This is a genomic window from Anabaena sp. 4-3 (genome assembly GCF_001597745.1).
In the GTDB taxonomy this organism is placed as follows: Bacteria; Cyanobacteriota; Cyanobacteriia; order Cyanobacteriales; family Nostocaceae; genus Trichormus.
This window is the reverse complement of record NZ_LUHJ01000009.1, coordinates 71,224-128,894: the sequence shown is the minus strand read 5'-3', so window position 1 is coordinate 128,894 and position 57,671 is coordinate 71,224. Positions and strand designations below refer to the sequence as shown.

The window sequence follows — 57,671 nt, the reverse complement described above, 5'->3', positions numbered from 1 at the left end:
TAGAAGATGTCAAAATTTATTTTGCTCATGATGATGTAGCTCAACAAAATGCTGAAACATCTTTGATTATTGTTGTATTTTTAGAACCGAAAGCCAATAACTTTCAATCAGCTATAGAACAAGCGATATTTCATAGCACTTATCTTAAACCCTTATTATTTGTAATTACTAACGGGCATCAAATCAAAATTTTTAAGTATTTTAAATATCATAAAGAAGAATGTATATATGATAAAAATGTTTATTCATTGAAACTTAATTCAACAGCTTTAGAATTTTATAATGAATTTAACTTTTATACTATTAAAACTATTGATAAAGATACAGTTAATCTTTTGAGATATTCACAGTATAATCTGATTGAAAAACATTTACGACGGTATGATTTACAAGAGATTGTAGATAGAACTGATTTTAAACCGGAAATTGTGCGAGAAGGCGATCGCTTAATTGTAGCAAAACCAAAAGTAGTTATCGAGTGTAATCTTCCCAAAGCTTTTAAAGAAGGGAATTGTCAAATTCAATTCAGTGGTGTAATTCTCAGAGGCTTAAAAATTCAATTAAATCATCAGGATATTTTAGGACAATTAATCACAGGTTTAAACACTCGTCCTGAGTGGGGATGTCGGAGATTTATCAAACAAATAGATAGTAACGCGTTTGAAATTTCTTTAGGACAAACCACAGTCATTTTATCTGATGTCGAAACACTAGATTTATGCTTGTGTCTTGATGTGGTGTGTCAAGAATACAAACAATCAATTATCGAATGTGAGAATAGTTTAGAAACCTGGGATTTTGAATTTGTAGAATTTTTAGGAATTCGGGGATTTCATCTGTTTTCTGTAGATGCCAAACTCTGGCGATTAATGCACAATTTTGCTAATGAATTTAATTATATACAAGGTAAAACAGAATGGCATTTATTTCAACAAGAAGAAATGTCTATTCGTGTGAGTCGAGGAATTCGTGATCATGCGTTTATTTTACCTTGTCCAGTTAATTATTTATCTTTATTACCCAACGGCATCATTAATATTGTTTATGAAATCAATGAAATTCACCTACAATCACTAGAAACAGGTGAAATTAATTCATGGAAGCAAGATATAGGAAGACGGGGAACTTGGACAGCTAAATATACAAAAGAGTGGTTATTAAACAGTTTTATTCCCAAAGTAATTGATTACTACTCCCAAAAATATCAACTATCAGCAGCAGAATTAAAGAAGAATATAGCAGATTATGATAATGACCGCACACCCATTGCAGAAATTCATGATATTAGAGAACTAATACCTTATTTGCAAGATATACAAACATGGTTACAGAATTATGTTGAGAATATTCCTAGTTTTTTGCTGAGAGAATATTACCAAGCAATCACAAACTTAGTGCGAAATACTGACTCAGCGATAGCAGGTATAGATTATATTATCCGCAACTTGTCGTTAATGGAGGTAGGTAACACAAAAGATAGAATGAATAGTAATTTTTATAAATGGAATTTTAAAGACGCTTTGTCTTATTTAGATGCTCAAGTCGGTAGGATAAATAATTATCAGTATGAGGAAAGTTTCAAAGCAGATTTAATGACTAGGATTTTTATCTGGATTATTGAACATGGTAGAATTAGATTTTCACAATCTCAGTTAAATGCTGCCAAACAGGCTTTATTACCATTGTGGGAACAGAGTCGGTTTGAGATGCGTTATGTAAATGCACATCGTTAGTTTTTTGTATGAATTAAGGGATTTAGGTAGGGTTGGAATTAGAAAAATCGCTTTGTATAGTTGTCGGACTATTTTTATCATGCAGAGGCGCACAGACGCAGAGAGTTTAAAGAGTTTGTCATGAGAATAGATAAATTTAATTGCCTGTTACAGAAATATTTGCATGGCTAAAACCCACCAAACTCCGCAACATCCCTACTTCATAACACCAAACAAACCACCCTCAAAAAACCTCAGCGTTCCTTTGCGTTTACCTCCGCGCTCCTCTGCGTTAAAAAAAGAAACCCGCTAACACAGCACATTTACTGTAAACAACGAATCGCCACAAGCAAACCTCTAGCCTTATTTAAAGTTTCCTCATATTCCTTCTCAGGCTCAGAATCAGCCACCAAACCCGCGCCAGCTTGCACAGTCACCGTATTATCTTTAACAACCATAGTACGAATAGCGATCGCACTATTTAATTGACCTTCAAAATCATAATATCCATATACCCCAGAATACACACCCCGACGACTCGGTTCCAACTCATTAATAATCTCCATCGCCCGAATTTTCGGCGCACCGCTAACCGTACCCGCCGGAAAACAAGCCTTTAATAAATCCCAAGCAGTTTTCTTTAGAGCTAATTTCCCTACCACATTGCTGACAATGTGCATCACATGAGAATAGCGTTCAACTACCATTAATTCATCAACTTTAACGCTACCACTTTCACAAACACGCCCTAAATCATTCCGCCCTAAATCTACTAACATCACGTGTTCAGCAATTTCCTTGGGATCTGCTAATAAATCTGCGGCTAAGGCTAAATCTTCCTTGGTAGTTTTACCCCGTGGACGTGTTCCCGCAATTGGACGAACTGTAGCTATTATCTCATCATCTGCATCCCGTTCTGCTTTGACCATGACTTCGGGACTAGAGCCGATAATTTGCCAATCTTGGAAGTGAAAATACGCCATGTAAGGCGAAGGATTAATTTGACGCAGGGAACGATACAGCGAGAATGGATCACCTGTGTATTGTGTAGACAGTCGCTGGGAAATCACGACTTGAAAAATATCCCCAGCTTTGATGTATTCTTTAGCTTTTTCGACGTTAGCGCAAAATTCGGAACGGGTGAAGTTGCTGCTATATTGTGGTGCTTCCCCAATATTGTTACTACTTGGGGGTGTCCATGCCAAGATAGTTTTTTCTGGTGATAGGGGCAAAGATAGTTTACTCACCATTTGGGTGACGCGATCGCAAGCTTGTTGATATGCTGCCTTGATATCGACTGTTGGATCACGTAAATCAGCATAGGCGATCGCCCAAATTTTCCGCTTTACTTGGTCAAAAATCAATAAGTGGTCTACCTGCATCCACAAACCATCAGGAATGTTGCGCTCATCTTGTGGATGTACAGGGACACGCGGCTCAATCCAGCGAATCAACTCATAACCCCAAAATCCGAATAATCCCCCGATGCCTGGGGGTAATTGGGGTAATTTCACCGGCTCAAAAGGAGCAAGACAGTAAGCTAAAGCTGTAAACGGATCTCCTGTAAATTTAACTTGTGAACCGTCGCGGTGTGTCTGGGTGGTAGAGTCACCCCTAGCTTCTAAAATCCAAAGCGGATCACAACCCACCAAACTGTAACGCCCAATTTTTTCCCCACCTTCCACCGATTCCAGCAAAAAGCTATAAGGTTGTCCGGCACAAACTTTGTACCAAGCAGAAACAGGCGTATCTAGGTCTGCGACCCATTCCTGATACACTGGCACAAAATTACCTTGTGTAGCTAGTTGAGAGAATTCGGAAAAATCGGGGAATATCATCGGCAAATTGGGAATTGGAGATTGGGGATTGGGGGTTGGGGACTGGGTACTGGGGATTGGGTAATGGGCATGGGAAATTGGGCATATAGGATAATATTCTCCTGTGCGCCTCAAGTCCCTCTGCTGCTTCCTAGTCCCCAGTCTCCAGTCCCTAGTCCCTAGTTACTACGCATCGTAGGTAGCTTTACCAGAGAATTTCAGTTGTGCAGGGTTGGGATTTTCCCCAATGCTGCGGGGAACGTGACGGACTTTTTCACGGCCAGCATTGACTTTTTCTGGGAATACGCCATCAGCAGGGTGAATAAAGGTAGTTTCGCCACTGGGCAGAATCCGGTAAATTTTATAGTCTGTGATTTTGAATTTCCGGAGTTGACCGCCTAGAGCAATACCATATTCTTTCCGAGCCAAGTATAGGAGGTTTTGGCCTTCCAGCATAGTAGCTGCACCGCCGGTGGGCAGTTCAAAAACTTGCTGCTTGGGGCTAGTCCAGGTGATCGCGTATTTTTCCTCTACTTGTGCTTTGGAGAGCAAGCCGCCTGTGCTGCCCGCAAATAGTGGAGTTTGTCCAGAAAGTGTTTCTGCCATAGGGTATTCTCTCAACTTTTTGTTTTTAGGGCATCCTAACACCGTCATCAACATGATATTGCGATCGCGTCACAGTCTGTAACAGTTGTTCGTCAATTTTGATTTTTGAATAGGGATTGGGGACAAATCAATTCAAAATACCCTACGGGAAGGCAAGCCTACAAAATTCAAAATTCAAAATTCCAGAGTTTTTTGGGAAAAATCTCCCCTGCTCCCCTGCTTCCCCTGCTTCCCCTGCTTCCCCTGCTTCCCCTGCTTCCCCTGCTTCCCCTACTCTCTACTCCCCCGTTTCTTAACCTTAGAGCGACTGTCCTCTTGGCTACCCTGAACAATGGGAACGGTGAAATGAAACTGACTACCTTGATCTTTACCGCTTGATTCTGCCCAAATTTTCCCGCCCCAACCGTTGACGATTTGGCGGCAAATCGCCAAACCTAGCCCTGTACCGCCAGCAGTTCGCCGCAAAGCCCCCTCTTCTTGGTAGAAACGGTCAAAGACGACTTCTAGACGATTAGGTTCAATCCCGCGCCCGGTATCAGCTACTGTCACTTCTACCATGCGATCGCCATTGTGATTGGCATTGATGGTAATTAACCCTTGGTTGGGGGTAAATTTACAAGCATTATCTATCAGTTTTGCTAATACTTCTACTAACCAATCACCATCAGCTTTAATCAAAGGTAAATTTTCGGCGATTTCTGCGATAATATGCGGTGGTTTTTCAGTTGTGGTACGGGTTTTCAGGCGACTGAGTGCTAAATCTACACATTCTTGTAAAGTCAAAGTTTCTGGATGCCATTCTACGCGACCACTTTCTAGGTTAGAAAGAGTCAAGAAATCCTGTACGAGTTTTCGCATCCGTTCCGAGTCATCTAGAGCCGTATGCAGCATTACCTGACGTAATTCTAAGGGCATATCTGGCTCAGTGGCGAGACTTTCTAGACACACTTGAATTGTTGATAAAGGTGTGCGAAGTTCATGTCCGGTGATAGCGATCAGGTTGCTGCGGGTGCGGTCTAGGGCTTCTAGTTGCTGGTTGAGGACTTCTAAGTTAGCATAGGCTTCAGCTTGGATTAAAGCGGCTCCAATTTGGGTAGTGATCGCTTCTACTAAATCCAATTCTCCTTGTTGCCATTGATGCGGCGGTACAGTGCAGTAGTGTAACTCGACAATCCCTAACAGTCGCCCCTGAAATAATACTGGTTCGATCAACCAAGAACGCACGCCAAATTTTTTCACAATCAAGGACAGTGTTGGGGAACTGGTGACGCGAAAATCATTTACCGTATCACTGACACAAACACCTTCACCTTGTTCTACCACTTCTTGAAATAGGCTATTGTTCTTTAACTCCCAGGTTTCCCCGTAAATGGACACTACCCCAGGCATCAAAAACTCATGCTCAATCGTAGCTTGGGCATCCGAGGCTTGAGCGCGGTAAATTAAGCAACGACTCGCCCCCAGGTGTTGCCCTAGTTCTTGCGCCGCGATTTGTAATACTTGATGCGGGTCAAGCGATCGCCGAATTGCGGTACTAATAGAGTTGACTAAACGTTCCTTTCGTGCTTGGGCAGCGATAGAACGGTAAGCTTTATGTAATTTATACTGACTAGCTTGTAGGTAAGTAACTAAACGTTGGACAAAGGGGTCTGTATCAATATCACAAGCATATTCAGCAATAATACTTGTAGATTTGTTACTGTTACGATCACCAATACCAAATCGCTGACACACGCGCTCAACTTTGCTTGCTAACTCTGGTCTGTAAACCAAAATCCTGTCTAAGAGCAATTGGGCTGCTTTGATACTGACTCCCCGTTCTGATGTCCAAATTCCCTCAAATCGCCTCCCCGTGTCCATCTCTAAATGAGGAAACCAGTCAGGCACTTGCTGATTCTTAGTGATTGAACCCAGACTTTCCCGACACACTAAGCAAGTAGCATAATTATCAGCAATTACTACCAAATGCCACTCTTGGCTTAAAGCATCTTCCGGTTCAAACGCCACCTTTTCATAGTATCCTGAGCTATTGCTAAAATCAGTTTCTGGCGCAGCTAATACGTATATTTGGTTACTGCGTTGAGATAAACGCTGATAACGGTGAGCTTCTTGGCGATAGAATCTCTCTCGTTGAAAACTAGCAATTACTAAGGGCTGATCTAAAGTCGCAGCCAAAACCTGATCTTCCATTGCGTGGGATAGGGCTGTTAATGAAGCCTTAAAGTATAGCTGGGGTCGCAGGTAAGGTAGGGACTGTAGCAGATCACTCAGCACAGAAGTTGAAATGCTCATGAATATCTTTAAATAAGCCCAATCTGAAATATATCCACGTCACATCTGCATTTTACAAATTACAACGTTCTCTCAAGTTAAATAGAAAGTTGCGAAATGTAAATAATTTTAAACAACACTGTCGGCAATGTATTTGTGGTTTACGCTTAAACGTGTCCTATGTCTAGGCACGTTATAGCCACTTTAGTGTTCACCGCAGTTTTTCTTAATCCATTTGCTGGCATCGTGATATTGAAAAAAATAAGCTCCTAAGCCCACTATACATTCTCAAACACTCTGCTTATCAAGCAATTGATTGGGAAGTTTTGCCAATTGGAAATCAATTTAAAATACCCTGCGGGTAGGCTTACGCCTACAAAATTCCCAATTCGCCCATAGCTTGCGGCTAGGCTTACCCCGCCATAGGGAAGGCTTGCACCTACAAAATTAAAGAATTTTGGGGAAAAATCTCCCCTACTCCCCCTACTCCCTCATCTCAAAAATCTAGGTTCTGCCTAAATTTGGATATTGTTGTATCTTGGGTAAGTGTTAGCACTTATCAATGCTGTTTTGGCTTTTCTTGGGATAAAACGACTGAAAGCACGACTTTTTCAAGCTTGACTTCTGATTTAAACAAGATAAATTTATAAACTTATGATGTGGGTTTTATGTCTGGTTTTCTGCCAGCACTAAGTGAGTATTTATCGATCTGTAATAGCTCTTGTGAATTTGTCCTAGCATAGTTTGGCTGTTGACGCTGAATCTGATCGCAAAAGTTTAGACTTGACCTGTACACGGAATTTTGGCTAATGACACCGGATACACTGACAACCCCGGAAAAAGTTTTATTGGATGGAAAAACCTTTATCCCTGCTGATCAATTACCTATCCCAGAGTGGCCTTGTGTGGTGAGTGAAAGACCTCAGCCAACGCTGACGGTGAAGGATGATGATCTATTTTTGGTGACAGACACAATGGGGAACATTTCTGGTTGTTCCCTCCATGATGGCGGTAATCCCAGCATGGGTTTATTTTGCTGTGATACGCGGTTTCTGAGTCGTCTGGAATTGCAAATCGACGGGCGATCGCCTGTCCTCCTCAGCAGCACGGCGGAAAAAGGCTTTTCTCTGTCAGTGTTGTGTACTAACCCCAGAATCGATGAACGCATGACGGCTGATACTGTGGGGATTCGCCGGGAAATAGTACTCAATGGCGCATTATTTGAAGAAATCGAGGTAGCCAATTACAGTACAACCACCGTCAGTTTTGAACTCAGTATCAGCTTTGATGCCGATTTTGCCGATTTATTTGAAGTCCGGGGTTATGACCGCGAAAAACGGGGTAAGCTTTTACGCCAAGTAGAACCCATCTCTGAAAATGTCACCACTTTTCATCCTGATGGTGTTTCTCCGGCATCAACTCACCCTTCAGCCCCGAAAAATGAGTTTTTAACCCTCGCCTATCAAGGTTTAGATGGTTTGGTGATGGAATCCCGCATCCAGTTTCAGTATCGTCAACCAGACTATTTCAAGGGTTACACGGCGGTTTGGCGGCTAGAGTTACCTTCTCACGCTACCCAAAAGTTGGGCTATCGAGTGAATTTGTTGACTAACAACAGTTCTAGTTCCAATGTCAGTGCAGCTGTGACTTTAGGACAGGCTAAAGCAGCTGAGATGATGGAAGAACAACACTGGGTAGAACAAATTACTAGCATTCGCTCAGATAAAAGCCTGTTTAATCGTGTCCTTGAACGCGCTGAACAGGATATGTATTTACTGCGTCAGTCTATTGGCAAGTATAAAACTGTATCGGCGGGTGTACCTTGGTTTTCTACACTGTTTGGGCGAGATTCCCTGATTACAGCTTCTCAAACCCTGATGCTTAATCCCCAAATTGCCAAAGAAACCTTGATGTTATTGGCAGAATATCAAGGTAAGGTTGAGGATGACTGGCGGGAAGAAGAACCAGGGAAGATTTTACACGAGTTGCGCTTGGGTGAAATGGCTCGCTGTCAAGAAATCCCTCATACACCCTACTACGGCACTGTCGATGCTACTCCCCTGTGGCTGATGTTGTATGCTGAATACTACGCTTGGACTCATGATCAGGAAACTCTAGAGCAACTTTGGCCGAATGCACTGGCGGCTATGGACTGGATTGATCGGAATCTGGAAGCTACTGGTTATCTCACCTACTATTGCAAATCTCAACGGGGACTAGCTAACCAAGGTTGGAAAGATTCTGGCGACTGTATTGTAGACCGGAAGGGAGAACTAGCCAACGGCCCCATAGCTTTAAGTGAAGTCCAAGCTTATGTTTATGCGGCAAAGACGCGCTTGGCGGATATAGCTAAAATTAAGAAACGCCTTGACTTAGCTGAACGCTGGCAAGAAGAAGCTAAAAAACTCAAGGTGCGTTTTAACCGAGATTTTTGGCTAGAAGAGCAAGATTTCTGCGCTTTGGCTTTGGATGGTGACGGTAAGCAGGTTGATAGTATTACGTCTAACCCCGGTCATTGTCTGCATTTGGGGATTTTTACGCCAGAAAAAGCCTACAGTGTGGCGGAAAGGTTACGCGCCCCGGATATGTTTAATGGTTGGGGTATTCGGACTTTGAGTAGTTTGTCACCAGCTTACAACCCAATGGGTTATCACATTGGTTCGGTTTGGCCTCATGATAATGCTTTGATTGCAATGGGATTGCGATCGCTGGGTTTAATTGATCAAGCTTTGGAATTGTTCCAAGGTTTATTCGACATGACGAGTCAGCAATCTTACCAACGTCCCCCAGAATTATTTTGCGGTTATGAGCGGAATGGCGATCGCTCTCCTGTACAGTATCCTGTAGCTTGTACTCCCCAAGCTTGGGCAACTGGTAGCATTTTCCAGCTACTCCAAATGATTGCTAATTTAGTCCCTGATGCGCCTAATAACTGCTTGCGAATCATCGACCCTGTTTTACCAGAGTCCATCAGTCGTCTATCATTGCACAATTTGCAAGTCGGTACTACTGTCTTAGATTTGGAATTTGAGCGTTCTGGTGGTACTACAGCCTGTCGTGTAGCCAAAAAACGCGGCAATCTCCGCGTAGTGATTGAAGCTTAACCAGAGAATAGCTCATGCAGTCAAGCGCAATGGGGATATTCACAGATTAGTCCCCATTGTTAGCTTGCGCCCATCATCTTCGGTAAGGAGAATATCAGCTGCAAAAAATCCCGAACAAGTTACTCACAAGTTCGGGATGTAATTCATTTCTAGCTTCACCATCACAAAACAGAAAAAGCTGTGTATATTAATTCTTATGCTACGAATTGTAAAATATTTATGCTTCTTCTGAATTTTCTCTTTTGTGTCCTGGAGAAGATTCATACAGAGCATCTAACTGTTGACGCGCATCTTCAACGTTGATGGAACGCATTACCAACAAAGGCTCTTTGATGATGTTACCTGCGCTATCCAATAATTCTGGATGTGGTGTTAACTGTCTTTTCGCTAAAATTCCCTGATTCCCGATTTGCGCGTTTCTAGCTGGATAATTTCGCTCGCGCTCAAAACTAAACATAATTAAGTTGCGAATTAGGTTAGCAACAGCTATAACCGCAAGAATTGTAAAAGCTAGAATGTAGAGTAGGTGTAACATCGGATTTTCCTCCAGGGATAGCAAATTTCAAACCTGATGAATGTAAAGATTTGTTTAGCCAATGTTGTTACCATTGGCGAGGATAAATAGAAAACACACTTGTTGTGTGACTTTATCTATGATGGGAATTTTGTCAACAACTATTCAGATAATTGTAACATAATATACATTATTAGTTAATAAAAATATTGTTAAGGATTTGCTTTGAGTGCTGTGACTGGCATATCGTCATGCTGACTCTTAGCTAGCCTGTTGAGAGCGAAAGTGAGCCGCTACCTTCCAACATTCTGTGACTAATTGATGCCAGGGGGTTAATGTTGCCATATCAATCCCAACTTGTCCGTCAGTGGCATGAAATAACATCTTGGCTGTAGTCAGTTCTTCCTGGGCTTGCTGAATCCGCAAAAGCAAGTCTAATTGCTCTTGCTCGTTCATAAATGAAAGTTGTTCTGTTTCCAGAAAATTACGCGATCGCGTAAACCAATATTGAAAATCGTCTAACAACGGTTCTAGAACCGCTTTGAGTAGATTAGCGTCCGGTATATTTGAGTCTCGCATAAATTAGAAAGAATCTTTTAACTTCTTTAATAATATTAACGTCTTTTACATTTCTTAATACTATTATAATCTCCCTCCCAAGAAAGATTTCTTTCAAATCCGCCATACATACTACAAGCGTGTAGCATATATTGTGTATAACAGTCCTCATATCCATTGCCCAACTCAGAGGTATATCTGCATACAGAGCCTAATATATAGATGTAGTTGCCAGTAGAGCCAAATACTGATAATAGCTAATGTCTGCATCTACAATGAGTATAAAAACCTCAGTTTATTACGCAGATGCTCAGGTAATAATTGCTAGCAATCTCATGAAATGAGAGTAAACTTTACTCAAGGTGAAACCGCACGCAGCAAGGCAATAACCGCGTGTTATATTTGGGTAGGTTTTCCAGAACATTTATTGATAAATTACTTTTGCAATCACTTCGCCAATGGTTCAGCAGCCAATGTCTTCCAATCAAGACTCCAACAATCAGCCAGCACAACCTGAAAAAATGTATTTACCGCGTACCAGCGAATCAGACACCTTAAAGAAGATTCGCCACACCACTTCCCATGTGATGGCAATGGCAGTACAAAAGCTGTTCCCCAAGGCGCAAGTAACAATCGGCCCCTGGATAGAAAATGGATTTTATTATGATTTTGACAGTCCAGAGCCATTTACTGACAAAGACCTCAAAGCCATCCAAAAAGAGATGGCTAAGATTATCAATCGCAAGTTGCCAGTAGTTCGGGAAGAAGTCAGCCGTGAAGAAGCACAACGGCGCATTCAGGCAATCAATGAACCTTATAAATTAGAAATCCTGGCAGATATTCAAGAAGAACCGATCACAATTTACCACCTAGGGAATGAGTGGTGGGACTTGTGCGCCGGGCCTCATCTGGAAAACACCAAAGATTTAAACCCCAAAGCCATTGAATTAGAAACCGTGGCGGGTGCTTATTGGCGGGGAGATGAAACCAAATCCCAGCTACAGCGCATTTATGGTACTGCTTGGGAAACCCCCGAACAACTAGCTGAGTACAAGCGGCGTAAAGAAGAAGCACTACGACGCGATCACCGGAAACTGGGGAAAGAATTAGGTTTATTTATTTTCTCAGACCAAGTGGGGCCGGGTTTACCTTTGTGGACACCCAAAGGGACTTTATTACGCACTATTTTAGAAGATTTTCTCAAGCAAGAACAGCTAAAACGCGGTTATTTGCCTGTAGTCACCCCCCACATTGCCAGAGTAGATTTATTTAAGACTTCGGGACACTGGCAGAAATACAAAGAAGATATGTTTCCCCTGATGGCGGAAGATGAAGCCGCAGCAGCTTTAGAGCAAGGTTTTGTCCTCAAGCCAATGAACTGTCCTTTCCACATCCAAATATATAAGAGCGAGTTACGTTCTTATCGGGAATTACCGATGCGTTTGGCTGAGTTTGGCACGGTTTACCGCTACGAACAGTCAGGAGAATTAGGTGGTTTAACGCGGGTACGCGGTTTTACTGTAGATGATTCCCACTTGTTTGTGACTCCAGAACAGTTAGACGATGAATTCCTCAATGTAGTGGATTTGATTTTGTCGGTGTTCAAGAGTCTGCAACTGAAGAACTTTAAAGCTAGACTTAGTTTCCGTGACCCAGCTAGTGATAAATATATCGGTTCTGATGAAGTTTGGAACCAAGCCGAAGGTGCAATTCGCCGGGCGGTGCAAGAGTTGGGAATGGAATACTTTGAAGGTATTGGGGAAGCGGCGTTTTATGGGCCGAAATTAGACTTTATTTTCAGCGACGCTTTAGAGAGAGAATGGCAGTTGGGAACTGTACAAGTAGATTACAACTTACCAGAACGCTTTGATTTAGAATACGTTGCTGAAGATGGTTCTCGCAAACGTCCGGTAATGATTCACCGTGCGCCTTTCGGTTCGCTGGAAAGGCTGATTGGTATCTTGATTGAAGAGTATGCGGGTGATTTCCCCTTATGGTTAGCCCCGGTGCAAGTGAGGTTGTTACCTGTGGGTGAAGCACAGCTAGATTTTACTAAAGATGTAGCGGCGAAAATGCGGGCTGTGGGTGTTCGTGCGGAAGTTGACACCAGTGGCGATCGCTTGGGTAAACTCATCCGTAATGCTGAGAAGGAAAAAATACCCGTGATGGCGGTGGTAGGAGCGAAAGAGGTTGAAACCAATAGCTTAAGCATCCGTACCCGTGCTTCTGGAGAGTTAGGAGCGATACCTGTCGATGAAGTAGTGCAGAAAATGAAGGATGCGATCGCAAATTTCGAGAACTTCTAACACAACCAGAAGCTTTTAGATTAAATATCCCGCTATCAAAATAGAAATGGTAGCGGGTATTTTTTATAAAATCTCCCTTTTTTAACACAGATGAAAGGTATGCTACAACAAAATTATATTTTTCTGTAGCCAAGCACACTAATGGTTGAACCAATTGCCAAAAATACTGAGTTCCTATTGCTAGTAAAACAGCATATCTCAGTTATTCATGTCAATTCCTACCAAGACATAGAACAAGGTAAAGTTATAAAAGTTATCGATGGAGATGGCTTGCTAGTCTCTATGGAAGAAGAGACGTTAAATATTCGTCTTGCTTATGTTGATTCTCCTGAACATCATCAAGAATATGGATTAGAGTCCAAACAATGGTTAGAAAAGCAGTTATCAAATACTTCTTCTGTAATAAGTATCAGATTTATTGATTTTGACGAAAAACATGAACGAAATATTGCTGACGTTTTTATAAATGGTTATTCATTAAGTTGGTTGATGGTAGCAACAGGTAATGCTTGGGCTTATTATGATTTTTTAACTAATGAAGTAGAACAATGTTATATAGAGGCTCAATACTTTGCTAGAAAATATAGATTAGGTTTATGGACTAATAACTTGTTTCCTACTCCACCTTGGATATATAGAGCAGAGCAAAAAGGAAAACAAACATCTCTTCGAGTAGAACCAGCTAGAATACTAATGGCTGTAGCCGAAGCTATGATAGACGGTTCTGATGAGGAAAAATCAAAAATTATAGCAGAAGCTAAACTTCAGATAGAGTTTAACCGTAATTACTATCCAATGCGATATTTTCATCAAGTCTGTTTGGATCATATAAAATATGCAGCTATAGTGTGTAATAGTATTAATTGGGACATTCAACATGGCTATAACGGTTTAGAAGGAGACGAAGTTAACATCCCATTCTTCCAACTCGCTTTAAAAGCATCCCAAGGTGATGAAGAAGCAGCTTATGAGTACGAATCCTGGAAGAGAGCTTTGTACAAGGCAGTTGGAAAGGTACATCTGCCAGAAGATTATGAAAAACGACTAACTCAAGAATGGGTTGAGTGTCTTACTTTTAGGGTAGAAAACTGGGTCAATCAATTTTCCACATCTGACGCACCCTACTAATGTGCCAGTTGCGTACATCCTGAAATTAAAGCTGCAACTACACCTGTGAAAGCAGTATAGGATAGTGGAAAGGAGGTAAAAATGAATATTTCCATCATCGATGAGGTAGTTGAGCAGCTAAGAGCCATGCCACAGCATTTACAATGGCAAGTGCTGGAATTTGCTCGGACATTGGTGAAAGTTGAAGTTCGGGGTACTCCAGGTCAGGAATTGCTACGTTTTGCAGGTTCTAGTCCTCCTGATGACCTCCAGTTTATGCGTGAGGTAATTGAGCAAGATTGTGAACAAGTAGATGTCAATGAGTGGTAGGTACTTATTAGATACAAATATCATCATTGCTATCTTTGCGGATGAAGTAGAAGTCAAAAACTGTTCAACCTTTACCTGATTATCTTGCTGAACCTTTTGAAAACCAATGGGGATATCAGACTGGATACAAGGTAAATTGGAAACATAGAGAAGTCATAGCTACCAGCTAATAACCGTTAATGTAGATACTTTTGTAAATTCTCTATCTGCCGTTACTAGGGTTGCATTTGTCAGAAGTGCCATTGCGGCGATGATTGCGTCGGGTAGTTTCAGCCGATATTGCTGACGAAGTTGGATAGTTTGCTCAATTAACACCGTATCGCCAGCCATTAAACTAACGACTTCAACCCGTTGAAGAAATTCCTGAAAAACTTGGATATCTCCCTGACTCAACCCTGGAAACGCTAGAAATTCAAGTTGGCTGATAATCGAAATCCCTATCCAATCAGCATTTTGGAACAGTTGCAGCAGTTGTGAATTACCTTGTAATAGGGCGACGATCGCATTTGTATCCAATAAGTAGCGATTACCACTCATCTCGTAGTGACCTTTGTATTCCTAGTGCATCTCCTTGCCAGACCAATTTCCCAGCCAGATCGGAAAAATCATAATCTGCTTTATGTGTAGTTTCTGAAATCAGTGGGTTCATCACAACTACAACATTCACCTGGCCAGGTGGTAACTGTGTTGCGATGTCAAGATGCAGATACCCCGACGCATCAACAGTGGTGGTGAGTTTAAGAACTTCCATTGTTACCCTAGCCATTGAACTTTAGTCTTATTGTAATGCGATCGCCCAACGTGAGTCTTTGATCATCGCGCAAATAGCTTGCATAACTTCACTACCATACTGATATAAAATTAAATTTGATGAATTTGCTACACCTTCTGACTCATATTCAATGCCTACCATCAAATCCTCCTCGACTGGATTGCAAATCATCAAACAAACTCGTAAAGAAAAAGGTTGGGCGATTGATAACCCATATTGGTTAGAACAAGCCAGTCAAATTCTCGAACCTGAGCTTAACTGGAAAGATGCGGTAGTCTTTGCAGAGGGGGTATCTTTACCGACATGGAAACGCTTCCTCAAAGGTGATGCCATTAATGCGTCAGTATTTAAAGCATTTTGTCAGGTTTTGGGTTTAAATTGGCAAGATGTAGTAGAACGCCCCATACCTATTACAACCCCAATTCCTAACATTCCTTTATTTTTTGGACGGGGTTACGAATTAGATACACTCAGTCAAGCCATTGAGCAAGGAAAACGCCTAATTGCAATTACAGGAATTGGGGGGATTGGGAAAACGGCTTTAGCTGTAAAATTAGCAGAAAATGGACTATCCCATTTTCAACAAACTCTGTGGTTTTCCTTTCACCACAACCCACCAGCAACAGATACACTACCGACTTTAACACCGCACAGCCTCATAATTTTTGATGGTTGGGATGGAATTTTAGGGGGGGAGCGTGGAGGACAATATCGTGCAGGATATGAAGTATATGCAGACTTTCTCCGCACCGTTGTAGAAACGCCTCATAATAGTTGTGTGATAATCACTAGCCGAGAACAACCAGAGGGGTTAAATCTTTTAACTGCTGCGGGTGCGGTGATTTTCCCCCTCGGTGGACTCATGGAAGGTGCAATTGAACTTTTGCAACATCATCAACTTACCTTTGATGCTCAACAGTGGATAGCTTTAGTCAATCAATATGGTGGTAATCCCTTGTTTCTCAATATGGCTGCGGATTTCATCAAGGAAATATTTGCTGGGGATGTGGGCGAGTTTTTAGCCTCTGGAACATTAGTTGTGGGTGAATTTGAACCCCTCGTTTCCCAATGGCTCAACCACATTTCCCCTTGGGAAAAAATGATCATGAAATTTTTGGCTACCAACGTAGAAGGATTTACTCGTCAAGAGATACTCTTACACCTAGCAAGTCATACTTCCAAGGGGGAGATTATCAAAGCACTCTTATCTTTAAAACGAAGGGCGTTGATAGAAACGATGAAAGACGTTGATGTAGAACGCTTTTATTTACAGCCAGTAATTCTCAAATGTGTACAGCGTTTATTTAATTGTTAACAGAACGACAACTCAACAATTGCGCTTTTGGATAAGTTTTTTGTAGCTGAGATTGTCGTTTTAAATTTGCTCGTCCGTAAGTGGATAACTGACTGATGACTGATGGTTGTGGTGGTGGTGAAAATTTTTCTTGGCTCAAATCATCAAATAAAATGACTGTGTGCAACTGGGAATTTTGATATTTTTCTGCATAAGTTTGTGCTAGTTTCTGCCATTGTTCGGGAGGACAATAACTTTTATCAATGAGTAAAATTAAAGGTGGAGAAATGTGAGAAATTGCCACTCCCGCGACTAGAAATAATCCCCAACCCGATGCTAAAATGGTGAAGCAATAACGATTCATATATTTACAAGTTGGTTTGAAACAATTCGGTAAATAATGTTTGCAGCTTTTGCGGATCACTGGATTTGACGGTTGTTTCTCGCAAGTTAGCAATCTGTTGCAATTCTGTTTGGTTGACTTCGCCGTAAGCAATGGGATAGAAACGCACGCCACTATACTTGAGAACGTCCGTGATTTCACTTAACTGTAATCCTGTATTCACTTCGCCATCACTCAGCAGTAGCAGATAATATCGCCCATGAGGATCGAGTTTCTGGCGTTCCATTAGTTCTGACAAACCGACAATCATCCCGTCGTACATCGCGGTATTCCCATCAGCGATAAGGGAATCAGTCGCCGCTAACAGACGTTTGTGTTGTTGTTCATCAAAGGGTGCAAGGGGAAGGATTTGTTGAGGGCGATCGCTAAATGCAACCAATCCGACATAGTTACCAGGATTAATTGACTGTGCGGCAATTCTGAGACTCTTTTTCACAGCTTGTAAGCGATCGCCTGCCATTGAACCACTTGTATCAATTACCATCATCAAGTTAACAGTACGTCCCCCGTCTTTACGCTGTTTCCAATAAGACTGCGCCGCTTGCAAAACTTTACCATCTGGAATTGGAGGTATAATATTACTCCTGAAGCGTTCACCAGCATTAAAACCTTGTGCGGTTGCTAGCTGCTGCATTGCTGGCGACAGCGCAAACTCACTAAATCGCTGTAAAGCTTCATTTTGTGCGGAAGTATTCCAATTAAAGCCCACCAAAGGACTATCATGAGGTACTCCAAAGGGGACAAACACCACATCTTCAAATCCTGGCAGTTTTTTGAGGGCTTGAAAACTTTGATACTCTAGGGGAAACGCTTGTAATTTTTGGTTGTTGCGGATAAAAATCTCTTTCAGATCAAGTGTTGTTAAAGTTGTAATTAAAACTTGGTTTTGAAATGTATCAAAAACAGAATTTACCTGTGGTGATTGTAATTCTGAGGCTGTGAGAGGTTTACCGTCTTGATGATGTCCCGCACTCCGCCAAAATAAGGTATATAACAAATTTAAAGATGTAGCACTACTGTAAGGATTTGGATAGCCAATTGTCAGCTTATCCGATAGAATCGCATCTAGTAGTTTCTCAAAAGTGACATCAGCATTTTTTGCCAGTTGTTGATAAGTTCCACCATCAACCACAAAACCAGCAAAGTCAGATACTAATCGCGGGGTAATAGTTGAAGTTGTGATTCCTTGCTGTGTCAACAGTTGTAATGATAGCTGATTAGCAGGTGTAAACCCAGCCGGACGAGCATTTTTAGCAGCTAAAATTCTTGTTGCAGTACCAGAGGGAATATTGCGAATTCCTACTTGTATGACTTGTCCAGAACTGGTAGTAATTTTTTTGGCATTAAATGCTTCAGCAACATCTACCAACCAACGCTCATCTTGCTTTTGTCCGTTGGATTTTTCCGCCGAACCAAAAATTTCAATGTAAGTAATATTATTATCAGTTGATGGCTTGGCACCATAGAGGGGAAATTCTGCGATATTGGGTAAAGGTTCTGCTAATTTTTTAATGCTGTAACCTTGGGCGACTGCATCGGAAATTGTGGCTTTGTCGATGGTGATTTTGGGTAATAAAGATTCTTGTAAGACGCGATAAGCACTTTCAAAGGAATCTACTGTGGGCGTGATACAAGACCCTAGTAATGTGACAATTAAGCCGCATAAAAACCATATACCAAAGTGTATTCGGAGTTCTCTGAAAAGTTTCATGGCTGTTTTTGGATGATTGAATATTGGCTCACGCAAAGGCGCAAAGATGAGAAGTTTAATTAAGGGCGGTTTTATTGGCTGTAATTAGTAGTTGCAACGTTTTGGGGAGATTGATATCAGGAGGAGTTTGGTTGAGTTTGGAGAGTAAGATTTGATCCTGTAATTGTTGCAATTGGTTGTGTGTTTGTTGGAGGCGATCGCAACTGGCTTGTAATTGTTGTTTGGCTAAGGGACGATAGGTGGAAGATTGGACTTGATTAACTGCGGTTACGGCGGAAACTACTTGCTGTGTTAACGCGAGTACCGTATACAATGCTTCTAATAATTCGGGGATTAAGGTAGGTTCTCGTTGAGCAATTTCAGTTGCAAATTGTTGGCTTGCTTCTGCCCATTGATATGCTTGTCGCCAAGTTGTTTGAGAAGTTTTATCTATTTGGCGTTGGAGTTGGTTTAAATGCGCGAGAAATGTCTCTCTTTCTAATAGGTTGTGTTTTGATTTAGGTGAAACTTGGTTGACAGTGTAAAACCAAAAGACTATCATCACCAATGCGATCGCACCACCAACACCAATCACTAACCGAGTCGTTCCCAATACCAACACAAACCCAACATATCCGATAATTGCCCCAGCTATCAGCCAGTAAGTTTGCTTATAGCGCATCACATTCAATAAATATCGGGAAAGAAACCGATTCATCTTTATAACCCCTCAATCTAAAAACTCTCATTCTCTCTGAGTTTCTGCGTGAGAAAAATCCTCAGCAATATTCCCCACCTCAAAGTGCTGTTTCTTACCATCCAGCAGACAACTAATTGTCATATCTCCCATGACATTGATAGCAGTGCGACAGCGATCAAGAAACCAATCCACCGTAATCAATAAAGCAATATACTGAGTTGGCAATCCCACCGACGTAAACACCAAAGTCATCGTCACCAGCCCAGCTTCAGGAATGCCAGCCGCCCCTACAGAAGCTACGATAGAGGTTAAGACTACCATCAATTGCTGGGGTAAACTCAAATGCAGTCCTAACAACTGCCCAACAAATAACGCAGACATAGCTTCATATAATGCAGTCCCGTCATTATTGAAATTGCTACCTACTAAAGCCCCCAGTGATGCGGAAGATTCCCGTAAACCAACTTTCTCTATCAAAGCTTGGAAGGTGACAGGCATACTTGCAGTAGATGATGCGGTAGAAAAAGCTGTTAACAGTGCGTCACTACTACCACGAATAAATCTCTGTGGACTTACCCAAGAACCATATTTGACTCTGGCTGTATAGTAAATCGCTTGCAATAATAGCCCAAGTAGCACCGCAAACACAAAAGCAGCTAATGAGATGAATGGTTTAAAGCCTTGTAACGCAATGGTTTTGGCGACAATACCAAATACGGCGATAGGTACTAAAGCAATTACCCATTTCAACACTGCCATTACAGCCTCAAATGATAGGGTAATCAGTTGTTCAATCGGGCGATAATCTTCTTTCTGTTGGGCGATTTGCTCGGTTTTGATGGCACGTAAAACCACGCCAAAAGCCAAGGCAATAAACACTAACTGAATCACATTATTATCAACTAAAGGCTGTAAGATGGAAGGTGGAATCATATCTTGCAGCAAACCCCAAGGGTCAAGGGTTTTTTCAGTAAGTGCTGCACCTTGGGCTGCAATTTGCCACCAACGCCCAGGTTGTAATACATTGGCAACTAATAGCCCGATGACAATCGCCATGAGGGTATTTGTCAGCAGCAACAGAGCGAGTTTTCGTCCTGAACGCCCTGGAATATTGACTGTGAGAAATCCGTGCAGAATTGCCAGTAAAATCAAGGGTGTGGCTAAGGCACGTAAGGCTTTGAGGATTAAATTACAGGGAATAATTAGATGATTAATTAATTCGGTCAAATTGGGGCTGGGGTTGCCCGCACCTAATAGAATTCCCAAAACTGTCGCTAAAATGAGAGCGATCGCAATCTGCAACGATAAGGGAAAAGTCTTCCAGAAAACAAAACCTGGGGATTGGCTCATAATTTTCAGCATTATTACTGATTGACAAATGGTCGATTAGCTTCATCTCTAACTGATGACAGCATCAGTTAATCTGCTGTTAATTTGGTTAATTATGTTGATAACCTGTTCGTATTCGGCTGTTTTTCCTTGTTTTTCCAGCAGAACAGCAGCTTGATCTAAATCCTCAGTAGCACCTTTCAAGTCTCCTAATTGCAAGCGGGCAATACCTCGAATAAAGTAGGCTTCACTAGAGTTAGGATTAATGCGTATGGCTTGGTTGAAATCCGTAACTGCGGCTGTCCAGTCTTCCAATTGCAAGTGGGCAATACCTCGAATAAAGTAGGCTTCACTAGAGTTAGGATTAATACGTATGGCTTGGTTGAAAGCCGCGATCGCTCCTTTCTCGTCGCCCGATTGCAAACGTAAAACACCTTGTGTGAGGTAGAGAGCAGCATCGTGAGAATTAATTGTTAACTCTAATGATGATTGTCTGTCTAAGGCTGTAATGGGCGAAGTTTTCATCTGATTGTGGGCTGTTCCTACCGCAGATATAGCTTGTGTAGACAACGAAAGCACTAACGTCACCGTAGCAGCAGCAGTTGAGATAAAACGCTTCATGGATTTCTCCTTAATGCTGAGGTATGTTAGTAATTTCGCTGAATTATTTGGTCTACGCTAGTCAAGTTTTGGCTCACCACATAACTGATCTAAAATTGAGCTTGACAAATTAGTCATTAGTGATTATTCAGTAGAGACGTTGCATGCAACGTCTCTACAAGTCTCTTTCGCTCCCCCAGTTACTATTTTCAACAGAGAGCATTTGTAAAAACTCTGAAAGAAAATGATAAAAAAGCTTTAATTTATAACTTTTAGTCTTAAAATACCTGTATTGTTTGCTTGTCGTCTGGAGTTTATGGCGTACTGCATCAATCCTGATTGTTCACGGCGAAAAAATCCTGATAATTGTGCAGTATGTCAAAACTGTAAAACGCCGCTTATTCTACAAAATCGCTATCGACTTACACATCCTCTACAAGCTGATAGACATAGCTATACAGAAGTATTTGAAATTCAAGATTTACTTAACCCAGAACAGCCGAAAGTTCTCAAGTCTCTCAAGGAAGTTTCACCGGAATTAGAGCGACTGTTTCAACAAGAAGCATCAATTCTAACAACTTTACAACATCCTGGTTTACCTGTGGGTGAAGCGATGTTTCCCCTATTTTTAAATACAGGTCGTCAATTACGTTGTTTTGTGATGGAGAAAATTCCAGGACAAGATTTACAAGCCTGGTTATCTGAAAATCATTATTTAACATCCTATAAAATAGCGTTAGATTGGCTCAAACAAATCACGGAGATTCTACAATTTGTCCATGAGCAGAAGTTTTTTCATCGGGATATTAAGCCGGGAAACATTATGCTTCGTCCTGATGGCAAATTGATGTTAATTGATTTTGGGACAGCACGAAAGTTAACCGAAACTATTGTTAACGGGAAGCGTGTGACAGTGATTCATTCAATGGGTTACACTGCTCCCGAACAACTTGACGGTCATGCTGTTGTACAATCAGATTTCTATGCACTGGGTAGAACTTTAATTTATTTGCTTACAGGTATTGACCCAGCAAGCGATCGCCTGCAAAATTTACTTCATTGGTCTAAATATGTCAAAGATAAAAAAACTCCGAAAAGATTGATTGAGCTAATTCAGGCGATGACTGCTTCTAACTTACAGCACCGTCCACCAACTGCTCAAGTTATTCTCGATAAAATCGCTCAGGTTGAAAAGTATCCCCAAGTCCAATGGCAAAAATTCTTACTGACAACTACTTGTAGTATCTTTCTGCTGTTTGGTGCTAAACAAGTATATCAAGAAATTACCATTCCTCGGACTTGTGACCAAAGACTATATGATCATCTCAGTTGTGGTGAAGAAAGTCTAATTCCTAGTAGTTTTTGGGGTAATAGTCAGCCACCAACAGCAAAGCAATTAGCTATAGAAAAATATCGTCAGCAAAATTTTGCGGAAGCTTATGGTTTATTTCAAGAAGCTTTCAACCAAGAACCAGATGCAGAAACTTTAATTTATCTGAATAATACCAAAATTCAAATACAATTTACAGCAGAACAAATTTACACTATCGCCGTTGCAGTTCCCTTAGAACGTCGTACTGCTATAGGTTTAGAAATACTCAGAGGTGCTGCACAAGCGCAAACTCAAGCACTGCAACAAGGTCAACCTTTGCGAATTATCATTGCTGATGATAGTAATCGTCAAGATAGTAAAAGCATCATAGACAATAATGCTCGCAAAATTGCCCAGCATTTAGTAAAATACCGTGATTTACTGGCTGTTGTCGGACACTATAGCAGCGAAGCGACTAAAAAATCCTTGCCTATTTATCGTCAAGCTGGGTTAGTATTAATTTCTCCCACTAGCACCTCCCATCATCTTAACAGTCCTTTTTTCTTCCGCACTGTCCCCAGTAATGCTGTTGCAGCCCAAACAATGGCAACTTATGTATTTTCACAATTAAAACAACGCCAAGCCGCAATCTTTTATACTCAAGGTAGTGAGTATGCAGAATCCCTAGCTACTGAATTTCGAGCATCAGCAAAGTCTTTGTCTGGTAATGTAATTAACCATCAAGCGGCCTTTAATCTTGGCAGCGATCGCTTTAATGCCAAAATAGCACTAAATCAAGCCCAAAGCCAAGGAGCAACAGCAATTGTGCTGATTCCTGATGCGGGTGTAGGCTTGCGTGATAGCATTACAAAAGCTTTAGAAGTCATTCAATCAAACATCAACCAAGTTTGGGTAATTGCCGGTGATACTCTCTACAACCCTGATTTACTCACATCATATAAGGTGATATCTTCCCCAGGAATTAAACGCACAGCTTGGGCAGTAGCTTGGCATCCCGTCAAAGATATTAACTCACCATTTGCACAGCAAGCTAAAACCCTTTGGAAAATTGATAATTTCCCTAACAACAAAGAGATTACTTGGCGCACCGCAACTAGCTATGATGCGGTTTTGGTATTCAGCAAAGCTTTACAGGAAAAACCTACTAGGCTGGGCATTCGCCAAGTATTGACAAAATCTAACTTTTATGTTAATGGTGCAACTGGAGTAGTGCGATTTGTTGGGAGCAATCGCCAAAATAGTACACTGACAATAGTCAACATTCGTCAAAATTGTGATGCTCCTGGTGTAGTGTTTACACCAAGCGATCGCCCTTTAAAATGCCAGTAGTCCAAAGTCCCTACTTCCAAAGCTAATAACTAATGACTAATGACTAATAACTAATGACTAATGACTAATGACTAATCAACCCATAACATGGGATGCTGGTTGATTGGGTAATATGAGTATTGATAAATGTCTGTTGTTTCTTCTGTAACGGTTAAAGTTCCCGCCACAACTGCGAATTTAGGGCCTGGTTTTGACTGCATCGGTGCAGCTTTGACTTTATATAATCACTTCCAGTTCACACGCTTGGATGAAGGCGGGTTAATTATTCAAGTCACAGGTGCGGAAGCTGAAAGAGTACAAACGGATGAAAGTAATTTACTGTATCAGGCGTTTGTTAAGTTATATCAATATATAAATCAGACACCGCCATCTGTGAAAATAGAGATTGATTTAGGTGTACCTCTCGCCAGAGGTTTGGGTAGTTCAGCAACGGCGATAGTGGGGGGTTTAGTTGCGGCGAATCAATTAGCGGGTGAGCCTTTGTCACAGTCGCAGGTGATGGAATTAGCGATCGCAATGGAAGGACATCCTGATAATGTCGTCCCCGCTTTGTTGGGGGGATGTCGGTTAGCTGCTACCAGTAATACAGGTTGGGAAATTTGTGATGTTCCCTGGCAGAGTGATATTGTGCCTGTGGTAGCAATTCCTGATTTTGAATTGTCAACCTCAGAAGCACGGCGAGTTTTACCCACAGAATTTAGTCGTGCAGATGCAATTTTTAACACTGCCCATTTAGGCTTATTATTGCGTGGCTTGGCAACTGGTAAGGGAGAATGGTTAAAGGCAGCTTTACAAGATAAGTTACATCAGCCTTATCGTAAAGCGTTAATTCCTGGTTACGATGCTGTGAATGCGGCAGCGTTGGCGGCTGGTGCTTACGGTATGGTAATTAGTGGAGCAGGGCCGACACTGCTAGCTTTAACAAATGTCACACATTCCCAAGCGGTAGAGATAGCGATGGCTTCAGCATGGAAAGAACAAGGAATTACATCTGTAGTGCGATCGCTTGCTCTCGATACTCAAGGCGCAATTGATAATTCATAATTCAAAATACAAAATGAAAGAACTGAATCCTAGCTTGTCTTTAGAGCAAATTCAGTCAGAGATTACAGCACTCCAGTCTCAAATTCAGGTGCTGGAGCAAGAACGCGCGACTCTGACTAATAATAATGATGTAAATGTCCCGGAAGATGATTCACCTTGGGCAATTGTCGCAGCTTATCGCCACCAAGCTAGGGAAAATGCCCAGTTATTTGCTGAAATCAAGGGTATAGATGATGCGATCGCTGCCCTCAAAACCCAGCTACATTACAAACAGACTCAATTGGCAAGTCTCCCCAGAAAATTACAACGCATTACCCAACAGCAACAGCTAGAAGAAGCTAAAAAAGTTGCTCAACTCCATGCTGAACGTATCAATGAGATAGCGGGGGAACTAGCCACAGAAATCCGTCAACTCAAAGCTTGTGCTGATCAACTCAGCCCTTTGTATTGGCAGGTTTATTATAAGCCCTTTATTACCGGATTTAAAACCATCTCAGTTCCTCATGTACGTTCAGATGGGGAAGTTTGGACGATTGTCAATCGCATCGTATAGAAGGGAGCAGGGGAGGCAGGGGGAGCAGAGGGAGAAATTCTTTCTCAGTCAACAGTCAACAGTCAACAGTCAACAATCCCCATTTCTTAACTTTTGTAACGACAGTCCTAGCTGTCGTTTTTTGTTGACGTTGCAGAACTTTACATTTACCCTGGACTAGCTACCAATTTTGATAAGTATTTATTCTGTTTTATCCTGAAAATAGCAGCTTGATTGAGTATATATTCCTAAACTACCTCAAAATTTAATTTTTCAAGAGTTAAACAACCTTTACAAAAGTACGAATTACTTAATATAATGTAACCAAAAGCGAAAACAAAAAAAGATTGTCATAAGTGATGAATCCCGTAGGATTTCCCTGGCTAACAGCCATAATTGCCTTGCCGTTGGTGGCAGCCTTAGCCATCCCTATAATTCCAGACAAAGAAGGTAAAACAATTCGGTGGTATGGTTTAGGAATAGCGATCGCTGACTTTGCCTTAATGATTTACGCCTTTTGGCAAAACTACGATTTCCAAAGCTCCGCCTACCAATTTGTAGAAAAATACGCTTGGATACCCCAAATAGGCTTGAATTGGTCTGTAGCAGTTGACGGCTTATCAATGCCTCTACTCTTGCTCACCGGCTTAATCAACACCCTAGCAATATTCGCGGCTTGGAAAGTAACCAACAAGCCGCGATTATTTTATGGGTTAATGCTAGTCATGTATAGCGCACAATTGGGTGTATTTGTTGCCCAAGACTTGCTGTTATTCTTCCTGATGTGGGAAATCGAGCTAGTTCCTGTATACTTGCTAATTTCCATCTGGGGAGGGCCAAAACGCCGCTATGCAGCCACCAAATTTATTCTTTACACTGCTGCCGCTTCTATATTTATTCTCTTATCCGGTTTTGCACTAGCATTTTCTGGAGATACATTCACCTTCGACATTGCATCTTTGGGAATGAAAGAATATCCCAAAGTTGTTGAACTCTTAGCTTACACAGGTTTCTTAATTGCCTTTGGCGTAAAACTGCCAATTTTCCCCTTACACACCTGGCTACCTGATGCCCACGGTGAAGCATCTGCACCCGGTTCAATGATTTTGGCTGGTGTGTTATTAAAGATGGGTGGTTATGCTCTCATCCGCTTCAACATGGAAATGTTACCTGATGCCCATGTTTACTTTGCGCCAGTCTTAGCAATATTGGGTGTAGTTAACATTATCTACGGTGCTTGTTGCGCCTTTGCTCAAACCAACCTCAAACGCCGCCTAGCTTACTCTTCAATTGCCCACATGGGTTTTGTACTCATTGGTTTAGCTTCCTACACAGAAATTGGTGTAAGTGGAGCTATGCTACAGATGGTTTCCCACGGTTTAATTGCAGCTAGCTTATTCTTCTTAACTGGCGTAACTTACGAGCGTACCCACACCTTATTAATGGATACAATGGGCGGTATCGGTAAACTCATGCCCAAAACCTTCGCCCTCTACACTGCTGGTGCAATGGCTTCTCTAGCCTTACCTGGAATGAGTGGCTTTGTAGGTGAGTTGATGGTATTCCTTGGTATTGCTACCAGCGATGTTTACAGTTCCAGCTTCAAGGTTGTAGTAGTGCTGCTGTCAGCAGTGGGTGTGATTTTGACACCAATTTATCTACTTTCCATGCTGCGTAAAGTCTTCTACGGCAAGCAAAGCGAAGAGTTACATTTAGATGCTGTAATTCCTGATGTCAAACCCCGTGAGTTGTTCATCACCGCTTGTTTAATTGTTCCCATCATCGGTATTGGTTTGTATCCCAAATTAATCACACAAACCTATGATGTGAAGACAGTAGAAGTTGCAGCCCATGCCCGTCAAGTGCTACCAATTGTAGGAGAACAACAACCTGCAAGTCTGTACTCACAAATTTTCACAACACCAACCTTAGCTTCTGCTCAAGTTGAAAGTTTAGTTAATATTTCAAAGTAAATATCAGTCCCAACCAGGGAAAGAACAGTAAAATTTAATTCGAGGGGAATGTAGGGGTAGTTATAAAACTACCCCTAAAATTTTTTAGTTAGGGAACACAAAAAAATAAATTATCCAAATTGACTGTTAGTAGGGTGCGTCAGTACGAGAAACCCTAGCTATACCGAGAAAATATTCATACTGACGCAACCTAAATTTTGAATGTTTTTTTTATCTGTAATTCCCTTAAATTTGGGTAATTTACTTAGGCAGTTTTTTAGACCATTCCTGAAAATCTTGTTCATAAGATTCCCCCTGAGTTTGATAAGCCTTCATACCAGAAAAGAACAACAATAAGCCCCAGCCCAGTAAGGGAAAAATTGCCCAGAAATACGAAGGACTTGTCACCAGATTTAAGACAATCAAAAATCCATTGACAGCAATATAAGAAATCAGTTGTGTTTTAAATTCGTTATGTCTTTGGGCGTGGAATTTCTGCCGTTTTTTATCTTCGATTTCTTGGGTTAACCATTCTTGTTCAGCAGCTTGCAAAGATTCCGATGATACTCCTAATTCTGCGGCTATTTCTAAAATCTGCTGTCGTGAAATTTCTCCCTGTTGCTGACGGGCAAAAGCTTTTTGGAGAATCTGTTGCATTTGTTCGGAATTGTAAGTCATATAAATACCCTAAGAATTTGACAAAATAGCTGGGAGAATTAAGTGAATTTTGAAACTTTAGCTACAAAATCATGTACAATATAATTACCCGTTGTGACGAACTGCTGAGACACACATTTTATATCTGAAAAAACAACCCATACAGTAATTGAAAACACAAATATAGTTGTATTGGGTGAGTTGTTATCGTTTTATTTGTTAAATAAAATATTGTTAATTATTCTAGATATTTAGCAAGACTTAATATCTGGTAACACATCTTGCAAGAGTTGCTAGATAATAATTTTCGTAGGGTGGGCATTGCTGGCAATTTGCTTAAACCCTGAGTTTTACGTTGTTAGCTGTGCATCGCCTATTCTGATAGGAAAGTAAGAAAGATACAGCATATTTCATCTTAGTCAAATATATAAGGGCGGGCAGGATGCCCACCCCACAAGATTTATGATATTGAATATGTACCTTTTTTACTTGCAAAGTGCTGTATGACTAGAGAGAGAAGAATACATCCTAGTCACCGTAAGACGGTGTGTATAGAGTTCTGAATACAGAATGAATTAAAAAATATGACGACAAATTTACCCGTAATTACAGAAATTCTACCAATAGTATTGCGATTACCGAGTGCGATCGCCATGAGTGACGAGCAATTTTATGAATTTTGTCAACTCAACCACGATTTTAGCATCGAACGTAACACTATGGGAGAATTACTAATTATGCCACCAACTGGTTCTGAAACCGATGAGAGTAACTTTAACTTAATTGGACAGCTATGGGTTTGGACAAAGCAAAATGGTACAGGTGTAGGATTTGGTTCTAGTGGTGGATTTACTTTACCCAATGGTGCGGTACGTTCTCCTGATGCGGCTTGGATAAAACGCACACGCTGGGAAGCAATACCATCAGAACTACGAAAAAAATTTGCACCCATTTGTCCTGAATTTGTGATTGAATTGCGTTCTGAAACTGATAATTTACGAATCTTGCAAGACAAGATGCAAGAGTATCTAGATAATGGGACTTTACTGGGTTGGTTAATTGATAGAAAACAACGCCAAGTTTTTATTTATCGCCCTAATACTCAAGTTGAGATATTAGATAATCCTCAGACACTTTCTGGTGAAACTCTATTACCTGGGTTTGTTTTAGATTTAAGTCAAGTTTGGTAAATGATATCTTGCACCATTCTCAATCATTATAGGGTGGGCAATGGTGACAAGCTCAAATAGGGATTTGAGTTAATCTTCAGCATTGCCCACCTTACTTTAATTGCAATCTTTAAGTCATACTCTCCTTAAATCCATCCTAACCGTTGCTTCACATCGGCAACATTGATTACGGCAGCAACTAATTTATAACAAAAGAGTTTTTCTTGACCAGATGGGGGGAAAGGTTCACTTAAGCTGATAGTCAATATGAATTTATCTGGTTCAAAGTTATACAATTCAGCTTTTTCTATAACTTCTTCACAAGAATATGTTCCCTCTTTCAAAAAAGATATTTTTTCTATCCATATAGGATCTGTAATTGGTAAATCATAACGATTTACACCTAAATAGAAATGACATCTGAATTTCTTTTCATTATCGTAATTTGTCTTAACTACCCACTGAATTATTTCTGGTTTTACCAGTGCTAGTGAAGACTGAGCAGATGAAGTTTCTAGATATTCATAGGGAATTTGTTTCTCTGAATTACCTAAAAGCTCTGGAGAATCAGAATACTTTTGAATTTCTGGACTTAGCAAATTTCGAGCTTGACTTAAAGTTAAACTTCCTACAGATTCCCAATATTTACTAGAATCTATCAACCAATTTTCTGGTTGATGACATTTGGGATCTTCTCTCAGGCAGGGAATTCTGATAATGTCAAAAAGCTCTGGCTCATGACCATTATTGAAAGTGTAATGTTCTGGATACAGAGTACCATCGTGTTTTGGAGAAACTGGACGCAGCCACCCTGAACCATCTGTTTTCAGACCTGCGATGCAAATTCCGCCATGCTTGATAGATTTTGCTAGGCAGATAATTTCAAAAATGGGCATTCTTAACCTCTTTTCTGTACCCTTAGCAAAGATTAGTTTTAGAGGTGATGAATTTTAATTGCTGTGTCTAGCTGACGTTGCAGATACTCAGCAACTAATCGACGATGGCAATTATGAGGCTTGGCCTCACTACACAACAAGCAACCTTCATCTAGAAGATGGGGAGAAACCTTCTTCTCAATCTGTCTCTCTGTAATGAGTTGATTGAACCTCTCCTCATATGTTGCCCAGTTGATGCGCTTCTTTTTATATTCGTCTAAAATCTCTTTGGTAGGAGCCAGATCCAAAATATGGATGTACTCAATTCCTCCAATTCGCCGCAGAAAATACTCTAAGTCTTGCTTCTTTGTAAACCCAGCTAGTTGGGAAGCGTTGTTCAGTCGAGTGTCAATCACTCGCTTAACTCCAGCTTTGATAAGTGTTTCAAAAAACTGCTCCGCTTTTTTCTGTGTAAAGCCGATAGTGAATAAATTAACTGACTTGCTCATTAACTTGCTCTTGATCTGTGTGTTTTTCTTCTACGTATGCTATGCGCTCCCCTTGTAGCTGATATGCTTTCTCTAGTAATTCTTCATGTGAGAGGGGTGTAGAGATTTGATCAACCTGTTGAGCATTAGTTTCATAGGCGTTCATATCAAAAAGTGAAAGTTGTGTGCCTCGTTGACTTTCTTTATGCGATTCTGGAGACAGAGGTAATAACTTATCTAAATGATGTAGCTTGAGCAATCTTGCTTCTAAGCATTGATGTGTTTCTAGTTCGCCATTCTTGCGAATATGCTGAATTTCTAAGCCTATCTTTTGCAAATGCGGACAAACTAAAATAGCTCGATGACAAACGATAGGATCTTGTTCCGCACACATCAAACTAATTTGATATTTTTCAGCACCTTTAGCCAGACGATTTAACCCCTCCGCAAAAGCTTCTGAAGCTGCAATTAAATCATAACGAGCCATACCGTCTACATAACAACTTTGGTCTTGAGGACGCGCACCCAGGCGATCGCCAAGGTAAACATAAGCTATGTTAGCGGTCTTAAGTGCTGCTTTAAAAGCAGCTTGGTTAAATTGAGGAAATCTACGACTATAGGGACTAGAGCGAACATCAGCTATAGCAGTAACTCCATATTGTTTTAAAAGACTAATAAAAATTTCTATTGAATGGTTGGAGTGACCAATAGTAAATACTGTCATAATTAGTCATCATAAATTTCCTGCTGTCATATTAACCCTAAAGGCATTGCTCACCAAAACCTACTGGCGTTACAAGGCTAAAATGATGCAAAAAAATTGTAGGTTGGCGAGCGATCGCCGTGGACGGGTTTCCCGGCTTGGGGCGAATGGCGTTTGACTTCAGGAAACCCAACACCAATATCCTAGTTGGGTTGCGCTGCGCTTAACCCAACCTACGTCTGAAGAAATTTAAATGTCTATAAATTTGAAGCATACATTATGGGCAACCTAACCTAGTGGGTAAATAGTCTAACCGTAGTGGAAAAGCTGTTCGTATTCTCCTAGATTAGAAATAAGATTTTCAAAGTAATGATCTATGACTCAAGCCATACCCAAGCCAGTAACATTTGAGGAATTTGTCGATTGGCTACCCGAAAATACTGCGGTACGCTATGAATTCCATAATGGAAGCATTGTTGAGATGGCACAACCAATAGGGGAACATGAGGAAGTAAAGGGTTTTTTGACAATCAAGCTGAGTGCAGCAATTGACCGATTAAACCTACCTTATATTATCCCCAACCAAGCTATAGTTAGACCTCTAGAAAAAGATTCTGGTTATTTTCCCGATGTGTTGGTGCTAAATCGGGCAAATTTGGTGAATGAAACATTATGGAAAAAAGAATCTATCGTTAGCTTAGGTGCATCAATACCTTTGGTGATTGAGGTTGTCTCAACTAACTGGCGAGACGATTACTACTTAAAATATGCTGATTATGTTCGCGTAGCGTCTCGAAGAGAAGAGATGGGTATTGCTGAATACTGGATTGTAGACTATGCTGCGTTGGGGGGACGGAATTTTATTGGCAACCCCAAACAACCAACCATATCTGTCTGTAATTTAGTGGATGGAGAATACCAAATTAGCAAGTTTCAAGAGTGCGGTGTCTGACGACAAGCCGCAGAGCGGCTACGCATTATCTCCCAAACCTTTCCTGAATTAAACTTCACCCCAACCCAAATTTTTCAAGCTGGTTTAATTTAAATAATGCTTGTACACATAAAAAAAGCGGGCTAACCGCTATGACATGGTTAACCCGTGCAGCTTTGGGAACGCGCAGAGAAATTGTTATTGCAATACTAATTTCACGTTGGCGTTTTGCAAACCGCGCTGTTTTACTTCTGCCAAGGTTTTGTTAACAGCGTATTTTTGGTTAATGGAGTTGATTAACTCGGTTTGGTTGTGCTTCTTAGCAACACCCCACAGGTCAGCGATTAGGTCAAAAGAACCATCGCTGTTGCGAGACCAACCTAAGTCATATTCGCCTTCCAAAACTGCAACGATGTCGGAACGAACGCGCTGACCGTTATAACCACGTACATCAGCTTCTGTTTTTACGGTGATACCCAGGTCACGCAAGGAAGCTTTGAGGATTTCGGCATCGGTGATTTTGGTGCGAAGAGTGCTAAAGTGAGACATTTGGGTTTCCTCCAATGAGAAGATTGAGAAGTTTAAGACAACGGTTTATTTTCAGGGAGCCGCGCTTATCAGGATGCGGCTTTTTTCGTAACTGCTAGCGGGTTAGCTAGCCTTTCCCCCTGGGTTAGCAAGGGAAAGCTTTTAGAACTCCATGCGCTGATATTCAGCTACGGAGGCTGCGGCGGGTCTGGCTCGCTGTCTAGCCCAATCTCTGAGGGCTGTAACTTGTTCTTGCATCGTGCGAGACAGTGGCAAGGTGGCTTTGAGTGCCGCAATAATATCTAGTTGGGTGAACTCACGGTCTTGGGCAAAGGCTTCATACATTGCCGCAACCAGTGCTTGTTCAATTTCTGCCCCAGAGAAACCATCAGACATCTTGGCTAGTTGCTCCAAATCAAACCGAGAGATGTCTTCACGGCGTTTTTTGAGGTGGATATTAAAGATATCACGCCGTTCTTCAGATGTGGGCAGATCCACAAAGAAAATTTCATCGAACCGGCCTTTCCTCAAGAACTCCCCTGGTAAGCGTTCGACTCGGTTGGCTGTTGCCATCACGAACACGGGAGATTTTTTCTCTTGCATCCATGTGAGGAAAGACCCAAATATCCTGCTTGATGTGCCGCCATCCGAGTCACCAGAACCAGCACTACCAGCGAAAGATTTATCCAATTCGTCAATAAACAGAATCGCGGGTGAGATTGATTCTGCTGTTTTTAGGGCATTACGCAGATTAGCTTCACTTCGTCCCACCATCGAGCCGTCGTAAACTCGCCCCATATCTAAACGCAACAGTGGTAAGCCCCACAGTCGGGATGTTGTTTTTGCTATTAGTGATTTACCACAACCAGGAACCCCTAAAATTAGCATCCCTTTTGGTTGAGGTAGACCATATTCTCTTGCTCTCTCTGTAAAAGCGTTTGAGCGTTGCTTGAGCCACTTTTTCAGCTCTTCCAAGCCGCCTACAGCATCAATGGTTTCATCTTCTTCAATGTATTCTAGTATACCATTGCGCTTAATTAATTGCTTTTTCTCAGATAGAACTATATCTACTTCTGCTTCTGTGAGTCGCCCTGTGGTGACTTGCGCCTTGCGATACACTTTCTCAGATTCATCTTTAGTTAAGCCTAAAGCGGCTCTGAGGAGTTTTTCCCGCGCTTCTGTAGTCAAACGCTGCCCACGGTGATGGTCGAGGTGGTAAGTTAAAACTTTGTTTAACTCTGACATATCTGGCAGTTGGAAATCCAGAACCACGACTTCTTTTTCTAGTTCAATGGGGACTTGCTGTATGGGGGACATCAAAATGATGTTCTTTTGCATACCCTTAAAACTAGCGATCGCATCACGTAATGATCTTGTAGTCGCGGGAGCATCAATAAATGGATGTAAATCTTTAAGAATAAATATACCGGGTTCTTTTTGCCGGATGATCCACTCAATCGCCGCCTCTGGCGAAACGGTGTTGTGTTGAGTTACGCTCCGAGGTTGACCATACTCCACGATGCCATGAGTTACTGTCCACACAAAGACTCGGCGTTGCGGCCTTAACACTTGGGAGATGGTGGCGATCGCCTGCTCAGCCCGTTCTTCCTCGGAGGTCACAAGGTAGATTAGTGGGTATTGAGCCTGAATTAAGATGTTGAGCTCTTCTTTCATACATCGACCTACTTGAGACCCTAGTACAGTACAGACATCGTTTTGTTGGTGACAACAACCGAATTTACAAATTACTTACCTTTATTCCTAACTAACAAGGAACTAATTCTTCCTCACCCTTGGGATGGGTTTCATCTTCAGCCATTTCATCAATCGGAAGATGCTCTTTACCGATTACTCCTGGTTGTCTGCCTAAAGCAACTAACTCCCCATCACGCAATACCAAGGAACTGTCACAGGTGGGACAAGAATAAACTCTGTGAGTTCTTCCGTAAGCCGAAGCCTCCAATTCCTCTACTAACTCTGAGTTCGTCAGGTAGAAAACAAGGGCGCGTTCAGCAAGGTCTGACATTGGTTCAGAATCAACTGCTGACCTAATCTTCAGCTTTCTGTGCAGTTCTGGCGACAAATACAACGTAACCTTTTGCTTAGCTTGCATATAACTCTTTATTGGTCTTACCCGGGTATGTATACTACGTTATCCACTGCCAGCTTTGTTGTCAAGACAGTAAGCCGCTTTGATGGCAATTTTGTCACACTTCTTTACAATCGCCACTGATTTGTTACAAAAAAATGTGAGCAAACAAGTTATATAAGAAACTAATGATTAATGCTTTTCTCACAGATTTAATCAGCTAGTATTTTGGTAAAATTTCCCTATATAACCTAAATTTTGGCGATAATTATCAATGTAAGCTTGTTGATTACTACAGTAAAAACATGTAGATTAACTAAAATTTTTATACTATAATTTCTTGAGTTGCTGGCATGGTGTCTAACGGCAAATTGATTGTTTACATTTGTACTTTGTGTTTCATGCTGTGGGGATGTTCTGCACCTGGATGGAAGACTTACAGCAATTCCCGTTATGGCTTTGGGTTTCCCTATCCCAGTAATTGGGAAGCTTTAGCCGCACCCAGCAACGATGATGGCATGGCGTTTGTTTCACCTCGAAACAAAACTGTAGAAATTCGTGGGTGGGCTAGTAATCAGCTATCAGCAGCAAGCAACACCGCAACCAGTCCTAACTTTCAAACTGTCCAAGGAGTGTCCGGGGTGCTGTTGGTGGAAGTGGGTGATACCGTAAGTTCCATGCAACTGACGCTGGAACAGAATCAAGTGAGATACTACTGGCAGGGAAGAAGCCCAAGTCCAGAATTTCCAGATTACTATCGTTTATTTGACTACATAGCCCAACAGTATCGAATTCCTGAATAGCCATCATCAACTGAACATCAGGATTGACGCATACAAGCCTCAAAGTCCAGATGGCAACTGACTTTGTTAATTTTGAATTTTAAATTTTGAATTTTGAATTTGGTATTACCTATTCCCTAATTTCATCACATCCATAAGAATGTTGAGTGAGCAGGTACAGAAAACTGGTAGATTTAGCTAACAGCGAGTACAAACTGGTGAAAATGAAAGTCCTAGTTATTGGTGGCGATGGATATTGCGGTTGGGCAACCGCACTGTATCTTTCCAATCGCGGTTATGAAGTTGGAATCTTAGATAGTTTAGTGCGCCGGCATTGGGATAATGAACTGGGTATCGAAACCCTCACGCCGATCGCACCAATTCAGCAACGCCTCCAACGCTGGCAAGATTTAACAGGTAAATCCATTGACTTGTTCGTTGGCGATATTACCAACTACGAATTTCTGCACAAAGCGTTGCGTCAATTTGAGCCAAATGCCATAGTGCATTTTGGGGAACAGCGTTCAGCACCGTTTTCCATGATTGATCGGGAACACGCAGTTCTCACCCAGGTGAACAATGTCGTCGGTACATTGAACCTGCTGTATGCAATGAAGGCAGATTTTCCCGATTGTCATTTGGTGAAATTGGGAACAATGGGTGAATACGGCACACCCAACATTGACATTGAAGAAGGTTATATCACCATTGAACACAATGGGCGCAAAGATACCCTACCCTATCCGAAACAGCCCGGTTCAATGTATCACCTGAGCAAAGTACACGATAGCCATAATATCCACTTTGCTTGTCGGATTTGGGGTTTACGTGCCACCGACTTAAACCAAGGTGTGGTTTATGGAGTCCTTACCGAAGAAACAGGAATGGACGAACTGTTGATCAACCGCCTAGATTACGATGGCGTGTTTGGGACAGCGTTGAATCGTTTCTGTATTCAAGCGGCGATAGGTCATCCCCTGACAGTTTACGGTAAAGGTGGACAAACTCGCGGATTTTTGGATATTCGGGATACAGTGCGCTGTATTGAAATTGCGATCGCCAACCCGGCACAACCCGGCGAATTCCGCGTATTTAACCAATTTACCGAACAGTTTAGTGTAGGTGACTTGGCATTAATGGTGAAAAAAGCCGGTAATGCTTTAGGACTGAATGTGGACATCAATAACTTAGAAAATCCCAGAGTCGAGAAAGAAGAACATTACTTCAACGCCAAAAACACTAAATTACTCGATTTAGGGTTACAACCTCACTATCTCTCTGATTCTCTCCTCGATTCTCTGCTAAACTTTGCTGTCAAGTATCAAAAACGAGTTGATCACAAGCAAATTTTACCTAAAGTCTCTTGGCATAGAAGTTAAACCAGCACTTAAGCAAAAAATTGCTTCGTTTTCCAGGGGTATAAGGGTTTAAGGGTGTAAGGGTACAAGGGTTGTCAACACCTACACCCCTACACGCCCATACCCCTACACCCTTTTTTTTGACTGCATAATTTTCTATGAGAATTGCCCTATTCACCGAAACCTTTCTACCCAAGGTTGACGGGATTGTGACACGCCTGTGTCACACCGTTGACCATTTACAACGTATTGGCCATCAAGTTTTAGTCTTTTCTCCTGAAGGTGGTATTACTGAACATAAAGGTGCGAAAGTTTACGGCGTTAGTGGCTTTCCCTTACCTTTGTATCCAGAGTTAAAAATTGCCTTACCTCGCCCAGCTATTGGTTACGCCCTAGAACAGTTTCAGCCAGATATTATTCATGTTGTCAACCCGGCAGTTTTGGGATTGTCTGGGATTTTTTATAGCAAATTCCTGAAACTGCCCTTAGTTGCTTCTTACCATACTCATTTACCCCAATATCTTCAGCATTACGGCTTGGGGATGTTAGAAGGGTTGCTGTGGGAACTGCTGAAAGCTGGGCATAATCAAGCAGCTTTAAATCTATGTACTTCTACGGCGATGATGGCAGAACTTTCAGCACATGGTATTGAACGAGTAGATTTGTGGCAACGGGGAGTAGATACAGAATTATTTCACCCCGATTTAGCTAGTTCACAAATGCGCGATCGCCTCACGCAAAATCACCCAGAAAGCCCATTGCTGTTATACGTTGGTCGTCTTTCTGCCGAAAAAGAAATCGAACGCATTAAACCCATCTTAGAAGCCATTCCTCAAGCGCGTTTAGCACTCGTAGGAGATGGCCCCCACCGCCAAGCCTTAGAAAAACACTTTGCTGGCACAAATACTTATTTTGTTGGCTATCTCAGGGGGCGTGAGTTAGGATCTGCCTTTGCGAGTGCCGACGCGTTCATCTTCCCTTCCCGTACAGAAACCCTCGGCTTAGTTCTACTAGAAGCAATGGCGGCTGGTTGTCCCGTAGTCGCAGCCCGTTCTGGTGGCATTCCCGATATTGTTACAGATGGTGTCAATGGGTATCTTTTTGACCCACAAGCTGATATACAAGATGCCATTAACGCCACTATTCGCCTTTTGGAAAACAAACAAGAACGCGACACTATCCGTCAAAATGCTCGCCGAGAAGCTGAAAAATGGGGATGGGCATCAGCCACCCGTCAGCTACAGGATTACTACGAAAAAGTGATATTTGCTCAACAGGCAAGAGTGTAGGGACTCTTGACTCTTGACTGGGAAGACAAGGAAGACAAGAAAGACAAGAAAACCGGGGTGTTTTCAGTACAGAGGAAAAAAATCCTATGCCCAATGCCATCAGCCAATCGACTGATGTATCCCCCTTGTCTTCCTGCCTTCCTGTTACAAGTCTCTCATACCCTTAACTTTTAGGCTGATCGCTTTCGCTTTGAAACGGGTTTTCGCCAATTTGCAGTTGTTTTTTAGTACGTTTTAAGTTTTTCCATAAAACTTTTATTTGTTCATAAGCTTCTTCTGGCGACAGCTTTCCGCCAGTTTCTAAATTACAAATGTAACTAACTCTTTGGGCAAATTCTTGCAAATTGGCATTAAAAACTAAATTTTCTGGCTTTACATGACCGTAATAACGACCACGAGGATAGATAAAATTATCTTTGCTCACTATTCTTTGCTCCATTTATTCAACTCCTCTCGGTTTTCATATTTGAAGTTGAATTACTAGCCGACTGTTTGCTTGACATTGGGTAAATGTTCGGCACTGCTACTAGCAACTATCTCAAAGCTTTTTATTTTTCTCCACCGAAAAATATTAATATTTTCTCAACCGTTTTCGGTCGTGTCGGTGTTGATCGTTTGTAAAACAGGTAATGACTGCAAGTATGCAAGTCACAAAAATTTTTCTGGCAACTAAATTAATTCATCTTTATATCTATCTCTTGTGTGAGAGTCCGTCAAATCCATTTATTATCCTAATCCCGTAGGTATGCTATGAAGAAATTGATTTTTTTAACTTGAACATTAGATAATTACACGGAAAATTTTGTCAAAATCAGATGAATTAACAAAGCCCTCATTATACCTGTCAGCGCAGCTATGAGTCTCTCCCTTTAATTAACGATTTATTTCATCTTATTTCATTTTTTAAAAAATTGTCCTGTCATGTTTTTCTGTTGTAATAAAAGTAAATAGTAACAAAAGATACTTACATCCTTAATCCCAAAGCAATATTGACAAACAAGGCTACCAGTGTATTAGTTAAAAATCAACAGTCAGACTTAAGCTATCACCCATACAAGACAATCCACATCTGCCCTAAGCCAGATATAAGCAGATTATAGTCCTTAGTTGCGCTTTCAAGTGACTATTTGTCTAGAAAAATCTTAGTCTCCAAAATAAACGGATAATGCTTTAACTATGGGTTGATGACTAATTTTCAATAACAAAAGATAAAATAGTTAAGCCTTAAAAGACAACATCTGTCCATCCCCTAACACTTTACGTCCCATCATGTCTGTTCATTCCAAACTATACGAAGGCAAAGCAAAGATTCTCTATACAACTGACGAAGCAGAAATTTTGCTAGCTGACTTTAAAGACGATGCTACCGCGTTTAACGCTCAAAAGCGAGGCAGTATCCTAGGCAAAGGGAGGATAAATTGTAGCATTTCCAGCCAGCTGTTTCAACAATTGGAAGCTTCTGGTATAAAGACGCACTTTATAGATAATCCTCAACCGCACCAAATGCGGGTGAAAGCAGTGAAAATCTTGCCCTTAGAAGTAGTTGTCCGCAATATTGCGGCTGGTAGTCTGTGTCAGCAAACAGGGTTAGCACTAGGTACAGTTTTAAAGCAGCCGCTAGTCGAGTTTTATTATAAAAACGATCAATTGGGAGATCCACTATTAACACGCGATCGCCTCTTACTCATGGAACTAGCTACGGCGGAACAAGTAGACACAATTACCCATCTTGCATTACAAATTAACGAATTCCTGAAAGACTTTTGGTTGCGGTGCAGTATTACCCTAGTAGACTTCAAACTAGAATTTGGTTTGGACTCACAACAGCAAATACTCTTAGCCGATGAAATTAGTCCCGACACCTGTCGGTTGTGGAACACAACAGAAACAGATCCCAATCGCCGTGTCATGGACAAAGACCGTTTCCGTAAAGACTTGGGGAATGTAGAAGATGCGTATGAGGAGGTTTTACAAAGAGTCCTACAAGTAGTAGAAACAAAAAATTAGACATATCAAAAAAACTTACGCCAACCTTACAAAAATTATCACTTTTTGTTTGTAGTGTACCCCTTTGGGGAAGCAAGCTACGCGTAGCGTCCGCACTAGAGGACTAAAGTCCTCTCTTCTTGGCGAACAGACGCTACGCGTACAAGCATCAGGACTAAAGTAGGGGCGGATTCTCAGAGTGAATCTGTAAGAAGACAGAATTATTGATCAACCCGCCCTGACTCAGAACTTAAAATAACTTTACAACTTGTGTAAGTCCTATTGACAATAAACAGGTAGAAGTAAATAGTTTAATTTTCCCTTTGACCTCTGGGATATAAATAAGATTGCTTTGTGATGGTGTGTGGATGTGAAGAGGAATATAAGTAAAATGCGTTTATCTCCAGTATTCGTGGCGGCTGTAGCTATCACAGCACCTTTAAATTGTTCTTTAAGTGCCGATGCACAAACTCCTAACAGTGTAGAGCAGACAGCAGAAGTTTTACCAACTGCGAGCAATCAGCAAGCAGAACAGGATGAAATTTCCTCATCTGTCCCATCCAACTTCACCCAAGTGAAGACAGTCGAAGAAATACCCTCTCCTGTAGCTTTATCATTTCCCAATTCAGCAACCGCATCCGCAGCTACAGCAACAAAAGAGGTTGCAGTACCTACCTTAGAAATCTCAACAACCTCAAACCCCTTTCCTCAAAAGCCAAATTCCCAGCCCAAAATTGCACCTGTGGTTGCTGGTGTTGGCACTGATGCAAGTCAGCAGGAATTAGCTATTAAGCCTCCTGTCGTCATTTCTTCGTCTCAACCAACAGCCACAGCCACAACAGCAACAAAACAAGTAGTCCTACCTACGGGAACTGCAAAGCAACTGGTACAAGCCCCAGAAACAACACCCACTCCAGAAGTTTCACCAACTCCTATTCCAGAAAATTTTAACACTCCCAACGCTACCCCAGAAACGCCCGAACCTCGTGTATTAGTTTCTGAAGTAGTAGTCAGGCCACAGACAGGAGAACTACCACCAGAATTAGAAACCCAAGTTTACAACGTCATTCGTACCCAACCAGGACGGACAACCACCCGCGCCCAACTGCAAGCAGACATTAACGCCATCTTTGGGACTGGCTTTTTCTCCAACGTTCAAGCAGTACCAGAAGATACACCTTTAGGGGTGAGAGTCAGCTTTATTGTCCAACCCAACCCTGTATTGAGCAAAGTAGAAATACAGGCTAACCCTAGTACAGATGTTGCATCCGTCCTACCTCCTGGTACTGCCGATGAAATCTTTCGTAACCAGTATGGCAAAATCCTTAACTTGCGGGATTTACAAGAAGGCATCAAGCAATTAACTCAGCGATATCAAGACCAAGGTTATGTTTTAGCCAACGTCATCGGCGCGCCACAGGTTTCAGAAAATGGAGTTGTCACCCTACAAGTAGCTGAAGGGGTAGTAGAAAATATTAAAGTCAGATTCCGTAATAAAGAAGGGCAGGAAACTGACGAAAAAGGACAACCAATTCGGGGACGCACGCGGGAGTATGTGATTAAGCGAGAATTGGAGTTGAAGCCAGGAGAAGTATTCAACCGTAACACCGTACAAAAAGACCTACAACGGGTATTTGGTACAGGATTGTTTGAAGATGTCAATGTCTCCCTTGACCCTGGTACAGACCCCAGTAAAGTAGATGTAGTCGTGAATGTGGTTGAACGCAGTAGCGGTTCTATTGCGGCTGGGGCTGGTATTAGTTCCGCCAGTGGATTATTTGGTACTGTGAGCTATCAGCAACAGAACCTGGGTGGAAGAAACCAAAAGCTAGGCGCAGAAGTTCAGGTAGGTCAACGAGAACTGCTATTTGACCTCCGCTTCACCGATCCTTGGATTGCAGGCGACCCCTACCGGACTTCTTACACAGCCAATATTTTCCGCCGTCGTTCCATTTCGTTGATTTTTGATGGCGCAGATGACGATATTAGAACATTTAACCCTGCTAATCCTACGGATACAGATGAACAGGATCGTCCCCGCGTCACCCGCTTAGGTGGTGGTATTACCTTTACCCGTCCCCTGTCAGCTAATCCTTACGCCAGGTCAGAATGGACGGCTTCGGCGGGTTTACAGTATCAACGAGTCAGTACCCGTGATGCTGATGGGAATAAGAGAAGATTGGGGGCTGTGTTTAATGATGCAGGTCAACAAATCAGTGAAGATGTACCTCTGAGTTTCTCAGGAACGGGGGAAGATGACTTGTTATTACTGCAACTAGGAACACAGCGCGATCGCCGTAACAATCCTTTACAACCGACTAGCGGCTCATTCCTCCGGTTTGGTGTAGATCAATCAGTACCCATCGGCTCAGGTAATATCTTCCTCACCAGACTCCGGGGTAGCTATAGTCAATATTTACCCGTGAAATTCACCGGCTTTACTCAAGGCCCGGAAACCCTAGCCTTTAACATCCAAGGCGGTACAGTCCTCGGTGACTTACCACCCTACGAAGCCTTTACCCTCGGCGGTAGTAACTCCATCCGGGGTTATGAAGAAGGAGCATTAAGCAGTGGACGCAGCTATGTACAAGCCTCAGTAGAATATCGCTTCCCTGTGTTTTCAGTCGTCAGTGGCGCATTATTCTTTGATGTCGGCAGTGACTTAGGCAGCAGTACCAAAGCAGCTGATGTACTGAACAAAAATGGTACAGGCTACGGCTACGGTTTAGGCGTGCGAGTCCAATCACCATTAGGGCCGATTCGTATTGACTACGGTATAAACGATGACGGTGATAGCCGCATCAATTTTGGTATTGGTGAAAGATTTTAAGTCAATGGGGACTGGGGACAAATCAATTCAAAATACCCTGCGGGAAGGCAAGCCTACAAAATTCAAAATTCAAAATTCAAAATGGGGATTGTTGATGGTTGACTGTTGACTCTTAAAGAATTTCTACCTTGTCTACCTTGTCTTCCTCTGCTCCCCTGCTTCCCCTGCCTCCCCTGCTCCCTTTTCCCTAGTGCATTTACTAAGACTCAGATGAAAAATAACAACCAAAATATACTGACTTTTTGCCTATGCGACAACACACTCTAGCGGCGGCTATCACCCAAACCGGAGTGGGACTGCATAGCGGTGTCAGTACCCAGGTGCGGATACTACCAACAGATGCAGGAAGTGGACGCTACTTTGTCCGGGTGGATTTGCCGGATTCGCCAATCATACCCGCCCAAGTGGCAGCAGTTAATCAAACTGTGCTTTCGACGCAGTTGGGCAAAGGTGATGTTTGTGTGCGGACAGTTGAGCATTTACTAGCAGCCTTAGCCGCTATGGGCGTAGATAATGCCCGAATTGAAATAGATGGTTCAGAAGTACCGCTTTTAGATGGTTCTGCAAGGGTTTGGGCAACTAGCATTGCTGAAGTTGGTTTAATCACACAAACAGACATTAACCAACAAGAACCCTTGATGATTCAAGAGCCAATTTGGATACATCAAGATGATACTTTTGTTTGCGCCCTCCCCTCACCAGAAACCCGCTTTAGTTATGGTATTGATTTTGACTTGCCTGCTATCGGTAATCAATGGTACAGTTGGGCTGTGTCTAGTGAGTTAGCCAAATCTGGCGTTAGCTTTGCCCAAGAAATTGCACCAGCGCGGACTTTTGGTTTATTGCCACAAATTGAATATTTACAAAAGTCTGGGTTAATTAAAGGTGGTAGTTTGGATAATGCACTGGTTTGTGGCCCTGATGGTTGGTTAAATCCACCATTAAGATTTGCAAATGAACCAGTACGTCATAAAATCTTGGATTTAGTAGGAGATTTGAGTTTATTGGGGTATTTTCCCCGCGCTCACTTCTTAGCGTACAAAGCCAGCCATAACTTACACGTGCAACTGGCACAAAGAATTTTAGCAGGGAATAGCTAGATTTTTGCTCTCATTTCATGTCAAATTCTTAGATATAGTTACGTCAAGTCATATCTAGCACCATTCTCAATCAGCGTAAGGTGGGCATTGCCAAGAAAATAAAACTAAGGGGATTAGCAACTTGCGAGCAATGCCCACCCTACAAAAATTGTCATCAAGCAACTGGTACAAGATGTGAATCAACCTACTCAATACTCAGATTAAAAATCTAACACACCGCTAATGTCAATCCTTTCTGAAGTGAATAGCCAAGACGCGATCGCCTCCGGCGGGGCTTTGCCCATTGCACCTACATCTCAAGGTGACACTACACCTGAGATTAAAACCACTTTCTCATCGGAAGAAATCCAAAAACTACTACCTCACCGTTACCCGTTTTTACTTGTAGATAAAATTATTGACTATGTACCGGGAAAACGGGCAGTAGGTATTAAAAACGTTACGATCAACGAACCGCAATTCACAGGACATTTTCCTGGTAGACCACTGATGCCGGGTGTGCTAATTGTAGAAGCAATGGCACAAGTTGGTGGTGTGGTAATGACACAACTGCCAGAATTGGAAGGAGGACTGTTTGTGTTTGCTGGTATTGATAAAGTCCGCTTCCGCCGCCAAGTAGTACCCGGAGATCAGCTAGTCATGACGGTGGAACTGTTATGGATTAAACAACGTCGATTCGGTAAAATGCAAGCGCGAGCCGAGGTTGACGGTCAACTCGCCGCCGAAGGCGAATTAATGTTTTCTCTAGTGAATTAAAATTGGGCTTTTGTGGTGTATAGTACAGCCGTGATGTACTTTTACGCCATCCCCACTCAGGATAGCAGTAAACAAAAAACTCACAAAAGCATCTGATAATTTCTTGATTTTCACTGCCCTCACACTTTGCCTTGCCCGACATTTTTCTACTGAATACTCACACACTCAGTCACGCCATCGGCGTTGGCTTTTAAAGATAGTTCTGGAGATTTACCCTTGAAGACGCTTATTCATCCCACTGCTGTAATTCATCCAAACTCGGAACTACACCCAACGGTGCAAGTCGGTGCTTATGCTGTGATCGGAGCGCACGTTAAAGTGGGTGCGGAAACCATTATTGGCGCACACGCAGTATTAGAAGGGCCTTGTGAAATTGGGGCAGGAAATCAAATTTTTCCAGGTGCAGCCATCGGTATGGAACCCCAGGATCTCAAGTTTGTCGGAGAACCAACTTGGGTCAAAATTGGCGATAATAATTTGATTCGTGAGTACGTCACCATTAACCGCGCCACTGGTGCAGGAGAAGCGACTGTTATCGGTAACAACAACCTGCTGATGGCGTATGTTCACGTAGCTCATAATTGTGTAATTGAGGATTCTGTAGTGATAGCTAACTCTGTTGCGTTGGCTGGTCATGTCCACATCGAATCCCGCGCCAGACTAAGCGGCGTTTTAGGTGTGCATCAATTTGTACATATTGGTAGACAAGCAATGGTAGGAGGGATGGCAAGGATTGACCGCGATGTGCCACCATATATGCTTGTGGAAGGTAATCCCGGACGAATTAGAACCCTCAACTTAGTCGGACTCAAACGCTCTGGGATGCCAGCCAGCGACTTGCAACTGCTCAAAAAAGCGTTTCGTATTCTTTACCGTTCTAATTTAACCTTTAAGGAAGCATTGGAGCAGCTAGAATCCCTCGGAGACACCGAAGAACTACAAAACCTGCGCCGCTTCTTATTACTGTCACAAATGCCAGGAAGACGCGGTTTGATTCCCGGTAGAGGTAAATCAGGCGCGAGTGATGAGGCTTAGGCAGAAAGTAGAGGGGATAAGGGAAATGAGGAAGATGAGGAAGATGAGGGGAATTAAACAGTGCTGAAAAACTTGCTCAAACTTACTCAAAATCCACTATGATTAGGGATAAGCGAAAACCAAGCTAAAAAAAATTTTAGGCTTGAGAACCTGTACAAAACTTTTGAGAGTAGCCAGCCTGTAGCAAGGTAATTGAGAAAATCCAGAAATTTTAAATGGCTGAAAATCAGGGAGTAAAGTAGCAAAGCCTCTCAATGTAAAAACTCCAAAATAGGGTGAGTTACGCCCGATTTTAAGCCTGTGGACTGGATAATGCCGACATTACCAGAATGAAACAGGAAGCTAACGTCTTAAGTCTTTGAACAGATTTAAGCAAGTTTAGTTTAACGGAATTACTAATGGCTTCCTATTCCCCATTCCCTATTCCCAGCCTTGAGCCGTTGCAAGTTTTTGAATTTTGAATTTTGAATTTTGAATTTTGAAATGCGAATATTTATCAGCACTGGCGAGGTGTCTGGCGATTTACAAGGCTCGCTGTTGATTGAAGCTTTGCAACGTCAAGCTGTGGCGACTGGATGCGACTTAGAAATTGTCGCCTTGGGTGGCGATAAAATGGCAGCAGCCGGGGCTACGATTTTGGGAAATACCAGTGGTATTGGTTCAATGGGTATTCTGGAATCATTGCCTTATGTGTTACCAACTTTATTGGTACAAAGACGAGCGATCGCCTATTTAAAACAACATCCTCCAGACCTCGTGGTGTTGATTGACTACATGGGGCCAAATATCGGTATTGGTAGCTATATACAAAAGCATTTACCAAATGTACCTGTAGTTTATTACATTGCGCCGCAAGAGTGGGTATGGTCAATGAGTTTGCGGAATACTTCCCGCATTGTCGGCTTTACGGATAAGCTCCTGGCAATATTCCCCGAAGAAGCGCGTTATTTTCGCGATAACGGGGCGAATGTCACCTGGGTAGGTCATCCCCTACTTGACCGAATGCAGCACGCTCCTAGCCGCCAGGAAGCCCGGAAGCAATTAGGTATAGCACCAGAACAAATTGCGATCGCACTACTTCCAGCTTCCCGACAACAAGAATTAAAATATCTCCTACCTGTAATTTTTCAAGCTGCTCAAACTATCCAAGCAAAATTACCAGCAGCACATTTTTGGATTCCCCTATCTCTAGAAACATTCCGACAGCCAATAGAAGCAGCCGTCAAATCTTACGGACTGCGAGCTACAGTCATATCAGGTCAACAAAAAGAAGTTTTTGCGGCGGCTGATTGCGCCATTACTAAATCTGGTACAGTCAACTTAGAACTAGCCTTATTAAACGTGCCGCAGGTTGTAGTTTACCGACTCAATCCCGTGACAGTGTGGGTGGCGCGAAAAATCCTCAAAGGTTCAATCCCCTTTGCTTCCCCACCGAATTTAGTAGTAATGAAACCCATAGTACCAGAATTACTGCAAGAACAAGCCACCCCAGAGAACATTACACAAGCCGCAATAGAACTACTCCTAAATCCTGAACGCAGACAGCAAACCTTAGCCGATTATCAGCAAATGCGCCAATCTTTAGGAGAAATAGGAGTATGCGATCGCGCCGCACAAGAAATACTACAAATGCTACCAAATTAATTCAGTTTAGATTTTCAATTCTGGTTGATTAATTATACTTTACAGTCAGTTTAAGAAAATAATAGTATCAGTTAGCTATCCTGATAAGGATAAGGAGATAATCATCAGGCTAACAGTTAGTTTTATAAAGCAAAAATATTAAATATGATTGACGATGATATAAAAAAACGACCTATTGGTGTCGATTTATTTGCTGGTGCAGGTGGTATGACACTTGGGTTTGAACAGTCAGGATTTGACATACTTGCAGCTGTTGAACTTGACCCGATCCACTGTGCTACACATAAATTTAATTTTCCTTTTTGGACTGTTTTGTGTAAAAGTATTGAGAAGATCACGGGACAAGAAATTAGAAATAATTCATTAATTGGTGAGAAAGAAATTGACGTAGTATTTGGCGGTCCTCCATGTCAAGGGTTTTCATTGATAGGTAAACGTTTTTTTGAAGACCCTCGAAATTCTCTTGTATTTCATTATATCCGGGTAGTATTAGAGTTACAGCCGAAATACTTTGTTTTTGAAAATGTCAAAGGTATCACTGTCGGCAAGCACAAAGAATTTTTGAAAGAGATAATCAGTAAATTTGAACATAATGGTTACAAAGTCACTAAAAACTATCAAGTTCTAAATGCGGCTGATTTTGGAGTGCCACAAAATCGCGAAAGATTATTTTTACTAGGTTGTCGTTATAATTTTGTGCTACCAAATTATCCACTTGCTATCACGAAACATGGCAAAAATAAGAAATTTAATCGGAAAAATGAACTGGCATTATGTCCTACAGTTTGGGATGCTATTCAAGATTTACCTGAAGTAGAAAAATATGAAGAATTATATCAACAAGATTGGGTAGTTGCAGATTTTGGTAAGCCAAGTGACTATGGTAGAATACTTCGTGGGCTTAGTTGTGCCAATAATGATTATTCTTATGAACGTCAGTATGATTCGAGAATATTAACTTCAAGTTTAAGAACAAAACATACTTTAGAATCTATCAAAAGATTTGCAGCTACTTCACATGGAAAAGTCGAGCCAATAAGTCGCTTTCATAAACTTGATCCAGAAGGAATATCTAATACACTGAGAGCGGGAACTGCAAGTAATAGAGGAGCTTTTACTTCTCCTAGACCAATTCATCCGTTTATTCCGCGCTGTATTACTGTGCGGGAAGCTGCACGTTTACATTCTTATCCTGACTGGTTTAGATTTCATGTCACTAAATGGCATGGATTTAGACAGATAGGAAATTCTGTACCTCCTTTATTAGCTAAAGCAGTTGGGTTAGAAATTATCAAATCTATTGGCATAAAACCATATAAACCTCCTACAGTAAAGAATTTAGGAGAAGAATTTTTACTAAGTCTCGATATGTCGGAAGCTGCTCAATATTTTGAGGTTGCTCCGCATACTATAGAGCCTAGAACAAGAAACAAAACTAGAAATCAAATCAAATCTGTTTAAAAAAGTATTCATGAGTAAAGAAGGCATATATAACTCTATTGTTACTGGAATTTTTAATCGTTATTATAAACCAGGTAGGAATAAATCGTAATGGTATGCAATTTATAATACCTGTACAAGCTAAAGCAGGAAATGATCAGCTTGGTGTTACTCAAACAAAACAAGATATTGGTTATTGCACAGAAAGATTTCCTGAGCTAATTTGTCGTTCTATATCAGCACAATTTCTGGAGAAAAATTTAATTGCTATGTTTGAACTAACAATGGATGAAGGTGAAGTAAAAATTGTTCATGAAAAACATTACAAGCTAGTTCCTTCTGATCAAGTTTCTGAAGCAGATTTACAAAATTATAGGAGTTGTGAATAAAAATTGATTAAGTCTGATTGTTGTGTATATTAATTAGGAATTATCAAGTCCACGCACGGAAAAATGTACCATCTTCCCAGATAGTAGCAGTACGTTGGGCGATCGCTTCTAACTGTGACGCTGTTAACGGTTGAAAAGCACGGGCAATTTTCACATTATTCTCTAATTGCTCGACATTTTCCGCCGCAATCACGCAACAATGCACCCCTGGCTGAGACATAGTATATCCCAAAGCTTGCTCCATTCCTGACAAACCACCGGGTTTAAATAAGCGTCCATAAGCCGGAACTTTCATGGCTATTACACCCACATTCTGCGCTTGCGCTACTGGTAAAACTACGGGAATAAATGGACGGGGGTGATGTTTATCGGCGGCGTTTACAGGAATTAATGTTGTGTGAAAAGGATAACGGCGTAAACCTTCAGCAATTACTTCTGGTTCATGGTGTCCGGTAATACCTGCAAAGCGGATGATTTTTTGTTGGATGGCTTCTTCTACAGCTTTAATTGCGCCGGAGGAACTAAAGATGGTGTCGAGTTCTTCGGTAAAAGAGACATGGTGTAGCTGCCATAAATCGAGATAATCTGTATTGAGACGTTGGAGCGATCGCTCTAATTCTCGCCATGCACCGTCCCGATCTCTTTGATCAGTCTTACTCGCTAAAAATATCTTAGCGCGATGGGGTGGTAAAACTTTGCCTAAATAATCTTCACTCGGACCATAACTTGCAGCAGTGTCAAAGTAGCGAATACCCAGGTTTAAAGCTTTTTCAACTAAAGCTATAGCATCGGCTTCTTTGTTATGCCAAGATAAGGGGGTTTGTCCTGCGCCTCCCAAACCCAATATCGGTAATTTAACTTCTGTACGTCCTAGAACACGTTCTGACATTGATATTGGTGGTGCAGCCTGATTGGTAGAATGCTTAGTTAATACAGCAGAAGCCACAATACCGCCAGTGACAGCAGCACTGGTGATGATAAAGTTACGCCTTGTTTGTTTTGCTGTCATACTCAGAGCTAAATCGCCACTGTTATTGTATGGTAGCGAGAATCTCTCCTACAAATTTAGAGACTAAGCATGCTTAGTCTCTACAAAGCAAAATTCTGTTACCAGAAATGATAAAATTACGCTTGCTTATTCATCTACAGGCGACATTTCAATTATGCGCCTTATATTTTCTGGATGCTGGGAATTAAAAATTGAAATTTAAACGAATTAAAAATATCCCCTACTTGAACATGACAAGTGCGATCGCCTCCGGCGGGGCTTTGCCCATCGCACAACAAAAGCAGGGGGTAGATTAAATTGAGTGTAATAATCTCGACTACTTAACAGAGACAGCATCAACATCGATTGTATCGTCAGTGGAGGTAGAATCTGTTGAAGTATTGGTTTCACCCTTCCGCGCTTTCCAACCTTCCATCACTAACCCAGATACCTCAGTCACTAATATGCTCAATAACAAAACATCATCTAGTTGACCTACAATCGGGATAAAATCGGGGGCGATATCTATAGGACTGAGCATATAGAGTATAGACCCTAAAATCACCCACCAACGATATTTAGGGTTACGTAGCACGTTACGATACCAATTATACAAAGCTTGGACTGAAAAGTTCATGATTTAACCCTCCAATTACCTTTAATTCTGACAAATTATGGTATAAACTCCCGGTGGGAATAACCGCCCAACTGAGTCGAAAAGACCTACTGGTTATATTCCCTCATACCAACTGAGCAATTCTGTATAAGAGTATGGTAATACTGCATTAATCTTTAGAATTAAAATGCTTTGGGATATTTGCTTAAGCAATGCAGGGAGGAATTCTAAACAGTGGATATTATAGATTTGTTTTATAAAGGCGGGCCAGCCATGTGGCCTTTGCTGGCTCTATCGATTTTATCTTTGAGTGTGATTTTTGAGCGGCTTTGGTTCTGGTTGCGAATTTTAACTCAAGAAAAGCAAATAGTTGAGCGTGTTTTGGATGCAGCCCAGGATAACTGGGAAATAGCGGCGGATATTGCCAAACAAGCAACAGATCAACCGATTGGACGGTTTCTTTATGCTCCCTTGCGTCTACAAAAAACAAATGTAGAAACCTTTCGGCTAGCACTGGAAGCCACCGCAGAGGATGAATTAGCTGGGATGCGTCGGGGAGAAAAGCTGTTAGAGGCTGTAATTGCCCTCTCACCTCTGTTGGGCTTGTTAGGTACGGTTTTGGGCTTGATTCAGTCTTTACGCTCAATTCGCATTGGCGATTTAGGAACTGAGTCTGTAGCGGGGACAACTACTGGTATTGGTGAGTCCTTAATTAGTACAGCCGGCGGATTAATAGTTGCGATTACTACTTTGGTATTTTATCGATTATTTCAAGGGTTTGTTGTCAATCAAGTCAAGGTTTTCCGCAAAGCCGGGAATGAATTGGAGTTACTTTACCGCCAGTTCCCGCCTGATTTGAGTGACACTACATCAATGAGTGTGTCAGAAGTATCACAGGATAATCTTCTTCCTCCAGGTAAATCCCGTAGAAGCCAGTTTCCTCAACCTCCTGAACCACCTGTAACTTAATCTCACCCTGAAAGCTTGATATTTCAGGCTTTCTTTGTTCATTTTCCTCCTAAAACACAGGAGGTGTAAGGGTGTAGGGAGAATAGGAAGAAACTAATGACTAATGACTTGAGAGTACAACCATGAAAGTTAACTTACATACACAAGTAGAAGAAGCACAGATTCAAATCATCCCCTTGATTGATGTAGTTTTTTGTATTTTGACGTTTTTCCTGTTAGCAGCTTTGCAATTTACGCGACAACAGGCAATTAATGTTGATTTACCTAAAGCTAGCTCCAATACAGCCGCTAGTATCAATGCACCCGGTGCAAATCAGATTGTCACCATTGATGCTATTGGCAATATTTACATAGAAAAACAACTTGTAAGAAGAGAGGAATTAGCACAACGGGTGAGAAATTATTTGCAAGCTAACCCCAATGCAACTTTAATCCTCAACGCTTCCCGTACAGCGACTTATAACGATGTGATTGAAACATTAGATTTACTCAGACAAGTAGGAGGCGATCGCGTATTTTTAGGAATTATACCTACTTCTTCGCAACCTATCCCCAACGTGCCTAATTTATCTGTGCCTCCTAATTTCCCTGTTGCGCCTGGTACAGCACCAATCCCAGAAATTAACCCCAACCAACCTACAGCCCCTAATCCATTGTCTATCCCGACAATACCCAATCAACCACCCACAGGACAAGATATTTCTCCACAAGTTCCCACGGATAATGCACCAGCACCCCAAGCACCTGCTAGTCAGCCTGTAGCACCTGAGAACCCTAATTAGGTGAAGTCAAAAGTCAAAAGCATAAATATCTTAATAATTTTTTTGGCTTTGACTTTTCGACTGACTAAACCTAAAGATATCCAAAATAAATTCTGAATAAATAAAAAACCTTTGGTAACTTACAGATAATCGGTTGATGGAAAAAGTTATCTATCGATAGAATGAATAATTTCTCGCCAAGCACCATTCACGTTTCAGGGGTTGAAGGCAATGAATGAAATTGTGACACTGTTAATTGTGTGGGTGGTAACATCTATCAGCTTGTTGATTATCAGTAAGTTGCCTTTAGGGGTTGAAGTTGACACACCACAAAAAGCGTTTATTTCCGCAGCAGTTTTAGGTATTGTGACAGCAATAGTCAGACCAATTTTACGCTTAATATTTGTTGTCCCCGATATAATCACCTTTAATTTATTATCGGGATTGTTCACATTTATGATTGCCGTTGTCTGCTTTAGTATTGCGGCTTGGTTAGTAGAAGGTTTTCGTTTACGCTTTGGTATTTGGAGTGCTGTGCTAGGGGCGTTTGCACTCACTATCATCAACAGCTTAATCTATAAATTGCTAGGTATCTAAAAATATAGTCATCAGTCAACAGTCAATAGTCTCAAGTTATTTAATGACTAATGACTAATGACTAATGACTAATAACTACTCATTAGGAGTGGGGGGAGCAACTACAGTAGTTGATTGTTGTTGACGCTGTTCCCGCTTTTTACGATCTGCTGAGATCATATCGGCAATCACCGTCAGTGCTTGCGTCATTTTGTCTAAGTTGGAACGGTATAAGTCTAAATCTTTGTTGAGTTTTTCCTCAGAGATATGTAACCCATTAGCAAGAGTTTTGAGCGCCTCAGTACGTTTTTGTTCGTCTTTGACTAACTCAGGATCAGAAAATTCCAGTAATGAAAATAAACCGATCGCAAACAAACGACTGTATTTAAAGTTAGCATTGTGAGCGATCGCTTGTAGTTGTGCTTGTAAGTCAGGATCTTGCTGTAATTGAGTAGTTTGACTCAGCCATGCAATTAAATCATTGACTGGTAAGCTTGTAGCTAAATTTTGTAACCGTTCAGCATCTTGCCTGTAGCGTTGTGGTTCTTGCTCTACAGCCTGACATATAGCATTAAAAATCGATTCCTTATCCCGTTCTGGTTGATAGCCTTGCATAAAGCGGTCAAAAGTCGTGACAACGCCCAAGGCATAGATCGGATCGTAGCTGAAATCGACATTTACTGACAGTAGGTGCATTTCCACCATCAACTCCTCTACTACCCGACGATAAATAGTATTAATCGGTCGGCTGTGCAGAGAGTAGAAAGTTCGCTTTGTATCAGAAACAGTACGGACGTTATTCACAAAGAAAATGTTAAGGGCGACGTTATATTATTTTGTACCTTAAAGGCTACTTTGCCAAGTTGGGTTTTTGCCTAGCAAAATTAGGGATATCAACCTCTTTTCGCAAAAATTCCCAGAAATATATTGTATTGTGTCACCATGTTGACAATCATGCGTCCATTATATGAACTTATCACTCCAACTCATTACCCTGAGTAATTACCTCGCTGGAGAATTTGATAATCAGCAACAAGCCTTAGCTGAACCTGTATGGTATGTGCATTTGCGCCTGTGGCAAAGGCCAGTTGAACTATGGAGAGAAGATAGCATCACCTTGTTTGCCGAACAAGCCAACATTGTGAATTTAGAACATCCTTATCGCCAGCGCATTCTCAGGTTAATGCCCAACGATGACAAAACATTGCTACAAGTACAATACTATATGCCGAAAAATCCTAGTGCTTTAAGTGGTGCAGGTCGTAACCCTACCTTACTTAAAGCACTCACCCCAGAGCAATTAGAATTATTGCCGGGTTGTATCCTCCAAGTGACTCAGCAAGAAATAGCTCCAAACCAATCTCAATTTATCGCTACACCCCCTGCGGAGGCTCGTTGCACTTTCACTTACCAAGGTAATACAGTACAAGTTTCTTTAGGTTTGAAAATCACACCGACAGAATTGTTTAGTTACGACAAAGGAATTGACCAAGTGACAGGTAAAGCCACTTGGGGAGCAATTGTTGGCCCCTATTGCTACACCAAAAGAGAACAATATTCCATCAATGTTTAGTGCTAAGTCACAAAATCACTGATAACTCAGCACTTTCTTAGCTAGCAATACTGCGAGGTACACCTTCTAAAGCTTCCTCCTCAGTGTCGAAAATTTCAAACACTGTATCCATCATGGTGACTTCAAACACAAGTTTGGCTTCTGGGTGGACATTACAAATGCGAAAACTGCCGTTAACTTTATCAGCATCACGCATACCAGCAACCAAAGATGTAAGACCAGAACTATCGATAAAATTTACCTGGCCCAGATTCACCACTATATGACCACTCAGTTTAGAAATACACTCCTGTAACTTTAGGCGAAATTGCCAAGCTGTGGTGATATCTAAGCGACCTTTTGGTGTCAAGACAATCACAGTATTACCGTCTTGAGTGGTATAGGTTGTTTGTTCTATATCAATCACTCCGCCTCCCTGTGGTACTCATTACAAATTTGATGGTCATTAATTTAGTCCTGAAATTGATGAGTCAAGTTTATAGCTTTGACAGCGATGTTTACTGACATTGAGCGTTAAATATTTGGAGCAATTTGTAAACTATTCAACTCATCAATCACAGGACTCTTGAGTGCTGAAAATCCCAGTTAAGGGGATACAGCTAGATTTTTCACCTTTTTTGACTAGGTGCTTACCTTTAGTAGTTTAACTCACCAAACCTGTGCTGAGTACCCAGGCAGAAATACTGAAATCACAGAAAAAATTTTTCACTGACCCCAGATGATTGAATTGCTGATTGGTAAGCGACATGACTATCCCACAGGGACACAGAGAACTTAATATCAGGCGCAAGTTTCTGCATCTGCCTGGGTATGATCATGATGATTTACTGGGTGTCCAGTTGCTCCAATCTTGAGGCTTGAGGAAAGTGTCATACAGTTCTGCCTCTGGAGAATTAGGTTCAGGCTGATAACCATATTCCCAACGGACTAGAGGTGGTAGAGACATCAAAATCGATTCTGTACGTCCGTTAGTTTGCAAGCCGAAAATTGTGCCTCGGTCATAAACCAAGTTAAATTCCACATATCTACCCCGACGGTAAAGTTGGAAATTTCGTTGGCGATCGCCATATTCGATCCCATGACGGCGTTCCACAATCGGCACATAAGCAGGTAAAAACGCTTTACCAGATTCTTGCACAAAACTAAACAAATCTTCCCAATTGCGGGGTGCTGGTTCTCCCACTTGATTACTGTAGTTAGCTGCTTCTCCTTTGGGATTAGGGCCGCGATACAAAACCCCTTGTCCATCTTGATAATCGAAAAATAAACCGCCTACTCCGCGTGTTTCACCCCGATGCTTCAGGTAGAAGTATTCATCACACCAGCGTTTAAACACCGGATAATACTCTGGGTGATGTTGATCGCAAGCTTGCTTGAGTGTCTGATGGAAATGAGCCGCATCTTCAGCAAAGGGGTAATAGGGTGTTAAGTCAGCACCACCACCAAACCACCACACAGGGCCAGCTTCAAAATAACGGTAGTTGAGGTGAACAGTTGGTACATAAGGGTTACGGGGATGTAATACCAATGATGTACCCGTAGCATAAAAACCATGCCCTTCCGCTTCTGGACGCTGGGCTAAAATTGAAGGAGGCAGATGAGAACCCCAAACTTCAGAAAAATTTACCCCTGCTTGTTCAAATATTGCACCTTCGCGCAGCACACGCGATCGCCCACCACCTCCCTCTGGACGTTCCCAACTATCTTCATGAAACTTACCCACACCATCCAGTTTTTCTAGTGCTTGCGTAATTTCATCTTGTAACTGTTTCATAAATTGACTGACACGCGCCTTAGCATCAGTCCCAGGTAAAGACTTGGATGATTTTGCTTCTACAGTTGGGGTTTGCGAGTTAGTTACCATGAGATTCCCGAACCTAAATGACGTTTTTCAAAACAGCCACAAATTTTTTAACTAAAAATTTGTGTGTAGCACGAGCCAACAATCAGGCTCAAATTGCCCAAACAGTTTTTTGCTTGTTAAACATTTACATGATCAATGGGCATGACTAGAGTTATTTTCCGATTCAAAAAAGCTCACAAATGCTCACAAGTGCCAGCTTTTTCTTCCTGCTTCTTCCTAGAAGTGTCGGCACTATCTAGTCCACAGGCTAACACGACTAATCTAGTCGCTTCTTGACAGAGATTTATGGCAGCATTGACATCTCTATCACACTCCCAGCCACAATGTTCACATTTAAACACTCTTTGCGACAATGACAAAGATGATTTTTGCTCTCCACAACTAGAGCAAGTTTTACTACTGGGATAAAATCTATCCACAATCACCAACTTACTACCGTATAGTTGTGTTTTATATTCTAGCTGCCTACGAAACTCATAAAATCCCATATCCGCTATAGCTTTAGCTAACTTGCCATTTGCTAACATAAAAGAGACATTCAAATCCTCTATCCCTATCACCGCGTGGTTTTTGCTGATATAGGTGGTGATTTTATGTAATGTATCTTTCCTGATGTTGGCTATTTTTTGGTGTAGCCTAGCAATTTTGATTTGGGATTTTCTGTAATTACTGGAACCGAATTGTTTATGACGGTTCAAGTATTGCATTCTGGCTAGTTTCGATTCATACTTTTGATAACTCTTTACGCCATCAAATATGTCTCCTGTTGAAAGTGTGGCTAAATGATTAATACCTAAATCAACGCCTACAAACTCTTGCGTTTTAGGTGTTGTGGAAGTTTCTACTTCTATTTTCCAAGAGATAAACCACTGATGAGCTTGTTTACTGATGGTGACTGATTTGGGTTGATATGCTGTGGGTAAATCTTCGTAAGTTTTTATCCATCCAATCACAGGTAATCTGACTTTACGA

At 41.6% G+C, this 57,671-nt stretch carries 53 protein-coding genes and 1 pseudogene (1 of these 54 running past the window's edge); 27 read left to right on the top strand and 27 right to left on the bottom strand.

What is annotated here, in order from left to right; translation table 11 throughout:
- Positions 1–1,733, top strand: the 3' portion of a protein-coding gene (locus A3775_RS01030) for a hypothetical protein (protein ID WP_066423482.1). It extends 193 nt beyond the left edge of the window; 1,733 of the gene's 1,926 nt are visible here — the last part of the coding sequence; the start codon falls outside the window, past its left edge; the stop codon is at positions 1,731–1,733.
- A 302-nt stretch (positions 1,734–2,035) separates the two neighbouring features.
- Here A3775_RS01030 and trpE read toward each other — a convergent pair whose 3' ends face one another.
- From trpE to A3775_RS01015, 3 genes are all read right to left on the bottom strand, one after another.
- The gene (gene trpE, locus A3775_RS01025; protein WP_066379619.1) at positions 2,036–3,550 is read right to left on the bottom strand and encodes an anthranilate synthase component I; all 1,515 of its coding nucleotides are present in this window, start codon (positions 3,548–3,550) and stop codon (positions 2,036–2,038) included.
- Between the two features lie 165 nt (positions 3,551–3,715).
- A complete protein-coding gene (locus tag A3775_RS01020) occupies positions 3,716–4,135 on the bottom strand; it encodes a photosystem I reaction center subunit II PsaD (protein WP_066379295.1) in 420 nt (139 codons plus the stop codon).
- A gap of 270 nt (positions 4,136–4,405) precedes the next feature.
- Positions 4,406–6,427: a DICT sensory domain-containing protein gene (locus A3775_RS01015; protein ID WP_066379298.1), complete on the bottom strand. Its 2,022-nt coding sequence runs from the start codon at positions 6,425–6,427 to the stop codon at positions 4,406–4,408.
- 788 nt (positions 6,428–7,215) lie between these two features.
- On the opposite strand from A3775_RS01015, the gene A3775_RS01010 reads away from it, so the two are divergent.
- Entirely contained in the window at positions 7,216–9,510 is a 2,295-nt protein-coding gene (locus A3775_RS01010; RefSeq protein ID WP_066379300.1) for an amylo-alpha-1,6-glucosidase, read from the top strand.
- A gap of 217 nt (positions 9,511–9,727) precedes the next feature.
- Here the strand turns inward: A3775_RS01010 and A3775_RS01005 are convergent, their stop codons facing one another.
- Positions 9,728–10,045: a DUF2973 domain-containing protein gene (locus A3775_RS01005; RefSeq protein ID WP_066379303.1), complete on the bottom strand. Its 318-nt coding sequence runs from the start codon at positions 10,043–10,045 to the stop codon at positions 9,728–9,730.
- A 240-nt stretch (positions 10,046–10,285) separates the two neighbouring features.
- Entirely contained in the window at positions 10,286–10,603 is a 318-nt protein-coding gene (locus A3775_RS01000) for a DUF2605 domain-containing protein (protein WP_066379305.1), read from the bottom strand.
- A 437-nt stretch (positions 10,604–11,040) separates the two neighbouring features.
- Between A3775_RS01000 and thrS the strand changes: the two genes are divergently transcribed.
- The 3 genes from thrS (at position 11,041) to A3775_RS00985 (ending at position 14,325) form a co-directional block, all read left to right on the top strand.
- Positions 11,041–12,888 (top strand): threonine--tRNA ligase, encoded by a 1,848-nt coding sequence (gene thrS / locus A3775_RS00995; RefSeq protein WP_066423480.1) that lies wholly within the window; start codon positions 11,041–11,043, stop codon positions 12,886–12,888.
- 141 nt (positions 12,889–13,029) lie between these two features.
- Positions 13,030–14,016, top strand: coding sequence for a thermonuclease family protein (locus A3775_RS00990; protein WP_066423478.1), 987 nt, complete (start codon positions 13,030–13,032; stop codon positions 14,014–14,016).
- Between the two features lie 81 nt (positions 14,017–14,097).
- On the top strand, positions 14,098–14,325 hold the full coding sequence (locus A3775_RS00985) for a hypothetical protein (RefSeq protein WP_066423476.1): 228 nt from the start codon (positions 14,098–14,100) through the stop codon (positions 14,323–14,325).
- Positions 14,326–14,484: 159 nt separating this feature from the next.
- On the opposite strand, the gene A3775_RS00980 is transcribed toward A3775_RS00985, so the two are convergent.
- From A3775_RS00980 to A3775_RS25175, 3 genes are read right to left on the bottom strand one after another with little or no spacing between them, the layout of a single operon-like run.
- Positions 14,485–14,862 carry a type II toxin-antitoxin system VapC family toxin gene (locus tag A3775_RS00980; RefSeq protein WP_066423474.1) on the bottom strand — a complete coding sequence of 126 codons (378 nt, stop codon included), beginning with the start codon at positions 14,860–14,862 and terminating at the stop codon, positions 14,485–14,487.
- Positions 14,852–15,091, bottom strand: coding sequence for a hypothetical protein (locus A3775_RS00975; protein WP_339373747.1), 240 nt, complete (start codon positions 15,089–15,091; stop codon positions 14,852–14,854). Before A3775_RS00975 ends, A3775_RS00980 begins: the two co-directional genes overlap by 11 nt.
- Before the next feature lie 12 nt (positions 15,092–15,103).
- Positions 15,104–15,238, bottom strand: coding sequence for a hypothetical protein (locus tag A3775_RS25175; RefSeq protein ID WP_255363849.1), 135 nt, complete (start codon positions 15,236–15,238; stop codon positions 15,104–15,106).
- Here A3775_RS25175 and A3775_RS00970 point away from each other — a divergent pair.
- Positions 15,228–16,412: an AAA family ATPase gene (locus A3775_RS00970; RefSeq protein ID WP_066423472.1), complete on the top strand. Its 1,185-nt coding sequence runs from the start codon at positions 15,228–15,230 to the stop codon at positions 16,410–16,412. The genes A3775_RS25175 and A3775_RS00970 overlap by 11 nt on opposite strands.
- Here the strand turns inward: A3775_RS00970 and A3775_RS00965 are convergent.
- The 5 genes from A3775_RS00965 to A3775_RS00945 are packed head-to-tail and all read right to left on the bottom strand — an operon-like array spanning position 16,402 to position 21,134.
- Positions 16,402–16,755, bottom strand: coding sequence for a hypothetical protein (locus A3775_RS00965; protein ID WP_066423470.1), 354 nt, complete (start codon positions 16,753–16,755; stop codon positions 16,402–16,404). The two genes, A3775_RS00970 and A3775_RS00965, sit on opposite strands and share 11 nt — an antisense overlap.
- Before the next feature lie 4 nt (positions 16,756–16,759).
- Positions 16,760–18,505: a VWA domain-containing protein gene (locus tag A3775_RS00960; protein WP_066423468.1), complete on the bottom strand. Its 1,746-nt coding sequence runs from the start codon at positions 18,503–18,505 to the stop codon at positions 16,760–16,762.
- A 55-nt stretch (positions 18,506–18,560) separates the two neighbouring features.
- Positions 18,561–19,202 (bottom strand): hypothetical protein, encoded by a 642-nt coding sequence (locus A3775_RS00955; RefSeq protein WP_066423466.1) that lies wholly within the window; start codon positions 19,200–19,202, stop codon positions 18,561–18,563.
- 27 nt (positions 19,203–19,229) lie between these two features.
- Complete coding sequence (locus A3775_RS00950; protein ID WP_066423522.1) at positions 19,230–20,534, bottom strand: dicarboxylate/amino acid:cation symporter; 1,305 nt, start codon at positions 20,532–20,534, stop codon at positions 19,230–19,232.
- Between the two features lie 48 nt (positions 20,535–20,582).
- The gene (locus tag A3775_RS00945) at positions 20,583–21,134 is read right to left on the bottom strand and encodes a tetratricopeptide repeat protein (protein WP_066379324.1); all 552 of its coding nucleotides are present in this window, start codon (positions 21,132–21,134) and stop codon (positions 20,583–20,585) included.
- Positions 21,135–21,429: 295 nt separating this feature from the next.
- Between A3775_RS00945 and A3775_RS00940 the strand changes: the two genes are divergently transcribed.
- From A3775_RS00940 to A3775_RS00925, 4 genes are all read left to right on the top strand, one after another.
- Positions 21,430–23,775 carry a bifunctional serine/threonine-protein kinase/ABC transporter substrate-binding protein gene (locus A3775_RS00940; protein WP_066423464.1) on the top strand — a complete coding sequence of 782 codons (2,346 nt, stop codon included), beginning with the start codon at positions 21,430–21,432 and terminating at the stop codon, positions 23,773–23,775.
- A 126-nt stretch (positions 23,776–23,901) separates the two neighbouring features.
- Positions 23,902–24,819 (top strand): homoserine kinase, encoded by a 918-nt coding sequence (gene thrB / locus A3775_RS00935; protein ID WP_066423462.1) that lies wholly within the window; start codon positions 23,902–23,904, stop codon positions 24,817–24,819.
- Between the two features lie 13 nt (positions 24,820–24,832).
- On the top strand, positions 24,833–25,372 hold the full coding sequence (locus A3775_RS00930; RefSeq protein ID WP_066379331.1) for a hypothetical protein: 540 nt from the start codon (positions 24,833–24,835) through the stop codon (positions 25,370–25,372).
- Positions 25,373–25,710: 338 nt separating this feature from the next.
- Positions 25,711–27,324 (top strand): NAD(P)H-quinone oxidoreductase subunit 4, encoded by a 1,614-nt coding sequence (locus A3775_RS00925; protein ID WP_066423460.1) that lies wholly within the window; start codon positions 25,711–25,713, stop codon positions 27,322–27,324.
- 240 nt (positions 27,325–27,564) lie between these two features.
- Here A3775_RS00925 and A3775_RS00920 read toward each other — a convergent pair whose 3' ends face one another.
- Complete coding sequence (locus A3775_RS00920) at positions 27,565–27,981, bottom strand: 2TM domain-containing protein (protein WP_066379336.1); 417 nt, start codon at positions 27,979–27,981, stop codon at positions 27,565–27,567.
- Between the two features lie 563 nt (positions 27,982–28,544).
- Between A3775_RS00920 and A3775_RS00915 the strand changes: the two genes are divergently transcribed.
- Positions 28,545–29,150: a Uma2 family endonuclease gene (locus tag A3775_RS00915; protein ID WP_066423458.1), complete on the top strand. Its 606-nt coding sequence runs from the start codon at positions 28,545–28,547 to the stop codon at positions 29,148–29,150.
- Between the two features lie 125 nt (positions 29,151–29,275).
- Here A3775_RS00915 and A3775_RS00910 read toward each other — a convergent pair whose 3' ends face one another.
- Genes A3775_RS00910 through A3775_RS00900 form a run of 3 tightly spaced genes read right to left on the bottom strand, consistent with a single transcriptional unit; the run spans position 29,276 to position 31,216 of the window.
- Complete coding sequence (locus tag A3775_RS00910; RefSeq protein WP_066423456.1) at positions 29,276–30,025, bottom strand: dual OB domain-containing protein; 750 nt, start codon at positions 30,023–30,025, stop codon at positions 29,276–29,278.
- Positions 30,026–30,063: 38 nt separating this feature from the next.
- Positions 30,064–30,513 (bottom strand): DUF488 family protein, encoded by a 450-nt coding sequence (locus A3775_RS00905; RefSeq protein WP_066379349.1) that lies wholly within the window; start codon positions 30,511–30,513, stop codon positions 30,064–30,066.
- The gene (locus A3775_RS00900) at positions 30,497–31,216 is read right to left on the bottom strand and encodes a DUF488 family protein (RefSeq protein WP_066379351.1); all 720 of its coding nucleotides are present in this window, start codon (positions 31,214–31,216) and stop codon (positions 30,497–30,499) included. Before A3775_RS00900 ends, A3775_RS00905 begins: the two co-directional genes overlap by 17 nt.
- Before the next feature lie 355 nt (positions 31,217–31,571).
- On the opposite strand from A3775_RS00900, the pseudogene A3775_RS00895 reads away from it, so the two are divergent.
- Positions 31,572–32,240, top strand: a pseudogene (locus A3775_RS00895) (Uma2 family endonuclease).
- Positions 32,241–32,324: 84 nt separating this feature from the next.
- Here A3775_RS00895 and A3775_RS00890 read toward each other — a convergent pair.
- The 3 genes from A3775_RS00890 to A3775_RS00880 all read right to left on the bottom strand — a co-directional run bounded on the left by A3775_RS00890 (position 32,325) and on the right by A3775_RS00880 (position 34,767).
- A complete protein-coding gene (locus A3775_RS00890; protein WP_015113818.1) occupies positions 32,325–32,675 on the bottom strand; it encodes a DUF1257 domain-containing protein in 351 nt (116 codons plus the stop codon).
- A gap of 141 nt (positions 32,676–32,816) precedes the next feature.
- Positions 32,817–34,328 carry an AAA family ATPase gene (locus A3775_RS00885; RefSeq protein ID WP_066379353.1) on the bottom strand — a complete coding sequence of 504 codons (1,512 nt, stop codon included), beginning with the start codon at positions 34,326–34,328 and terminating at the stop codon, positions 32,817–32,819.
- 91 nt (positions 34,329–34,419) lie between these two features.
- Positions 34,420–34,767: a hypothetical protein gene (locus tag A3775_RS00880; protein WP_066379356.1), complete on the bottom strand. Its 348-nt coding sequence runs from the start codon at positions 34,765–34,767 to the stop codon at positions 34,420–34,422.
- A 329-nt stretch (positions 34,768–35,096) separates the two neighbouring features.
- Between A3775_RS00880 and A3775_RS00875 the strand changes: the two genes are divergently transcribed.
- The 3 genes from A3775_RS00875 to A3775_RS00865 all read left to right on the top strand — a co-directional run bounded on the left by A3775_RS00875 (position 35,097) and on the right by A3775_RS00865 (position 38,172).
- Entirely contained in the window at positions 35,097–35,546 is a 450-nt protein-coding gene (locus A3775_RS00875; RefSeq protein ID WP_066379358.1) for a hypothetical protein, read from the top strand.
- A 203-nt stretch (positions 35,547–35,749) separates the two neighbouring features.
- The gene (locus A3775_RS00870) at positions 35,750–36,904 is read left to right on the top strand and encodes an NAD-dependent epimerase/dehydratase family protein (protein ID WP_066379360.1); all 1,155 of its coding nucleotides are present in this window, start codon (positions 35,750–35,752) and stop codon (positions 36,902–36,904) included.
- A 137-nt stretch (positions 36,905–37,041) separates the two neighbouring features.
- Positions 37,042–38,172 carry a glycosyltransferase family 1 protein gene (locus A3775_RS00865; RefSeq protein ID WP_066379362.1) on the top strand — a complete coding sequence of 377 codons (1,131 nt, stop codon included), beginning with the start codon at positions 37,042–37,044 and terminating at the stop codon, positions 38,170–38,172.
- Positions 38,173–38,335: 163 nt separating this feature from the next.
- Here the strand turns inward: A3775_RS00865 and A3775_RS00860 are convergent, their stop codons facing one another.
- A complete protein-coding gene (locus tag A3775_RS00860) occupies positions 38,336–38,611 on the bottom strand; it encodes a hypothetical protein (RefSeq protein ID WP_197480071.1) in 276 nt (91 codons plus the stop codon).
- A gap of 830 nt (positions 38,612–39,441) precedes the next feature.
- On the opposite strand from A3775_RS00860, the gene purC reads away from it, so the two are divergent.
- The 8 genes from purC to A3775_RS00820 all read left to right on the top strand — a co-directional run bounded on the left by purC (position 39,442) and on the right by A3775_RS00820 (position 49,352).
- Complete coding sequence (gene purC, locus A3775_RS00855; protein ID WP_066379364.1) at positions 39,442–40,179, top strand: phosphoribosylaminoimidazolesuccinocarboxamide synthase; 738 nt, start codon at positions 39,442–39,444, stop codon at positions 40,177–40,179.
- A gap of 370 nt (positions 40,180–40,549) precedes the next feature.
- A complete protein-coding gene (locus A3775_RS00850) occupies positions 40,550–42,988 on the top strand; it encodes a BamA/TamA family outer membrane protein (RefSeq protein ID WP_066423454.1) in 2,439 nt (812 codons plus the stop codon).
- Positions 42,989–43,236: 248 nt separating this feature from the next.
- A complete protein-coding gene (lpxC, locus tag A3775_RS00845) occupies positions 43,237–44,088 on the top strand; it encodes a UDP-3-O-acyl-N-acetylglucosamine deacetylase (RefSeq protein WP_066379371.1) in 852 nt (283 codons plus the stop codon).
- 222 nt (positions 44,089–44,310) lie between these two features.
- Positions 44,311–44,844, top strand: a complete 534-nt coding sequence (gene fabZ / locus A3775_RS00840; RefSeq protein ID WP_066379373.1) for a 3-hydroxyacyl-ACP dehydratase FabZ — start codon at positions 44,311–44,313, stop codon at positions 44,842–44,844.
- Between the two features lie 216 nt (positions 44,845–45,060).
- Positions 45,061–45,879, top strand: a complete 819-nt coding sequence (lpxA, locus tag A3775_RS00835) for an acyl-ACP--UDP-N-acetylglucosamine O-acyltransferase (RefSeq protein ID WP_066379624.1) — start codon at positions 45,061–45,063, stop codon at positions 45,877–45,879.
- A 483-nt stretch (positions 45,880–46,362) separates the two neighbouring features.
- On the top strand, positions 46,363–47,523 hold the full coding sequence (lpxB, locus tag A3775_RS00830; protein ID WP_066423521.1) for a lipid-A-disaccharide synthase: 1,161 nt from the start codon (positions 46,363–46,365) through the stop codon (positions 47,521–47,523).
- Positions 47,524–47,667: 144 nt separating this feature from the next.
- Entirely contained in the window at positions 47,668–48,984 is a 1,317-nt protein-coding gene (locus A3775_RS00825; protein ID WP_066423449.1) for a DNA cytosine methyltransferase, read from the top strand.
- Positions 48,985–49,022: 38 nt separating this feature from the next.
- Positions 49,023–49,352 (top strand): hypothetical protein, encoded by a 330-nt coding sequence (locus A3775_RS00820; RefSeq protein WP_197480070.1) that lies wholly within the window; start codon positions 49,023–49,025, stop codon positions 49,350–49,352.
- Positions 49,353–49,395: 43 nt separating this feature from the next.
- Here the strand turns inward: A3775_RS00820 and A3775_RS00815 are convergent, their stop codons facing one another.
- Both A3775_RS00815 and A3775_RS00810 read right to left on the bottom strand, forming a co-directional pair.
- On the bottom strand, positions 49,396–50,361 hold the full coding sequence (locus A3775_RS00815) for an aldo/keto reductase (protein ID WP_066423446.1): 966 nt from the start codon (positions 50,359–50,361) through the stop codon (positions 49,396–49,398).
- A gap of 316 nt (positions 50,362–50,677) precedes the next feature.
- Positions 50,678–50,977 carry a YkvA family protein gene (locus A3775_RS00810; RefSeq protein ID WP_066379384.1) on the bottom strand — a complete coding sequence of 100 codons (300 nt, stop codon included), beginning with the start codon at positions 50,975–50,977 and terminating at the stop codon, positions 50,678–50,680.
- A gap of 213 nt (positions 50,978–51,190) precedes the next feature.
- Between A3775_RS00810 and A3775_RS00805 the strand changes: the two genes are divergently transcribed.
- From A3775_RS00805 to A3775_RS00795, 3 genes are all read left to right on the top strand, one after another.
- The gene (locus tag A3775_RS00805; protein WP_066379391.1) at positions 51,191–51,925 is read left to right on the top strand and encodes a MotA/TolQ/ExbB proton channel family protein; all 735 of its coding nucleotides are present in this window, start codon (positions 51,191–51,193) and stop codon (positions 51,923–51,925) included.
- Positions 51,926–52,047: 122 nt separating this feature from the next.
- Positions 52,048–52,707: a biopolymer transporter ExbD gene (locus A3775_RS00800; protein ID WP_066379393.1), complete on the top strand. Its 660-nt coding sequence runs from the start codon at positions 52,048–52,050 to the stop codon at positions 52,705–52,707.
- Positions 52,708–52,917: 210 nt separating this feature from the next.
- Complete coding sequence (locus tag A3775_RS00795; protein ID WP_066379394.1) at positions 52,918–53,283, top strand: phage holin family protein; 366 nt, start codon at positions 52,918–52,920, stop codon at positions 53,281–53,283.
- A 75-nt stretch (positions 53,284–53,358) separates the two neighbouring features.
- Here the strand turns inward: A3775_RS00795 and psb29 are convergent, their stop codons facing one another.
- Positions 53,359–54,066, bottom strand: a complete 708-nt coding sequence (gene psb29 / locus A3775_RS00790; RefSeq protein WP_066379396.1) for a photosystem II biogenesis protein Psp29 — start codon at positions 54,064–54,066, stop codon at positions 53,359–53,361.
- A gap of 163 nt (positions 54,067–54,229) precedes the next feature.
- Here psb29 and A3775_RS00785 point away from each other — a divergent pair, with 163 nt between their 5' ends.
- A complete protein-coding gene (locus tag A3775_RS00785) occupies positions 54,230–54,835 on the top strand; it encodes a chromophore lyase CpcT/CpeT (protein ID WP_066379402.1) in 606 nt (201 codons plus the stop codon).
- A 37-nt stretch (positions 54,836–54,872) separates the two neighbouring features.
- Here A3775_RS00785 and A3775_RS00780 read toward each other — a convergent pair whose 3' ends face one another.
- The 3 genes from A3775_RS00780 to A3775_RS00770 all read right to left on the bottom strand — a co-directional run.
- Positions 54,873–55,241 (bottom strand): STAS domain-containing protein, encoded by a 369-nt coding sequence (locus A3775_RS00780; protein WP_066379406.1) that lies wholly within the window; start codon positions 55,239–55,241, stop codon positions 54,873–54,875.
- A gap of 408 nt (positions 55,242–55,649) precedes the next feature.
- Complete coding sequence (hemF, locus tag A3775_RS00775; protein WP_066379408.1) at positions 55,650–56,699, bottom strand: oxygen-dependent coproporphyrinogen oxidase; 1,050 nt, start codon at positions 56,697–56,699, stop codon at positions 55,650–55,652.
- A 173-nt stretch (positions 56,700–56,872) separates the two neighbouring features.
- Positions 56,873–57,671 (bottom strand): transposase (locus A3775_RS00770; RefSeq protein ID WP_231866913.1); only part of this gene is annotated, 799 nt, incomplete at its 5' end.

What these genes read in the sequence shown, in the direction of transcription:
- trpE (WP_066379619.1), bottom strand. Translation starts at nt 3,550, where the DNA reads ATGATATTCCCCGATTTTTCCGAATTCTCTCAACTAGCTACACAAGGT.
- A3775_RS01020 (WP_066379295.1), bottom strand. Translation starts at nt 4,135, where the DNA reads ATGGCAGAAACACTTTCTGGACAAACTCCACTATTTGCGGGCAGCACA.
- A3775_RS01015 (WP_066379298.1), bottom strand. Translation starts at nt 6,427, where the DNA reads ATGAGCATTTCAACTTCTGTGCTGAGTGATCTGCTACAGTCCCTACCT.
- A3775_RS01010 (WP_066379300.1), top strand. Translation starts at nt 7,216, where the DNA reads ATGACACCGGATACACTGACAACCCCGGAAAAAGTTTTATTGGATGGA.
- A3775_RS01005 (WP_066379303.1), bottom strand. Translation starts at nt 10,045, where the DNA reads ATGTTACACCTACTCTACATTCTAGCTTTTACAATTCTTGCGGTTATA.
- A3775_RS01000 (WP_066379305.1), bottom strand. Translation starts at nt 10,603, where the DNA reads ATGCGAGACTCAAATATACCGGACGCTAATCTACTCAAAGCGGTTCTA.
- thrS (WP_066423480.1), top strand. Translation starts at nt 11,041, where the DNA reads ATGGTTCAGCAGCCAATGTCTTCCAATCAAGACTCCAACAATCAGCCA.
- A3775_RS00990 (WP_066423478.1), top strand. Translation starts at nt 13,030, where the DNA reads ATGGTTGAACCAATTGCCAAAAATACTGAGTTCCTATTGCTAGTAAAA.
- A3775_RS00985 (WP_066423476.1), top strand. Translation starts at nt 14,098, where the DNA reads ATGAATATTTCCATCATCGATGAGGTAGTTGAGCAGCTAAGAGCCATG.
- A3775_RS00980 (WP_066423474.1), bottom strand. Translation starts at nt 14,862, where the DNA reads ATGAGTGGTAATCGCTACTTATTGGATACAAATGCGATCGTCGCCCTA.
- A3775_RS00975 (WP_339373747.1), bottom strand. Translation starts at nt 15,091, where the DNA reads ATGGCTAGGGTAACAATGGAAGTTCTTAAACTCACCACCACTGTTGAT.
- A3775_RS00970 (WP_066423472.1), top strand. Translation starts at nt 15,228, where the DNA reads ATGCCTACCATCAAATCCTCCTCGACTGGATTGCAAATCATCAAACAA.
- A3775_RS25175 (WP_255363849.1), bottom strand. Translation starts at nt 15,238, where the DNA reads ATGGTAGGCATTGAATATGAGTCAGAAGGTGTAGCAAATTCATCAAAT.
- A3775_RS00965 (WP_066423470.1), bottom strand. Translation starts at nt 16,755, where the DNA reads ATGAATCGTTATTGCTTCACCATTTTAGCATCGGGTTGGGGATTATTT.
- A3775_RS00960 (WP_066423468.1), bottom strand. Translation starts at nt 18,505, where the DNA reads ATGAAACTTTTCAGAGAACTCCGAATACACTTTGGTATATGGTTTTTA.
- A3775_RS00955 (WP_066423466.1), bottom strand. Translation starts at nt 19,202, where the DNA reads ATGAATCGGTTTCTTTCCCGATATTTATTGAATGTGATGCGCTATAAG.
- A3775_RS00950 (WP_066423522.1), bottom strand. Translation starts at nt 20,534, where the DNA reads ATGAGCCAATCCCCAGGTTTTGTTTTCTGGAAGACTTTTCCCTTATCG.
- A3775_RS00945 (WP_066379324.1), bottom strand. Translation starts at nt 21,134, where the DNA reads ATGAAGCGTTTTATCTCAACTGCTGCTGCTACGGTGACGTTAGTGCTT.
- A3775_RS00940 (WP_066423464.1), top strand. Translation starts at nt 21,430, where the DNA reads ATGGCGTACTGCATCAATCCTGATTGTTCACGGCGAAAAAATCCTGAT.
- thrB (WP_066423462.1), top strand. Translation starts at nt 23,902, where the DNA reads ATGTCTGTTGTTTCTTCTGTAACGGTTAAAGTTCCCGCCACAACTGCG.
- A3775_RS00930 (WP_066379331.1), top strand. Translation starts at nt 24,833, where the DNA reads ATGAAAGAACTGAATCCTAGCTTGTCTTTAGAGCAAATTCAGTCAGAG.
- A3775_RS00925 (WP_066423460.1), top strand. Translation starts at nt 25,711, where the DNA reads ATGAATCCCGTAGGATTTCCCTGGCTAACAGCCATAATTGCCTTGCCG.
- A3775_RS00920 (WP_066379336.1), bottom strand. Translation starts at nt 27,981, where the DNA reads ATGACTTACAATTCCGAACAAATGCAACAGATTCTCCAAAAAGCTTTT.
- A3775_RS00915 (WP_066423458.1), top strand. Translation starts at nt 28,545, where the DNA reads ATGACGACAAATTTACCCGTAATTACAGAAATTCTACCAATAGTATTG.
- A3775_RS00910 (WP_066423456.1), bottom strand. Translation starts at nt 30,025, where the DNA reads ATGCCCATTTTTGAAATTATCTGCCTAGCAAAATCTATCAAGCATGGC.
- A3775_RS00905 (WP_066379349.1), bottom strand. Translation starts at nt 30,513, where the DNA reads ATGAGCAAGTCAGTTAATTTATTCACTATCGGCTTTACACAGAAAAAA.
- A3775_RS00900 (WP_066379351.1), bottom strand. Translation starts at nt 31,216, where the DNA reads ATGACAGTATTTACTATTGGTCACTCCAACCATTCAATAGAAATTTTT.
- A3775_RS00890 (WP_015113818.1), bottom strand. Translation starts at nt 32,675, where the DNA reads ATGTCTCACTTTAGCACTCTTCGCACCAAAATCACCGATGCCGAAATC.
- A3775_RS00885 (WP_066379353.1), bottom strand. Translation starts at nt 34,328, where the DNA reads ATGAAAGAAGAGCTCAACATCTTAATTCAGGCTCAATACCCACTAATC.
- A3775_RS00880 (WP_066379356.1), bottom strand. Translation starts at nt 34,767, where the DNA reads ATGCAAGCTAAGCAAAAGGTTACGTTGTATTTGTCGCCAGAACTGCAC.
- A3775_RS00875 (WP_066379358.1), top strand. Translation starts at nt 35,097, where the DNA reads ATGGTGTCTAACGGCAAATTGATTGTTTACATTTGTACTTTGTGTTTC.
- A3775_RS00870 (WP_066379360.1), top strand. Translation starts at nt 35,750, where the DNA reads ATGAAAGTCCTAGTTATTGGTGGCGATGGATATTGCGGTTGGGCAACC.
- A3775_RS00865 (WP_066379362.1), top strand. Translation starts at nt 37,042, where the DNA reads ATGAGAATTGCCCTATTCACCGAAACCTTTCTACCCAAGGTTGACGGG.
- A3775_RS00860 (WP_197480071.1), bottom strand. Translation starts at nt 38,611, where the DNA reads ATGGAGCAAAGAATAGTGAGCAAAGATAATTTTATCTATCCTCGTGGT.
- purC (WP_066379364.1), top strand. Translation starts at nt 39,442, where the DNA reads ATGTCTGTTCATTCCAAACTATACGAAGGCAAAGCAAAGATTCTCTAT.
- A3775_RS00850 (WP_066423454.1), top strand. Translation starts at nt 40,550, where the DNA reads ATGCGTTTATCTCCAGTATTCGTGGCGGCTGTAGCTATCACAGCACCT.
- lpxC (WP_066379371.1), top strand. Translation starts at nt 43,237, where the DNA reads ATGCGACAACACACTCTAGCGGCGGCTATCACCCAAACCGGAGTGGGA.
- fabZ (WP_066379373.1), top strand. Translation starts at nt 44,311, where the DNA reads ATGTCAATCCTTTCTGAAGTGAATAGCCAAGACGCGATCGCCTCCGGC.
- lpxB (WP_066423521.1), top strand. Translation starts at nt 46,363, where the DNA reads ATGCGAATATTTATCAGCACTGGCGAGGTGTCTGGCGATTTACAAGGC.
- A3775_RS00825 (WP_066423449.1), top strand. Translation starts at nt 47,668, where the DNA reads ATGATTGACGATGATATAAAAAAACGACCTATTGGTGTCGATTTATTT.
- A3775_RS00815 (WP_066423446.1), bottom strand. Translation starts at nt 50,361, where the DNA reads ATGACAGCAAAACAAACAAGGCGTAACTTTATCATCACCAGTGCTGCT.
- A3775_RS00810 (WP_066379384.1), bottom strand. Translation starts at nt 50,977, where the DNA reads ATGAACTTTTCAGTCCAAGCTTTGTATAATTGGTATCGTAACGTGCTA.
- A3775_RS00800 (WP_066379393.1), top strand. Translation starts at nt 52,048, where the DNA reads ATGAAAGTTAACTTACATACACAAGTAGAAGAAGCACAGATTCAAATC.
- A3775_RS00795 (WP_066379394.1), top strand. Translation starts at nt 52,918, where the DNA reads ATGAATGAAATTGTGACACTGTTAATTGTGTGGGTGGTAACATCTATC.
- A3775_RS00785 (WP_066379402.1), top strand. Translation starts at nt 54,230, where the DNA reads ATGAACTTATCACTCCAACTCATTACCCTGAGTAATTACCTCGCTGGA.
- hemF (WP_066379408.1), bottom strand. Translation starts at nt 56,699, where the DNA reads ATGGTAACTAACTCGCAAACCCCAACTGTAGAAGCAAAATCATCCAAG.